Annotated in this window: 53 protein-coding genes, 1 tRNA gene and 1 riboswitch (2 of these 55 running past the window's edge); of the genes, 41 read left to right on the top strand and 13 right to left on the bottom strand. The window is 70.0% G+C overall.

Annotated elements, in window-relative coordinates:
• Both INT51_RS07510 and glnA read right to left on the bottom strand, forming a co-directional pair.
• On the bottom strand, positions 1–453 hold the 5' portion of the coding sequence (locus INT51_RS07510) for an aminoglycoside phosphotransferase family protein (protein ID WP_193104601.1). It extends 450 nt beyond the left edge of the window; the window shows 453 of its 903 coding nt (coding positions 1–453); its start codon is at positions 451–453; its stop codon lies beyond the left edge, outside the window.
• 157 nt (positions 454–610) lie between these two features.
• Positions 611–2041, bottom strand: coding sequence for a type I glutamate--ammonia ligase (glnA, locus tag INT51_RS07505; protein WP_193104599.1), 1431 nt, complete (start codon positions 2039–2041; stop codon positions 611–613).
• A 181-nt stretch (positions 2042–2222) separates the two neighbouring features.
• Here glnA and INT51_RS07500 point away from each other — a divergent pair, with 181 nt between their 5' ends.
• A complete protein-coding gene (locus INT51_RS07500) occupies positions 2223–2657 on the top strand; it encodes an RDD family protein (protein WP_193104597.1) in 435 nt (144 codons plus the stop codon).
• A gap of 251 nt (positions 2658–2908) precedes the next feature.
• Here INT51_RS07500 and INT51_RS07495 read toward each other — a convergent pair whose 3' ends face one another.
• The 3 genes from INT51_RS07495 to lipB form a co-directional block, all read right to left on the bottom strand.
• On the bottom strand, positions 2909–3649 hold the full coding sequence (locus INT51_RS07495; RefSeq protein WP_193104595.1) for a DUF4191 domain-containing protein: 741 nt from the start codon (positions 3647–3649) through the stop codon (positions 2909–2911).
• 32 nt (positions 3650–3681) lie between these two features.
• The gene (gene lipA / locus INT51_RS07490) at positions 3682–4704 is read right to left on the bottom strand and encodes a lipoyl synthase (protein WP_193104593.1); all 1023 of its coding nucleotides are present in this window, start codon (positions 4702–4704) and stop codon (positions 3682–3684) included.
• A gap of 62 nt (positions 4705–4766) precedes the next feature.
• On the bottom strand, positions 4767–5465 hold the full coding sequence (gene lipB, locus INT51_RS07485) for a lipoyl(octanoyl) transferase LipB (protein WP_193104591.1): 699 nt from the start codon (positions 5463–5465) through the stop codon (positions 4767–4769).
• Between the two features lie 81 nt (positions 5466–5546).
• On the opposite strand from lipB, the gene INT51_RS07480 reads away from it, so the two are divergent.
• On the top strand, positions 5547–7037 hold the full coding sequence (locus INT51_RS07480) for a hypothetical protein (protein WP_193104576.1): 1491 nt from the start codon (positions 5547–5549) through the stop codon (positions 7035–7037).
• 109 nt (positions 7038–7146) lie between these two features.
• Here the strand turns inward: INT51_RS07480 and sucB are convergent, their stop codons facing one another.
• From sucB to INT51_RS07465, 3 genes are all read right to left on the bottom strand, one after another.
• Positions 7147–8976 carry a 2-oxoglutarate dehydrogenase, E2 component, dihydrolipoamide succinyltransferase gene (sucB, locus tag INT51_RS07475; RefSeq protein ID WP_193104575.1) on the bottom strand — a complete coding sequence of 610 codons (1830 nt, stop codon included), beginning with the start codon at positions 8974–8976 and terminating at the stop codon, positions 7147–7149.
• A gap of 23 nt (positions 8977–8999) precedes the next feature.
• A complete protein-coding gene (gene lpdA, locus INT51_RS07470) occupies positions 9000–10403 on the bottom strand; it encodes a dihydrolipoyl dehydrogenase (RefSeq protein ID WP_193104574.1) in 1404 nt (467 codons plus the stop codon).
• Positions 10404–10549: 146 nt separating this feature from the next.
• Positions 10550–12022 (bottom strand): leucyl aminopeptidase, encoded by a 1473-nt coding sequence (locus tag INT51_RS07465; RefSeq protein WP_193104573.1) that lies wholly within the window; start codon positions 12020–12022, stop codon positions 10550–10552.
• A 108-nt stretch (positions 12023–12130) separates the two neighbouring features.
• Between INT51_RS07465 and INT51_RS07460 the strand changes: the two genes are divergently transcribed.
• The 13 genes from INT51_RS07460 to INT51_RS07400 all read left to right on the top strand — a co-directional run bounded on the left by INT51_RS07460 (position 12131) and on the right by INT51_RS07400 (position 23986).
• Positions 12131–12493, top strand: a complete 363-nt coding sequence (locus INT51_RS07460) for a hypothetical protein (RefSeq protein WP_193104572.1) — start codon at positions 12131–12133, stop codon at positions 12491–12493.
• Positions 12490–12933 (top strand): hypothetical protein, encoded by a 444-nt coding sequence (locus INT51_RS07455; protein WP_193104571.1) that lies wholly within the window; start codon positions 12490–12492, stop codon positions 12931–12933. Before INT51_RS07460 ends, INT51_RS07455 begins: the two co-directional genes overlap by 4 nt.
• 17 nt (positions 12934–12950) lie before the next feature.
• On the top strand, positions 12951–14057 hold the full coding sequence (locus INT51_RS07450; RefSeq protein WP_193104570.1) for a quinone-dependent dihydroorotate dehydrogenase: 1107 nt from the start codon (positions 12951–12953) through the stop codon (positions 14055–14057).
• A gap of 44 nt (positions 14058–14101) precedes the next feature.
• A complete protein-coding gene (locus INT51_RS07445; RefSeq protein ID WP_193104569.1) occupies positions 14102–15475 on the top strand; it encodes a replication-associated recombination protein A in 1374 nt (457 codons plus the stop codon).
• 156 nt (positions 15476–15631) lie between these two features.
• Positions 15632–16258 carry a 30S ribosomal protein S4 gene (gene rpsD, locus INT51_RS07440; protein ID WP_193104568.1) on the top strand — a complete coding sequence of 209 codons (627 nt, stop codon included), beginning with the start codon at positions 15632–15634 and terminating at the stop codon, positions 16256–16258.
• Between the two features lie 133 nt (positions 16259–16391).
• Positions 16392–19100, top strand: a complete 2709-nt coding sequence (gene alaS / locus INT51_RS07435) for an alanine--tRNA ligase (RefSeq protein WP_193104567.1) — start codon at positions 16392–16394, stop codon at positions 19098–19100.
• Positions 19097–19645: a Holliday junction resolvase RuvX gene (gene ruvX, locus INT51_RS07430; protein ID WP_193104566.1), complete on the top strand. Its 549-nt coding sequence runs from the start codon at positions 19097–19099 to the stop codon at positions 19643–19645. Before alaS ends, ruvX begins: the two co-directional genes overlap by 4 nt.
• Positions 19642–20808, top strand: coding sequence for an endolytic transglycosylase MltG (gene mltG, locus INT51_RS07425; RefSeq protein WP_193104565.1), 1167 nt, complete (start codon positions 19642–19644; stop codon positions 20806–20808). The genes ruvX and mltG overlap by 4 nt, the downstream gene beginning before the upstream one ends.
• A 49-nt stretch (positions 20809–20857) precedes the next feature.
• The gene (locus INT51_RS07420) at positions 20858–21751 is read left to right on the top strand and encodes a shikimate dehydrogenase (protein WP_193104564.1); all 894 of its coding nucleotides are present in this window, start codon (positions 20858–20860) and stop codon (positions 21749–21751) included.
• A gap of 127 nt (positions 21752–21878) precedes the next feature.
• On the top strand, positions 21879–22325 hold the full coding sequence (locus INT51_RS07415) for a hypothetical protein (protein WP_193104563.1): 447 nt from the start codon (positions 21879–21881) through the stop codon (positions 22323–22325).
• A 92-nt stretch (positions 22326–22417) separates the two neighbouring features.
• Positions 22418–22503: transfer RNA gene (locus tag INT51_RS07410), tRNA-Leu, on the top strand.
• A gap of 164 nt (positions 22504–22667) precedes the next feature.
• Complete coding sequence (locus tag INT51_RS07405) at positions 22668–23135, top strand: tRNA (cytidine(34)-2'-O)-methyltransferase (protein WP_193104562.1); 468 nt, start codon at positions 22668–22670, stop codon at positions 23133–23135.
• Positions 23132–23986 carry a TrmH family RNA methyltransferase gene (locus INT51_RS07400; protein ID WP_193104561.1) on the top strand — a complete coding sequence of 285 codons (855 nt, stop codon included), beginning with the start codon at positions 23132–23134 and terminating at the stop codon, positions 23984–23986. Before INT51_RS07405 ends, INT51_RS07400 begins: the two co-directional genes overlap by 4 nt.
• Positions 23987–23998: 12 nt before the next feature.
• Here the strand turns inward: INT51_RS07400 and INT51_RS07395 are convergent, their stop codons facing one another.
• Together INT51_RS07395 and INT51_RS07390 are read right to left on the bottom strand one after the other, a co-directional pair.
• Positions 23999–24511 (bottom strand): hypothetical protein, encoded by a 513-nt coding sequence (locus INT51_RS07395; RefSeq protein WP_304502108.1) that lies wholly within the window; start codon positions 24509–24511, stop codon positions 23999–24001.
• Positions 24512–24589: 78 nt separating this feature from the next.
• The gene (locus tag INT51_RS07390) at positions 24590–24886 is read right to left on the bottom strand and encodes a DUF5703 family protein (protein WP_193104560.1); all 297 of its coding nucleotides are present in this window, start codon (positions 24884–24886) and stop codon (positions 24590–24592) included.
• A gap of 131 nt (positions 24887–25017) precedes the next feature.
• On the opposite strand from INT51_RS07390, the gene INT51_RS07385 reads away from it, so the two are divergent.
• The 3 genes from INT51_RS07385 to mshC all read left to right on the top strand — a co-directional run bounded on the left by INT51_RS07385 (position 25018) and on the right by mshC (position 27702).
• Positions 25018–25347 (top strand): DNA primase, encoded by a 330-nt coding sequence (locus INT51_RS07385; protein ID WP_193104559.1) that lies wholly within the window; start codon positions 25018–25020, stop codon positions 25345–25347.
• A gap of 140 nt (positions 25348–25487) precedes the next feature.
• Positions 25488–26360 carry an undecaprenyl-diphosphate phosphatase gene (locus INT51_RS07380; protein WP_193104558.1) on the top strand — a complete coding sequence of 291 codons (873 nt, stop codon included), beginning with the start codon at positions 25488–25490 and terminating at the stop codon, positions 26358–26360.
• A gap of 52 nt (positions 26361–26412) precedes the next feature.
• Entirely contained in the window at positions 26413–27702 is a 1290-nt protein-coding gene (gene mshC / locus INT51_RS07375) for a cysteine--1-D-myo-inosityl 2-amino-2-deoxy-alpha-D-glucopyranoside ligase (RefSeq protein WP_193104557.1), read from the top strand.
• A gap of 35 nt (positions 27703–27737) precedes the next feature.
• On the opposite strand, the gene INT51_RS07370 is transcribed toward mshC, so the two are convergent.
• Complete coding sequence (locus INT51_RS07370; protein ID WP_193104556.1) at positions 27738–28547, bottom strand: PAC2 family protein; 810 nt, start codon at positions 28545–28547, stop codon at positions 27738–27740.
• Between the two features lie 106 nt (positions 28548–28653).
• Here INT51_RS07370 and INT51_RS07365 point away from each other — a divergent pair, with 106 nt between their 5' ends.
• From INT51_RS07365 to INT51_RS07320, 10 genes are all read left to right on the top strand, one after another.
• A complete protein-coding gene (locus INT51_RS07365) occupies positions 28654–29772 on the top strand; it encodes a site-2 protease family protein (RefSeq protein WP_193104555.1) in 1119 nt (372 codons plus the stop codon).
• Positions 29773–29825: 53 nt separating this feature from the next.
• Positions 29826–30896 (top strand): tRNA (adenine-N1)-methyltransferase, encoded by a 1071-nt coding sequence (locus INT51_RS07360; protein WP_193104554.1) that lies wholly within the window; start codon positions 29826–29828, stop codon positions 30894–30896.
• Positions 30897–30933: 37 nt separating this feature from the next.
• On the top strand, positions 30934–32505 hold the full coding sequence (gene arc, locus INT51_RS07355) for a proteasome ATPase (protein WP_193104749.1): 1572 nt from the start codon (positions 30934–30936) through the stop codon (positions 32503–32505).
• Complete coding sequence (gene dop, locus INT51_RS07350; protein ID WP_193104553.1) at positions 32502–34202, top strand: depupylase/deamidase Dop; 1701 nt, start codon at positions 32502–32504, stop codon at positions 34200–34202. Before arc ends, dop begins: the two co-directional genes overlap by 4 nt.
• 9 nt (positions 34203–34211) lie before the next feature.
• Positions 34212–34403, top strand: a complete 192-nt coding sequence (locus INT51_RS07345; RefSeq protein WP_193104552.1) for a ubiquitin-like protein Pup — start codon at positions 34212–34214, stop codon at positions 34401–34403.
• Between the two features lie 4 nt (positions 34404–34407).
• Positions 34408–35796 carry a Pup--protein ligase gene (pafA, locus tag INT51_RS07340; RefSeq protein ID WP_193104551.1) on the top strand — a complete coding sequence of 463 codons (1389 nt, stop codon included), beginning with the start codon at positions 34408–34410 and terminating at the stop codon, positions 35794–35796.
• A gap of 96 nt (positions 35797–35892) precedes the next feature.
• Positions 35893–36855, top strand: a complete 963-nt coding sequence (locus tag INT51_RS07335) for an FKBP-type peptidyl-prolyl cis-trans isomerase (RefSeq protein WP_193104550.1) — start codon at positions 35893–35895, stop codon at positions 36853–36855.
• Between the two features lie 39 nt (positions 36856–36894).
• Positions 36895–37275, top strand: coding sequence for an FKBP-type peptidyl-prolyl cis-trans isomerase (locus tag INT51_RS07330; protein ID WP_193104549.1), 381 nt, complete (start codon positions 36895–36897; stop codon positions 37273–37275).
• The gene (locus INT51_RS07325) at positions 37245–39428 is read left to right on the top strand and encodes a primosomal protein N' (RefSeq protein WP_304502107.1); all 2184 of its coding nucleotides are present in this window, start codon (positions 37245–37247) and stop codon (positions 39426–39428) included. The genes INT51_RS07330 and INT51_RS07325 overlap by 31 nt, the downstream gene beginning before the upstream one ends.
• An 87-nt stretch (positions 39429–39515) precedes the next feature.
• Positions 39516–41132: a DASS family sodium-coupled anion symporter gene (locus INT51_RS07320; protein WP_193104548.1), complete on the top strand. Its 1617-nt coding sequence runs from the start codon at positions 39516–39518 to the stop codon at positions 41130–41132.
• Here INT51_RS07320 and INT51_RS07315 read toward each other — a convergent pair.
• Positions 41126–42349: an MFS transporter gene (locus INT51_RS07315; protein WP_193104547.1), complete on the bottom strand. Its 1224-nt coding sequence runs from the start codon at positions 42347–42349 to the stop codon at positions 41126–41128. The two genes, INT51_RS07320 and INT51_RS07315, sit on opposite strands and share 7 nt — an antisense overlap.
• A gap of 70 nt (positions 42350–42419) precedes the next feature.
• Here INT51_RS07315 and fmt point away from each other — a divergent pair, with 70 nt between their 5' ends.
• The 7 genes from fmt (at position 42420) to INT51_RS07280 (ending at position 48388) form a co-directional block, all read left to right on the top strand.
• Positions 42420–43391 carry a methionyl-tRNA formyltransferase gene (gene fmt, locus INT51_RS07310; protein ID WP_193104546.1) on the top strand — a complete coding sequence of 324 codons (972 nt, stop codon included), beginning with the start codon at positions 42420–42422 and terminating at the stop codon, positions 43389–43391.
• Positions 43388–44941, top strand: coding sequence for an RsmB/NOP family class I SAM-dependent RNA methyltransferase (locus tag INT51_RS07305; RefSeq protein ID WP_193104545.1), 1554 nt, complete (start codon positions 43388–43390; stop codon positions 44939–44941). Before fmt ends, INT51_RS07305 begins: the two co-directional genes overlap by 4 nt.
• Positions 44941–45627, top strand: a complete 687-nt coding sequence (gene rpe, locus INT51_RS07300; protein ID WP_193104544.1) for a ribulose-phosphate 3-epimerase — start codon at positions 44941–44943, stop codon at positions 45625–45627. Before INT51_RS07305 ends, rpe begins: the two co-directional genes overlap by 1 nt.
• A 103-nt stretch (positions 45628–45730) precedes the next feature.
• A riboswitch (FMN riboswitch) is annotated at positions 45731–45848 on the top strand.
• A gap of 93 nt (positions 45849–45941) precedes the next feature.
• Positions 45942–46646, top strand: a complete 705-nt coding sequence (gene pnuC / locus INT51_RS07295) for a nicotinamide riboside transporter PnuC (protein ID WP_193104543.1) — start codon at positions 45942–45944, stop codon at positions 46644–46646.
• A gap of 61 nt (positions 46647–46707) precedes the next feature.
• On the top strand, positions 46708–46971 hold the full coding sequence (locus INT51_RS07290; RefSeq protein WP_193104542.1) for a phosphoribosyl-ATP diphosphatase: 264 nt from the start codon (positions 46708–46710) through the stop codon (positions 46969–46971).
• Between the two features lie 71 nt (positions 46972–47042).
• Complete coding sequence (gene hisG / locus INT51_RS07285) at positions 47043–47900, top strand: ATP phosphoribosyltransferase (RefSeq protein ID WP_193104541.1); 858 nt, start codon at positions 47043–47045, stop codon at positions 47898–47900.
• An 8-nt stretch (positions 47901–47908) separates the two neighbouring features.
• Positions 47909–48388, top strand: a complete 480-nt coding sequence (locus INT51_RS07280; RefSeq protein WP_193104540.1) for a PH domain-containing protein — start codon at positions 47909–47911, stop codon at positions 48386–48388.
• A gap of 8 nt (positions 48389–48396) precedes the next feature.
• Here INT51_RS07280 and INT51_RS07275 read toward each other — a convergent pair whose 3' ends face one another.
• Positions 48397–49512 (bottom strand): DUF3866 family protein, encoded by a 1116-nt coding sequence (locus INT51_RS07275; protein ID WP_193104539.1) that lies wholly within the window; start codon positions 49510–49512, stop codon positions 48397–48399.
• Positions 49513–49560: 48 nt separating this feature from the next.
• On the opposite strand from INT51_RS07275, the gene INT51_RS07270 reads away from it, so the two are divergent.
• The 6 genes from INT51_RS07270 to INT51_RS07245 all read left to right on the top strand — a co-directional run.
• Positions 49561–51555 (top strand): WYL domain-containing protein, encoded by a 1995-nt coding sequence (locus INT51_RS07270; RefSeq protein WP_304502106.1) that lies wholly within the window; start codon positions 49561–49563, stop codon positions 51553–51555.
• A 129-nt stretch (positions 51556–51684) separates the two neighbouring features.
• A complete protein-coding gene (gene tatA, locus INT51_RS07265; protein WP_193104538.1) occupies positions 51685–52023 on the top strand; it encodes a Sec-independent protein translocase subunit TatA in 339 nt (112 codons plus the stop codon).
• 78 nt (positions 52024–52101) lie between these two features.
• A complete protein-coding gene (gene tatC, locus INT51_RS07260; protein ID WP_304502105.1) occupies positions 52102–52995 on the top strand; it encodes a twin-arginine translocase subunit TatC in 894 nt (297 codons plus the stop codon).
• On the top strand, positions 52992–53963 hold the full coding sequence (locus INT51_RS07255) for a diacylglycerol kinase family protein (RefSeq protein ID WP_193104537.1): 972 nt from the start codon (positions 52992–52994) through the stop codon (positions 53961–53963). The genes tatC and INT51_RS07255 overlap by 4 nt, the downstream gene beginning before the upstream one ends.
• A complete protein-coding gene (locus INT51_RS07250; RefSeq protein ID WP_193104536.1) occupies positions 53960–56887 on the top strand; it encodes an RNA helicase in 2928 nt (975 codons plus the stop codon). The genes INT51_RS07255 and INT51_RS07250 overlap by 4 nt, the downstream gene beginning before the upstream one ends.
• Positions 56884–57671, top strand: the 5' portion of a protein-coding gene (locus INT51_RS07245) for a hypothetical protein (protein WP_226832069.1). Its footprint extends 25 nt past the window's final position; 788 of the gene's 813 nt are visible here — the first part of the coding sequence; it begins with the start codon at positions 56884–56886; its stop codon lies beyond the right edge, outside the window. The genes INT51_RS07250 and INT51_RS07245 overlap by 4 nt, the downstream gene beginning before the upstream one ends.

The following is a 57671-nucleotide window of genomic DNA, read 5'->3' as shown; positions in this document are numbered from 1 at the left end:
AGCGGTGTGCACGACTTCAGCCGACGAGATATCGTCCCCGCCCACAAGGCGGCCGATCACGGACGGAACGGGGTCGCCCGGGCGATGGAGCATCGCCAGCGTCGTGGCGAGATCGACCCATCGCGAGGAGCCCCAATCCTCGACCGGCGGGAGCGGGGCCAGGGCCTCCAGGACGATCGCGACCCAGGTCGGTTCGACCCGGTGGGCCAGCAGCCGCGGAGCGGGGAGCGCCAGTCGCGACGCCAGGTCGACGTAGACGGTCAGCTCGCGCAACGCCTGCTCGCCCAGGTGGGCAGGTTGCCGACTCGTGAGCTTCAGGACGACTTCCTGGCCGTCCGTGGTCGCACAGGGGATCACGTCGGCCCCGGACCGCCCGATCGCTCTATCTCCAAGGGTGCTTCGTGCGATCAGACCGAAGGAGCCCAGCACGTCCGCGAGGGGTGGCGTCTCCATACCGCTGAGGCTACGCGCCGGGTACGACACCGCGAACGGCCGGCCCGGACTCGCCTCGAGAGGCGAGAACCGGGCCGGCCGTCGTCGAACTCAGCTCGACTCTGGTGGCTCTGTCATCTCATCTGCCATCTCAGATGACTCAGATGACTCAGATGGCTCAGATGTCGTAGTAGAGCTCGAACTCGTGCGGGTGCGGGCGGTAGCGGAACGGATCGATCTCCGTGGTGCGCTTGAGCTCGATCCAGGTCGAGATGAGGTCTTCGGGGAACACGTCACCCTCGGTGAGGAAGTCGTGATCGGCCTCGAGGGCGTCCAGCGCCGCGCCGAGGGACTCCGGCAGCTGCTTGATCTGCTTGTGCTCCTCCGGGGGGAGCTCGTAGAGGTCCTTGTCGATCGGTTCCGGCGGCTCGATGCGGTTGCGGACGCCATCGATGCCGGCCATCAGCTGCGCGGCGAATGCGAGGTACGGGTTCGCCGAGGGATCGGGGGCACGGAATTCGACGCGCTTCGCCTTCGCCGAGGCGCCCGTGACCGGGATACGGATCGCGGCTGAGCGGTTGCGGGCCGAGTAGACCATGTTGACCGGGGCCTCGAAGCCGGGCACGAGACGCTTGAACGAGTTCACGGTGGGGTTGGTGAAGGCCGTCAGCGAGGGGGAGTGCTCGATGATGCCACCGATGTACCAGCGCGCGATGTCCGAGAGCCCGCCGTAGCCGCGCTCGTCGAAGAACAGCGGCTGGCCGTCCTTCCACAGCGACTGGTGGGTGTGCATGCCGGAGCCGTTGTCACCGAACAAGGGCTTGGGCATGAAGGTCGCGGTCTTGCCGGCGTCCCATACGGTGCTCTTGACGACGTACTTGAACTTCATGACATCGTCCGCCGCCTGCAGCAGCGTGTTGAAGCGGTAGTTGATCTCCTGCTGCCCGGCGGTGCCGACCTCGTGATGGGCGCGTTCGACCTGCAGGCCCGTCTCTTCGAGGACGGCGCAGATCTCGTCACGGAGATCGGCCATCTGATCGTTCGGCGGGACCGGGAAGTAACCGCCCTTGAGGCGGGTCTTGTAGCCCTTGTTGCCGCCGTACTCGGACTCGTCGCGGTCGGTGTTCCACACCGCCTCGTCGGAATCGATGCTGTAGAACCCGGAGTTCACCGTGGTCTTGAAGCGCACGTCATCGAAGATGTAGAACTCGGCCTCGGCGGCGAACAGGGCGGTGTCGGCGATGCCGGTCGACTTCAGGTACTCCTCCGCCTTGGAGGCGACGGTGCGCGGGTCCCGGGAGTACGGCTCATCCGTGAACGGGTCCACGATCGAGAAGTTGATGATGAGGGTCTTGCGCTCACGGAACGGGTCCAGATACGCAGTCTCCAGATCCGGCACGAGCTTCATGTCGGACTCGTGGATCGCCTGGAAACCGCGGATGGAGGAGCCGTCGAACAGCTGCCCGGTCGCGATCGCTTCCTCATCGAACGTGCTCGCCGGCACGTTGAAGTGCTGCATGATGCCGGGAAGATCGCAGAAGCGGATGTCGATGAACTCGACACCTTCCTCTTCGATGTACTTCACGACCTCGCTGGGATTGTTGAACACATCTCCTCCATCCACACCCTGAGGTGCGTGTTGTGCTGACTGACCCCGTGGGGCGATCACCGTCTCGGGCACCGGTGAACGTGCTCAGGCCCGGACTCGGGTGAGGTCAAGCTTATGCGCTCTCCCACGCGGCACCCGATGAGCGACCCGGCTCCCAGATGCACGCATTAAGGTCGGGGACGTGATCGAACGCAAGGATCTGGGCTCGTGGATGGAAGGCGTCCCGAGCGAACCGGACTACGTCAAGGGCTCGTCCCTCGGCCTGCCTGCCGCGGGCCCCGGCTCCGTCGCGCCGTTCTGGCGCCGACCCGTCACCTTGGTCCTGGACTGGGGACTGTGCATGCTCGTCTCCGCCCTGGCGTTCCACTCCGATCCGCTGGCGAACCTGCTCCTCTTCGTGCTGGTGAACGTGCTGTTCCTGAGCTTCTTCGGGGCCACTCCCGGCCAGTTCCTCCTGCGGGTGCGGGTGCTTCCCGTCAGGGGCCGTACCCCGATGGTGCTGCGTGCTCTGGTGCGCACCGGGGCGATGCTCCTGCTGCTGCCGGCATGCGTCTGGACCAAGGACAGGCAGCCCTTGCACGACACGGCCGCCGGCACTGCCGTGGTCACCATCTGAGCACTCCTCACGCGCCTCGGCCCCTGTGCACGACGACGTGACGAGCCTGCGCGTTCTCCATCGAGCCTTCCCAGCATCTTGCTCTGACCTGCGACGACGACTTATGTCACGATAAGGTCACGCAGGACACAGGAAGGTCACGGCCGCATCTCGAGCGGGCGGGGCAGACTGCGGGCATCTCCCCACAGCACGAAGCCCCTGCCGGTCCGTATGGCCGAGCAGGGGCTGCGTATGCGGGTGTGAGCGGCGGGTCAGCGGCCGCGCATCGCCTTGCGGTTGGGGCGGGCGCGCGAGGGGTCGACACCCTTGGGCACGGACTGCCGGATCGAACGATGCAGCGCCGCCAGGCGCTTGCTCACCTGAGCGGATTCGTCCTTGGTCAGAGTCTTCTTCATGCGGGTCATATGGCTGGGGAGCTTGTGCAGCGGCACCTCGCCCTCCCCGTCCCCGACGACGATCTGGTGGATCGGCACATTCTCGTGCTGGAGGACACGGCGAATGTTGCGCCGCTCCTTCTCGAGCAGCTTCATGGAGATCGAGGAGGAGTCCTCGGCGACGACTGCGATGCCGGCGCGGCCGGAGGCGCGGAAGAGCATCTTCTGGCTGCGGGGATCGACCTGGACGGGCTCGTCGCTCACGTTCCAGCCACGACGGATCGACTGCATCGCCGCCAAGGGGGCCCCGGACTGGCCCTTGATCCGACCGAACGCGGCCCGCTCGGCCTTGCGGGCGAGGATCAGCATCGCGAGCAGCACGCCCACGGCGAGGCCCAGGAAGATGCCGTACCAGGGGCTGTTGACCACAAGCCAGCTCACGAGCACGCCGGCGACGATCGCGGCGAGCAGCGCACCGATCATCCAGGGCAGCGTGGTGCGGTCGACCTCCTGGGTGTACTTGAACACCTCGATCATCTGCTTGAAGCGCCCCGGCTTCTTGCTGCCGTCGGCGTTCTTCTTGCCCTTGGCGGGCTTGGTCTCGCTCTTGCGGGCCATGTGTGGTGGGTCCTCTCGGGGGCGCGCGGGCGTCAGCTCGCGGCGGCCTGATTGCTGCGGGCGACGACGCTCGCAGCTTCCTGTCGGGCGGGCTGGTTCTGATCCAGGTGGCGGAGATTCTCGGGGATCTCACGGCCGAGCTTCTTCATCGCCTGCGCCCAGAGCTTTCCGGCGCGGTACGAGGAGCGGACCATCGGTCCGGCCATCACGGCGAGGAAGCCCATCTCGTAGGCGGCCTCGGAGAGCTCGACGAACTCCTCGGGCTTGACCCAGCGATCGATCGGGTGATGCAGCTTCGAGGGGCGCAGGTACTGCGTGATCGTGATGATGTCGCAGCCGGCGTCGCGCAGGCGCTGCAGGGACTCGAGGATCTCCTGCGTGGTCTCGCCCATGCCCAGGATCAGATTGGACTTGGTGATCATGCCGTTGTCCTTGGCCAGGGTGATCACGTCGAGGGAACGCTCGTAGCGGAAGGCGGGGCGGATCTGCTTGAAGATCCGCGGGACGGTCTCCAGGTTGTGGCCGAACACCTGGGGCCCGGCCTCGAAGACCTGGTGGAGTGCGTCGCCGTTTCCCTTGATGTCGTCGATCAGCAGCTCGACCCCGGTTCCGGGGCTCGTGGCGTGGATCTGGCGGCAGGTCTGCGCGAACAGTCCGGCGGCTCCGTCGGGGAGGTCGTCGCGCGCCACACCGGTGATGGTGGAGTAGCGCAGCCCCATCTCCTTGACGGACTGGGCGACCTTGAAGGGTTCCATCGGGTCCACGGCCATCGGCTTGCCGGTGGCGATGTCGCAGAAGTCGCACCGACGGGTGCAGGTGTCGCCACCGATGAGGAAGGTGGCCTCACGGTCCTCCCAGCACTCGAAGATGTTCGGGCAACCGGCTTCCTCGCACACGGTGTGGAGGCCCTGCCCGTGCACGCGCTTCTTCATCGCGCTGTACTCGGGACCCATCACGGCGCGGGTCTTGATCCATTCGGGCTTGCGTTCGATGGGCACTTCGGCGTTGCGTGCTTCGATGCGCAGCATGCGCCGGCCTTCGGGAGCTGTCGTCACCCTCATGCCTCCTACATTCGACGTTTGGGGAAGTCTATCGAGCGGTCAGGGTGCGGGGCGCCTCATCCCATGCGGGCGGAGGTGCGGTGCGCCACGAGTGCGGTCATCGAGTCCGCGACGACATCGATCACGTCGGCCACCGCGATGCGGCGTCCGGCTTCTTCACTGAGGCTCGTCACGCCCGCATCGTCGAGGCCGCAGGGGATCACGTTCTTCGCCCAGGAGAGGTCGTTCGCGCAGTTCAGAGCGAAGCCGTGCATTGTGGCCCGTTTCGACACCCGCAGACCGATCGCGCACACCTTGCGCGCTTCGGTGCCCTGCGGGTCGACCCACACGCCGCTGCGCCCCTCGATGGGGACGGTGTGCACACCCAGCTGCGCACAGGCGTCGATGAGCGTGCGCTCGAGCTCCCGCACGAACCCGACGACGTCGATCGGGATCGGGAGCTTCACGATCGGGTAGCCGACGAGCTGCTGGGGCCCGTGCCAGGTGATCTTCCCGCCGCGGTCGATGTCGACGACCTCGGCGCCGTCGCGCGGACGCTCATGATCGGCGGTGAGTTTGCCGGCGGTGTACACCGCCTGGTGCTCGAGCAGCAGCAGCGTGTCGGGCCGGGTCCCGGCCACGACCTCGGCATGGATCTCCCGCTGCAGGGCCCACGCCGCGCGGTACTGAATCGGTCCCGGGGGCAGGCCGAACTCCTCATGGCGGTCCCCGCCGGGGAGGGGTTCACTGAAACCGAGTCGGATCACGTCGAGCACCACCCCAGGTTACTCCCGCTTTGACCTGTGCGTTGTGGATGACCGACGGAGTGCGTGCGCACGATGAGGTTCACTCGCCTTATGGACGACTACGACGACGCGCGCTACATCCAAGGGCCCGGGCCCTTGGGCGAAGAGCCTTCGCGTCACTCGCGGCCCGGCCCCGGCCCGCGGCGTGCCGCGGGCACTCACCGGATGGTCCTGCGTCAGGGAGTGGACTGCCGCGAGGAGCTGCTCGAGCAGCAGGGTCGCGACGGGACCATCCGGGTTCACGCGCTCACGCCGGCCGGTCATGACGCCGTGCGGGCGGAGATGCACCTGCTGGCCAGCCTCGAGGTGGCCGGGGTCACGGCCGCGCCCTGCGTCCTCACGATCGAGGAGAGGGGGTACGTGCGCGAAGGCGCGCCACCCCTGGACCGCCGGAGCGGGCGCCGGGCGGCCGAGTCGGGCTCCCCGGCGACTGCGGAGCGGGTGGCGCTCGGACGCGCTCGCGATCACCTCGACGCCCTGGTCGATGCGCTCCACGAGCGGGGCTGGCTGCTCGGGGCGACGCCGGGCGAGGGCATCGGGCGGCGTTCCGACGGCAGCGTCGTGCTGCTGGACCTCAGTGGCCTGCGCCCCGGGGAGGAGCTGACGGTCCGGCAGGCGGATCGCCGCTGGGTGGATTCTGTGCTGCAGGACCAGGAGCGCACGCTGCGCCGCCGCCTCCACCACCCCCATGGGCCTGCTCCGAGCGACGGTTCCGGGAGTGCTCTGCCTGCGACGCCCGAGCGGTCCGACGTCCGGGCCGACTTCTCCGGCATCGGCACGATGGCGACCACGGACCCGGACGGCCAGGGGATCCAGCTCGCGGACGAGGAGGATCACGACGTCACCCACGTGGCGGTCGCCGCGCCACCGGTGCCGCCGCCGTCGATATTCCGTCTTCGGCGTGCTCGGAGCGCTCGGGCCGGCGAACTCGTCCCGCACAGCGGTGCCGTTCCCGCCGCTCCTCTCGACGTGATCCGCGAGGTGCTGTCCTCGCCGGGCAACCGCCGGACGGCGATCATGACAGCGGGGACCGTGCTGCTGGTCGGGGCGGTGATCGGCGCCGGTGCCTGGCTGGTCACGCCCTCGTCACCACCGCAGGAGCCAGGAGCAACGGCAGCGGCCACGTCACCTGCCTCTGATGCTCCTGCGCCGACGATCACCGACCCCTGGGCACTGGCCGCCGAGCTCGCCGGATCCCGGCACGCGTACGTCACAGGGCTCTCCACGCAGCCGGTCGCAGCGCCCGGCAGCCCTGCTTTCGCGGCGGACGAGGTGGTGCGCGCCGCATATACGGATCTCACCATCGAGGGCGGAGGGCCGGTGATCCACGAGGCGAGCGTGGTCGAGGGCTCGAGCTCGGACGGCACGGCGCTGCTGCAGGTGACCACCTCCACCGAAAGCTACGAGGTGTTCGAGGCCGACGGGGCCACCCGCGTCGTCCACGCCACGGAGCCGACGGTCGTCGAGCTGGCACTGGCCTGGGACGGCGATCACTGGCTCGTGCAGACCACCCGCACCATGACCGACGCCTCGGCGAGCTGAGGTCGGCCCGCAGAACCGGAAGGGCCCGGTACCGAGAAGATCGGTACCGGGCCCTTCACGAGAACCGGCCTCGCCGACTGACGAAGAGGCGTGTCAGGGCGTCAGGGCCTCACAGCCCGAGTTCCGCCTCGAACGCGCCCTCCTCGAGCCGCTTCTTCATGAAGGTGAGGAAGCGGGCGGCGTCGCCGCCGTCGACCAGGCGGTGGTCGTACGACAGGAACAGGTACATCATCGAGCGGATGGCGATGGAATCGTCACCCTCGGCGTTCGGCACGACCGCCGGACGCTTGGTGATGGTGCCGGTGCCGAGGATGGCGACCTGCGGGCTCGGCACGATCGGGGTGTCCCAGAGGGCGCCCCCCGAGCCGGTGTTGGTCAGCGTGAAGGTCGCCCCGGAGAGATCATCCGGGCCGAGCTTGTTGCCCTTGGCCCGCGCGCCCAGGTCACCGATCTGACGGGCGAACCCGGCCAGGTTCAGGTCGCCGGCGTTCTTGATGACCGGGACCACCAGACCGCGCTCGGTATCCGCCGCCATGCCGATGTTCTCGGCGGCGCCGTACTTGATGACCTCGCCGTCGATGGTGGCGTTGAGCTTCGGGTAGGTCTTCAGACCCTCGACCGCTGCCATCATGAGGAACGGCAGGAAGGTGAGCTTGGCCCCTTCGCGCTGGCCGAAGGCGTCCTTGGCACGGGCGCGCAGCTTGGCCACCCGGGTCATGTCGACCTCGACCGCAGTGGTGAGCTGAGCCTGCTCGTGCAGGGACTCGACCATCCGCTTCGCCGTGATCTTGCGGATCCGGGACATCTTCTCCTCGGTCCCGCGCAGCGGGGAGACCTCTACCGTGGGAGCCGCGGTCGGAGCCGCGGCAGCCGGCGCGGCGGCAGGAGCCGCAGCAGCGGCCTTCTGCGCGTCGATCGCCTGCTGGACGTCCTGCTTGCGGATACGACCGCCCAGGCCGGTGCCCGAGACGCTCGAGAGGTCGACTCCGGCATCGGCGGCCATCTTCCGCACCAGCGGAGTCACGTAACCGGATGATTCGGCGCCGGTGACGGAGTCTGCGGCCTTCGGGGCAGGTGCAGCGGCGGGTGCGGAAGGCTCCTGGGACTTCTGCTCCTGGGACTTCTGCTCCGGGGCCTTCGGGGCCTCAGCCTTCGGCGCCTCGGCCTTCGGCTGCTCGGCGGGCTTCTCCGGGGCGGGAGCCTCCTTCGCCGCGGGCGCCGGGGCAGCGGGCTCCTCGGCCGGGGCGGAGGCGCCGGAGGAATCCCCGACGATGGCCAGCACGGAGCCGACCTCGGCGTCCTCGTCCTCCTGGACGCGGACCTCGAGGAGGGTGCCGGCGACGGGCGAGGGGATCTCGGTGTCGACCTTGTCGGTCGAGACCTCGAGCAGCGGCTCGTCGACCTCGACGCTCTCACCGACGGCCTTGAGCCAACGGGTCACAGTGCCCTCGGTGACGGACTCGCCCAGGGCGGGCATGGTGACCTCCTGGCCGGAGGCTGCTCCGCCGCTGGCACCGGAATCGGCGTCGTCGGCGGCATCGCCCGGCTTCTCGGCCTCGCCGGCGGGTGCTTCCTCCTCGGTGGAGGGGGCGGTGGTCTCGTCGGAGGCGAGATCCTCACCCTGGTCAGCAGGTTCCTCGGCGGCGGATTCCTCGGGAGCCGAGGCACCCGAATCGTCCGCATCGGACGCGGACGAGCCGGATCCATCGCCGATGAGGACGAGATCGGCGCCGACCTCGGCGTCCTCGTCCTCCTCGACCAGGATCTTCTCGATCGTGCCCGCGACGGGGGAGGGGATCTCGGTGTCGACCTTGTCGGTCGAGACCTCGAGCAGCGGCTCGTCGACCTCGACGCTCTCACCGACGGCCTTGAGCCAACGGGTCACGGTGCCTTCGGTGACGGACTCACCGAGAGCCGGCATCTTCACGGTTTCAGACATGGGGGTTTCTCCTCCTGGTGGGCTCAGGCGTGGGCGTGCAGCGGCTTGCCGGCGAGGGCGAGTGCCGCCTCGCCCAGGGCCTCGTGCTGCGACGGGTGGCCGTGGATGAGGGAGGCGACATCCTCGGGGTGGGCCTCCCAGTTGACGATGAGCTGCGCTTCGCCCATGAGTTCGGACATGCGCGAGCCGATCATGTGGACGCCGACGATCGCGCCGCCCTTCTCGCGGACCAGCTTGATGAAGCCGGTGGTGCCGAGGATCTGGGACTTACCGTTGCCACCGAGGTTGTACTCGTAGGACTCGACCGCGTCCTCGCCCAGCTGCTCCTTGGCCTGCTTCTCGGACAGGCCGACGGAGCCGACCTGCGGCTCGCAGTAGGTGATGCGCGGGATCCCGGACTCGATGATCGGTGCGGGGTTCTGACCGGCGATGCGTTCGGCCACGAAGATGCCCTGCTGGAAGCCGCGGTGGGCCAGCTGCAGGCCGGGGACGATGTCGCCGACGGCATGGATGCCGGGGACGTTGGTCTCCAGGGTCTCCTTGTTCGCGAGCACGAAACCGCGATCCATCTCGATGCCCTGCTCCTCGTATCCGAGATCGGCGGTGACCGGGCCGCGACCGACCGCGACCAGCAGGTAGTCCCCCTCGAAGACGGTGCCGTCGGTGAGGGTGACCTTCACGCCGGTCTCGGTCTGCTCGGCCTTCTCGGTGAAGATGCCCAGGGAGAACGTGATCCCGCGCTTCTTGTAGGCCCGCTCGAGCGCCTTGGACAGCGACTCGTCCTCGTTGGCGACCAGGTGGGGGAGGCCCTCGACGATCGTGACCGATTCGGCGCCCAGCGACTTCCACACCGAGGCGAACTCGACGCCGATGACGCCGCCGCCCAGGATGATCGGATTCTTCGGCACCTCGGACAGCTGGAGGGCGGCCTCGGAGTCCAGGAAGCGGCCCCCGAGCTCGATCCCCGGCAGGGTCTTGGAGAACGAACCGGTGGCCAGGATGATGTTCTTGGCGGTCAGTTCGCGGGTCCCGGAGTCGGTCTCCACGCTGACGCTCTGGCGGCCGGTGAGACGGCCGAAGCCCTCGACGTACTCGATCTTGAGCGACTTCACCAGGCCCTGGACGCCCTTCTGGAGGCGCGCGACCATCTTGTCCTTGTAGTCGCGGACCTTGGCGCCGTCGACGGCGTTGAGCGTGATGTCCAGGCCGAGTGCGGACCCTTCGGACGGGGCGTCGGCAACCTCGCCGACGTGCAGCATCGCCTTCGTCGGGACGCAGCCGCGATGCAGACAGGTGCCGCCGAGCTTGTCCTTCTCCACGAGGGCGATCTTCTGGCCGAGCTGGGCTCCGCGCAGCGCGGCCGCATAGCCGCCGCTGCCACCGCCCAGGATCACGACGTCGAACTGGTCAGTGGATGTGTCAGCCACCTGTGTGCTCCTCGGTGTGTACGTTTCTCCGCGGCACGCGCTGACCCGAATGGCCGACGGCGCCGCCTGCGTGTCCCATGTTAGGGCACCAGGCGGCGCCGTCAGGCCCGCTCTACGGGATGTTCAGCGCCGAGTCGCGGCGTGGATCACTTCCCGGCGTCCGCCGCACGCTCCTCGAGGACCTGCAGCACGGTGCGCACGCTCATGCCGGTGGCACCCTTGCCCATGTAGCCCAGCGGCGCCGAGGCGAAGCCGGGCCCTGCGATGTCCAGGTGCGCCCACTGGGTCGTCCCCACGAACTCGGCCAGGAAGATGCCCGCGGAGAGGGCGCCGCCCGGCCGGTCGCCGATGTTGCGCAGATCGGCCACGCGACCGGTCAGATCGGCGCGCAGCTCGGAGGGGAAGGGCAGCGGCCAGAACGGTTCGCCGGAGAGCTTCGAGGCCTCCATGACGAGGTCGCGGGCGGACTCGGTACCCATCACAGCGGCCGTGCGCTTGCCGAGCGCGACCACGGCGGCGCCGGTCAGGGTCGCCACGTCCATCACCAGATCGGGCTCGTCGGCCACAGCGTCGACCAGGGCGTCGGCCATGACCATCCGGCCCTCGGCGTCGGTGTTGAGCACCTCGACCGTCTTCCCGTTGCGCATGGTGACGACGTCCCCGGGACGCTGCGCACCGGCTCCGGGCATGTTCTCGGCCAGGGCGAGGAACGTGGTGACCTTCACGTCGAGGCCGAGCTTGGCGGCGCCGACGGTCGCTGCCAGCACGGTGGCCGCGCCGGTCATGTCGGAGGTCATGTCGTCCATCCCGGCGGCGGGCTTCAGCGAGATGCCTCCGGTGTCGAAGGTGATGCCCTTGCCCACGAGGGCCACGGAGCTGCGGGCGCCGCTGGGGGCGTACTCCACACGCACCAGGCGCGGCTGGCGGGTCGAGCCCTGCCCGACGCCGACGATGCCGCCGTAGCCGCCCTCGGCCAGCTGGGTCTCATCGAGCACGGTGACGGTCAGTGGGAGATCGGCGACGAGTTCCTCGGCTCGGCGGGCGAACTCGGCGGGGTACAGGAGGTTCGGCGGGGTGTTGACCAGGTCCCGCGTGATGTCGACGATCTCCGAGAGCACGGCGGCGCGCTCGGCGGCGGCCGTCGCCGAGCCGTCCCGACTGAGGAGGGTCACGGCGCCGAGCGCGTTCTTGGGGGCGGACGCGCCGGTCCCGGTCTTGTGCGCGGCGAAGGCGTATGCCCCGAGCGCAGCGCCCTCGAGGGCCGCGGCCTGCTGCTCGGCAGTTCCTCCGGGCAGAGCGATTGCCGCCGAGGCGACTCCGCTCAGGGCGCGGGTCGCGGCGCCGAACGCGAGACGGAGATCCTCGGTGCCGGCTGCGGAGAGATCCTCCTCACCGAGCCCGACCAGCAGCAGCGAGCTCGCCGCCGCGAGTCCGTAGGAGGGTATCCGGTGGACGTCGCCGCGAGCGGCGGAGGCGTCGAGACCGGCGATGGCCTCGGAGATCTCGGGGGAGTCGGGCACGGTGGACGGTGCGCCGTCGGCACCGGGCAGCAGCGGCAGGACGAGGACGTCGGCAGCGACGTCGCGCAGGGATGCGTCAGAAACTGAAATGGAGGGCATGGTTCTATCGTAGAGGCGGTTCGGACCCGATGTCCGCGCTCCACCGGCGCTCCCGCGCACGACGGATCCAGGGGCCGGTCCCCTCGCACGAGCAGAACAGGCAGGTCGATGCTGGCGTTGAGCATCCTGGTAGCGGTGGTGTGTCTGGCGACGACGCTGCTGGGCGTCTACTACGCGGTGCGGGATCTGAACGCGGATCTCGTACTGCTCGGGGCCTGCGCCCTGGTCGCCGTGGTGTGGACAACCCTGGGAATCGCGCTCGGGATCCGGGACCTCGGCGGCGGGCACCCCGGCGATCGCATCACCCTGTACGGCTACCTCCTGACCGGATTGGCCATGACGGTCGGCGGCGGATGGGTCGGACTGTGGGAGCGCAGCCGCTGGGGCAGCCTGGTGATCGCCGTGGTCGCCCTGGTCGCCGTGGTGCTGCTGATGAGACTTCACCAGATCTGGCCGGGAGGCTTCGCATGACCGATCCCCGTTCTCCGTCCGGGCCACGTTCCCGCGGGTTCGAAGCCGTGCTGATCATCGTCTATGCGCTGTTCGCGCTCTCGGCCACGGCCCGCAGCCTGGTGCAGATGGGGCGCGACTTCTCGTTCGCGCCGGTCGCCTATGTGCTCTCCCTGCTCGCCGCACTCACCTATATCGCTGTCGCCGTGGCCCTGGTGCGCCGTGGTCGCCGCTCTCCGCTCGCCGTGGTCCTGTGCCTGATCGAGCTGGTCGGTGTCCTGGCGGTGGGGACCCTCAGCGTGCTGGAGCCCGCGCTGCTGGCCGATGACACCGTGTGGTCGGGGTACGGGCAGGGGTACGGATACGTGCCGCTGCTGCTCCCAATCGTGGCGCTGGTCTACATCGTGCTGGGCCGCCGGGCGCGACGTGCCGAGCCGGCCGAGCCGGCCGCGGCCCGCTGACCGCGTACGGTGTTCTCGTGACCACCCACGACACCTCTCGACGCGGGCCCTACGCGGCACTGTTCGGACACGTCCTCAGCCGCCTCGATGCGGAGCAGGCTCATCGGCTGACCGTGCGCAGCCTGCACCTCGTGCACTCGCTGCCCGGCGGCCCTCGCCTGCTGCGCGCCGGTTTCGGGACGCCCGACCCGATGCGCGATCCCCGGCCCGCACGGTCGGTGCTCGGCGCGGAGCACCACAGTCCACTGGGGCTTGCGGCCGGTTTCGACAAGGACGGCGAGATCCCGCTGGCCCTGCTCGACATGGGCTTCGGTCATGTCGAGGTCGGCACCGTGACGGCCAAGGCCCAGCCCGGGAATCCTCGGCCGCGCTCGTTCCGGCTGATCCCGGACCGCTCCCTGATCAACCGCATGGGCTTCAACAACCACGGCGCCCAGGCTCTCGCGAAGAGCCTGGCCGTGGCACGACGGACCGAGCGCGGTCAGCGGGCCGTGATCGGCGTGAACATCGGCAAGTCGAAGGTCACGGCGCTCGAGGACGCCGCGGAGGACTACCGCTTCTCGGCGCGTCTCCTCGCCCCGTATGCCAGCTACCTCGCGATCAACGTCTCCAGCCCCAACACCCCGGGGCTGCGCGACCTGCAGACCGTCGACATGCTGCGGCCGATCCTCGAAGCCGTCCTGGACGAGGCCCAGCAGGCGCAGCGTCGTCTGCGTCGAACCCTTCCGGTGCTGGTCAAGATCGCACCCGACCTGCACGACGACGATGTCCTGGCCGTCGCCCGCCTGGTGAGCGATGTGGGACTGGCCGGCGTGATCGCGACCAACACCACCATCGCCCGTCCCGAGTCCCTGCGCACCGATCGCTCCCGCATCGAGACCATCGGCGCCGGAGGGCTCTCGGGTCCGGTGCTCGCCCAGCGCTCGGAGCAGGTGCTCCATCTGCTGAGATCAGAGCTCCCCGCCGACGCCGTGGTGATCAGCTGCGGGGGAGTGACCACTGCTGCGGATGTCCGTGCCCGGCTCGATGCCGGGGCCGATCTGGTCCAGGGCTACACGGCGATGATCTTCGAGGGGCCGTCCTGGCCGGGGCGGGTGGCACGTGAGCTCGAACCCCTCCGCTGAGGCCCTGACTGCGCCACGTCCCCGCACCGGCCTAGGCTGAGGGCATGGAGGAGGATCTGTTCTCGCTGGCCGGTGACGCACCGGCCCCGCGCACGCTGTCCGATCGCAACGTCGATCATCGTGCGCCGCTGGCCGTCCGGATGCGCCCGCGCAGCCTGGAGGAGATCGTCGGTCAGGAGGCTGCGCTCGAATCCGGCAGTCCGCTGCGCCGACTGGTCGCCGCCGACGACTCCCGGACCGCACCCAGCTCCGTGATCCTGTGGGGCCCGCCCGGTACCGGTAAGACCACCCTCGCCTACGTCGTCGCGCAGTCCGGGGACCGGGAGTTCGTCGAGGTCTCCGCCGTGCTCGCCGGGGTCAAGGACATCCGCGAGGTGGTCGACCAGGCGCGTTCCCGACTGCGCACCGTCGGTCGGGAGACCGTCCTGTTCATCGACGAGGTGCATCGCTTCTCGAAGTCCCAACAGGACGCCCTGCTGCCGAGCGTCGAGAACCGGTGGGTCACCCTGATCGCCGCCACCACCGAGAACCCGTACTTCTCGGTGATCTCCCCGCTGCTGTCCCGCTCGATCGTGCTCACCCTGGAATCCCTCGAGCGCTCCGATCTCGACACCGTGGTGGACCGGGCGCTGATGGATGAGCGCGGGCTGGACGGCGCCGTCACCCTCACCGACGACGCCCGCGAGGCGCTGCTGCGGTTGGGCGGAGGGGACGCTCGCAAGATCCTCACTTCGCTCGAAGCAGCGGCTGCCGCCGCCCTGATGAAGGAGTCCCGCGAGATCGACGCGGCGACCCTCGCCCAGGCGGTCAATCGCGCCGCTCTGCGCTACGACCGCGCCGGCGATCAGCATTACGACGTCACCAGTGCCTTCATCAAGTCGATGCGCGGCAGCGACGTCGACGCCTCCCTGCACTACCTCGCGCAGATGATCGAGTCGGGGGAGGACCCCCGGTTCATCTGCCGGCGCGTCATGATCGCCGCCAGCGAGGAGGTCGGCATGGCCGATCCCACGGCGCTGCAGGTCGCCGTGGCGGCGATGCAGGCGGTGCAGATGCTCGGGATGCCGGAAGGACGCATCCCGCTGGCGCAGGCCGTCGTCCACATCGCCACCGCCCCGAAGTCCAATGCGTCCTACCAGGCGCTGGACGCCGCGATCGCGGATGTCCGCGCCGGCAAGGGCAGCGGGGTCCCCGCGCACCTGCGCGACTCCCACTACTCGGGGGCGAAGAAGCTCGGGCACGGCGTCGAATACCGCTATGCGCACGACGCTCCGCACGGCGTGGTGGGCCAGCAGTACGCCCCGGACGATCTCGTGGGCGTGGACTACTACCATCCCAAGGCCCACGGCAACGAGGCCCAGACCGGGCGCCGGGTCGAGGCGCTGCGACGGATCCTGCGCTCCGAGGACGGCTCCTGAGCCCGCGCCCAGGCGTGGTTGTGTGCGACTCCACAGGAACTGACGCACCACCGGGGGCGATGGCCGTTGAGCGGACGGCATACCTGCGGTAATCTTGGTCGTTGAATCCGCGGCTGCACGACTGGATTCACACCACGCGAACAAGAGGTATACCTCGTGACCAACGTCACCCGTGCGCGCCGTCAGGCGCGCCTGTCCCGAGCCCTTGGGCTCCCGCTCACCCCGAAGTCCGTCAAGTACTTCGAGAAGCGCCCCTACCCCCCGGGCGAGCACGGCCGCGCCCGCCGTCGGACCGAGTCCGACTACGCGGTGCGCCTGAAGGAGAAGCAGCGCCTGCGCGCCCAGTACGGGATCCGCGAGAAGCAGATGCACCGTGCCTACCTGGACGCCAAGAAGGAGCCCGGTCTGACCGGTGAGAGCATGGTCGAGCTGCTCGAGATGCGTCTCGATGCCCTCGTGCTGCGCTCCGGCTTCGCCCGCACGACCCTGCAGGCCCGTCAGTCCGTCGTGCACCGCCACGTCCTGGTCGACGGCAAGCTGGTGGACCGTCCCTCCTTCCGCGTGAAGCCGGGTCAGACCATCCAGATCAAGCCCAAGTCGCAGGCCATGGACACGTTCCAGATCGCCGCCGAAGGTGGCAACTCGGACGTCCTGGCCACGACCCCCTCGTACCTCTCGGTCGAACTCGCCGAGCTGAAGGCCCAGCTCGTGGCGCGCCCGAAGCGCGCCGAGGTTCCCGTGACCTGTGAGGTCCAGATGGTCGTCGAGTACTACGCGCGCTGACCTCTTCTGACCGCGGCGCGAAGGCCCCGGCGGGTGTACTCCGGTACCCTGACCGGGGCCTTCGTGTCCGTACTGTTCGTCCGGCGCCCCCATCCGCCGGCCCCCGGTGTCCCAGGAAGGACCATTCCAGACCATGCGCACATCCGAGATCCATCGTCGCTGGCTCGATTTCTTCGCCACGAAGCAGCATGAGGTCGTCCCCAGCTCCTCGCTGGTCTCCGCCGATCCCTCGATCCTGTTCACGATCGCCGGCATGGTCCCGTTCATCCCGTACATCGTGGGCACGCAGAAGGCTCCCTACGCACGCGCCGTGAGCGTGCAGAAGTGCATCCGCACCAATGACATCGAGAACGTCGGTCGCACCACGCGCCACGGCACGTTCTTCCAGATGGCCGGGAACTTCTCCTTCGGTGACTACTTCAAGAAGGGGGCCATCGACTTCTCCTGGGAGCTGCTGACCACGTCGCAGGACGACGGTGGCTTCGGCTTCGACCCCGAGAGTCTGTGGTTCACGCTGTGGGAGCAGGACGAGGAGTCCTACCAGCACGTCACCGAGGTCATCGGTCTGGACCCCTCCCGGGTCGTGCAGCTGCCGTGGGAGGAGAGCTGCTGGGACACCGGTCAGCCGGGCCCGGCGGGCTCGACCGGGGAATGGCATGTCGACCGCGGTCCCGAGTACGGACCCGACGCCCCGAGCGGCCGCGTGCCCGAGTGGCCCGGCAGCCCGAAGGCCGAGGACCGCTACATCGAGATCTGGAACCTGGTGTTCGACCAGTTCCTGCGCGGAGAGGGCGCCGGGAAGGACTACCCGCTGCTGGGAGAGCTCGACCAGAAGTCGATCGATACCGGTCTCGGCGTCGAGCGCGTCGCCTACCTTCTGCAGGGCAAGGCGAACATGTACGAGATCGATCAGATCTTCCCGGTGATCGAGAAGGCCCAGGAGCTCTCCGGGCGGGTCTACGGCACGGATGCGGAGGACGACGTCCGTCTCCGCATCGTCGGCGACCACGTGCGCAGTGCGCTGATGCTGGTGAGCGATGGGGTGCGACCCGGCAACGAGGGTCGGGGCTACGTGCTGCGCCGCCTGATCCGTCGCGCGGTGCGCTCCATGCGTCTGCTCGGCTATGCGGATCCCTCCATGCCGGCGCTGCTGCCGGTCTCGAAGGACACGATGTCCGAGTCCTACCCCGAGCTGGCCGCGGACTTCCCGCGCATCAGCGACATCGTCCACGCCGAGGAGGAGGCCTTCCGTCGCACCCTCGTCACCGGCACCGCGATGTTCGACCAGCTCGTCGGCGAGGTGAAGGAGGACGGGGGTCGCGCCGTCTCCGGGGACGCCGCCTTCCGCCTCCACGACACCTACGGCTTCCCGATCGACCTGACCGTCGAGATGGCGGGCGAGGCCGGTCTCGCGGTCGACGAGGAGGCCTTCCGCAGCGCGATGCAGGAGCAGCGTGAACGCGCCCGCGCCGATGCCGCCGCGAAGAAGACCGGCCACACGGACACCGCCATCTACAACCGACTGCTGGGCCAGCGCGGCGAGGACGTGCCGTTCCTCGGCTACACCGAGTCCACCGTCGCCACCACCGTGGAATCGGTGCTGGTGGACGGATCGCTCGTGAACTCCGTCGACGCCCCGGCCGATGTCGAGGTGGTGCTCGCCGCGACCCCCTTCTACGCCGAATCCGGAGGTCAGCTCGCCGACCAGGGACGTATCGCAGTCGCCGGCGGTGCCCTCGTCGAGGTCGATGACGTGCAGCGACCGGTGCGCGGCCTGATCGTGCACCGCGGCCGCCTGGTCGAGGGTTCGCTCGCCCAGGGCACCGAGGCGGTCGCGACGATCGATGCCGCACGCCGGGGCGCGATCGCCCGCGCGCACACCGCGACCCACATGGTCCACCAGTCCCTGCGGGAGGAGCTCGGCGACGGGGCCACGCAGGCCGGTTCCGAGAACTCCCCGGGTCGCATGCGCTTCGACTTCCGCTATGGCCAGGGAGTCCCGCACGGCGCGCTCGAACAGATCGAGGGTCGCGTGAACACCCTGCTCCAGGACGAGCTCGCGGTCACCGACCAGCAGATGCCGATCGACGAGGCCCGGGCCCTCGGCGCCCAGGCCCTGTTCGGCGAGAAGTACGGCGATATCGTGCGCGTGGTCTCCATCGGCGGTGACTGGTCCCGTGAGCTGTGCGGCGGCACGCACGTCTCCAGCACCGGTGCCATCGGCACCGTCCAGCTGATGGGGGAGTCCTCCATCGGCAGCGGTGTGCGCCGCGTCGATGCGCTGGTCGGGCTGTCGGCTTACCGCTACCAGGCCAAGGAGCATGCGTTGGTCTCGCAGCTCTCGGAGATCCTCAAGGTCGGCTCCAGCGACGATCTCCCCGAGCGGGTGCGCGCGCTGACCCAGCGCATGAAGGACATGGAGAAGCAGCTGAGCGCCCTGCGCGGGCAGCAGCTGCAGGCCGAGGCCGGCAAACTCGCCGACATGGCGATCGAGGTCGCCGGCGTGCGCCTGCTCGCCCATGACGCGGGCGAAGGGATCGCCGCGGGGGACCTGCGCACCCTCGCGCTCGACGTGCGCGCGCGCCTGGGCGAGGACTCCCCGGTCGTGGTCGCGGTCGCGGGCCACGAGGATGGCCGCGCCGCTCTCGTCATCGCCACCAGTGCCGGCGCCCGTGACCAGGGCCTCGCGGCCGGATCTCTGCTGCGTACCGCCGCGGAGACGATGGGCGGACGCGGCGGAGGCAAGCCCGATATGGCCCAGGGCGGCGGTGGCGAGCCCGCACGCATCCCCGACGCCCTCACCGCGGTGCGCAGCTCCCTCGAGGCGGCCGTCACCGCATGAGCACGGCCGACGCCCAGGACGATTCGGAGGCCCTGCCTCGCGGCGTCCGACTCGGAGTCGATGTCGGCGACGTCCGCGTGGGTCTCGCGCGCAGCGACCTCGACGGCATGATCGCGACTCCGGTCGAGACCATCGAGCGACAGGTCGCGACGCGCCGGGTCGCCGATGAGGCGCTCGAGGCCGAGGCACGTGTGATCATGGTGGGGCTTCCGCGATCCCTGAACGGAACCGAAGGGCCAGCGGCCGCCAAGGCACGCGAGTTCACCAGTGACCTCGCCGCCATGCTGTCCCAGGAGGAGCAGGACGTCGAGATCCGGCTGCTCGACGAGCGGCTGACGACCGTGACGGCGCACCAGGCGCTGCACACGTCCGGTCGCAAGGGGCGCAAACACCGGCAGGTCGTCGACCAGGTCGCCGCCGTGATGATCCTGCAGCAGGCGCTGGACATCGAGCGGTCGACCAGAGCTCGTGCCGGCGAGCTGGTCGACCCCTCGCAGCCCGCGGCACGGGTCACCGACGGAACCGAACAGGAGGACGGCGGATGAGTGAGGACGATGACCTGTCCTTCGACGAGCTCGCGCAGAACCAGACCTCCGAGACGGCGAACCGCAAAGGGCGCCGACGGGCGGGGAGGAAGCGGGGAGGCTTCTTCCTTTCGCTCCTGCCCGTGCTGCTCGTGATCGCCGTCGTGGCCGGCCTCGGCTACGGCGGGTTCCAGGGATATCGCTGGCTCACCTCCAACGTCAGCGTCGAGCAGGAGGCCGCGGACTACCCGGGCCCCGGCAGCGGCGAGGTCGTGGTGGAGGTCGCGGAGGGCGACACCGGTGCGGACATCGCGGCCACCCTGGTCGAGGAGGGTGTCATCAAGACGACGGGGCCCTTCGTGGGCGCCTTCTCCACGTCCCCGGATGCCGCGGGCATCGAGCCCGGTGTCTACCGGCTGAAGCAGGAGATGACGTCGATCGACGCGCTCAACGCGCTCCTGGACCCCGCGAACCTCGCCGGGCACCGGGTGATCGTCCCGGAGGGCCTGCGCATGACTCAGATCTGGCCGCTGCTGGCGGACGCCTCCGGGATCCCCGTCGAGGATTTCGAGGAGGCTGCGGAGGACTACACCGCCTTCGGCATCCCCGAGAATTCCGCTGGCACGCTGGAGGGCTACCTGTGGCCGGGCCGCTACGACATCCCCGAGGAAGCCACCGCCGAGGAGGTCATCGCGATGATGTGGGGCCGCATGGAGGAGGAGCTCACCGCGCGGGAGATCCCGCCCGAACAGTGGCACGAGACTCTGACCATCGCCTCCCTCGCAGAGCTGGAAGTGCGCAACGCCGAGGACTACGGCAAGGTGGTGCGCACGATCCGCAACCGCCTCGAGGGCACCGGGGAGGCGGACGGAACCCCGATGCCGCTGCAGTTCGACTCGACGGTCCACTACGTCACCGGGAAATCGGCGAGCGTGGGAACGACCGACGCCGAACGACAGACGAAGGACCCGTACAACACGTACGTCAACACCGGTCTCCCGCCAGGTCCTATCGCTGCTCCCGGCGGCGCGACCCTCGACGCCGTGATTGCTCCGCCGGAAGGGGACTGGCTCTACTTCGTCTCCGTCAACACCGACACCGGTGAGACGAAGTTCGCCGCTACCTGGGCGGAGCACGAGGCGAACGTCAAGGAATGGCAGGACTGGGCGGCGGCGAAGGGCTGACGATGAGCGAGATCGACCAGAATGCCGCACCATCCCTGAGGTTCCGCAGGTGAGCCCGGGAGCCGCGCGCAGCCGTTCCGGCCTCCCGCGCTTTGCGGTGGTCGGGTCCCCGGTCGACCATTCTCTCTCGCCTGTGCTGCACCGCACCGCGTATCGGGTGCTCGGCATCGAGGGTGGGTCCTACCAGCGGTACGACGTCGCCGCCGGCGCTCTCGCAGAGTTCCTGGCTCACGGAGCGGGACACGAACTCGGCGGTCTGAGCGTGACGATGCCGGGCAAACCGGAGGCCTTTGCCCTCGCTGCGGAGGCCGACGAGACCTCACGCATGCTCGGGATCTCCAACACGCTCATCCGTCGCGCCGACGGCAGGTGGCGGGCCGAGAACCACGATGTGTACGGGATCGTCGCCGCCCTGCAGGACCACGGCACGGTGGCACCTGCCACCGGTGCGGTGCTCGGTTCCGGGGCCACCGCCGCCAGCGCCGTGGCGGCTCTGCTCGACGTCGGGGCCCAGGAGATCCTGCTCTCTGCCCGCAGTCCGCACAAGCTGGCGCCGCTGGAGTCTCTCGCGTCGCACGCCGGGGTGCGGGTGCGCGTCGTTCCCTGGACGCTGAACCACGAGCTGCTCACCACGGATGTGGTGATCAGCGCTCTGGCGGTGGACGGGGCACGAGCAGTCGCGCGTGCCTGGGAACAGCAGCCGGATCTCCCTGTCCCGGAGCAGTTCCTCGATGTGCTCTACGATCCGTGGCCGGCTCCCGTGGCTGCTGTCGTCTCCCGGCGCGGGGGGAGCGTGGTCGACGGCTTGGAGATGCTCGCCCACCAGGCCGACAAGCAGATCCGTTCGATGCTCGGGGTGCCGGCGGCCCCGGTGCCTCAGATGCTCTCGGCCGCACGTGCCGAGCTCTCCCGGCGTGCCGCCGCCGGTGAGGACGTCGACTGATCGACGCCGCGCTCCCGTACCCGACCGGACGGCGGGCCCCTTGTCCGGTTCGGTAAAGGGGTAGTAAAGTGCTCGGCGTCCGGCGAGTTCCGTCGGCATCGGGAGAACGAGCACGAGGAAGTGACTCATGGACCTGGATCGAGGACGCAGGGACGACGTCGGCGGCACATCTCCGCAGCGAGCGAGCGACTCCACGATCATGGCCCCGAGGATCGCACCGGACGGTGACCCCGTCGATCCCCCGCACGATGCGGTGATCGGCCCCGGCATCTCCACGCCGCTGCTGCGTCTGTGCACGGCACTTGCCACGCGGGCCCGCGTCGATCTCCTCACGGCGGGTCGGCACGCCGCCTCCGACGAGCTCGAACAGGTCCTGGGCACCCTCGGCTCCTGGGAGGGCGCGAGGGTGATCGATCCCGATCAGACGATGGTGGTCCTGGCTGCGGCTTCCCTGCAGGACCTCGCCGAACGGCTGCCCTCGTCCTCGCGCAGCACGCTCGGGGTCCAGGTCGAGTCGGCTCTTCGCCTGCTGCATACGCTGATGCAGCGCACGCGCATCGACGCGATGGCGTGATTGTCTTCACGTCCATGCTGGCAGCGGGCTTTTCGTCGCCGAGTCCGGTCCGCCTGCGTGCTATATTTCTGGAGTCGCTGCGGCGGCCACCTGTCCGGGTGGCGGAATTGGTAGACGCGCTAGCTTGAGGTGCTAGTGCCCGTATTAGGGCGTAGGGGTTCAAGTCCCCTCTCGGACACGAACGAACCCCTTCTGATCGGTGGACAACCGGCAGGAGGGGTTCTGCTTTTCTCGCGGTCCAGGCCTCCGCCCCCGAGCGCCCTGCTCCACGTGTGCAACTGTGTGTTTGTGCCGTCGCGACCACTTCCCGTCCACGAACTCCCGCGTGGAAGAATCAGCGCCATGGTCCACGTCTTCCTCCACGAGCCCGCGATCGCCGGCAACACCGGCAACGCGATCCGTCTCGCGGCCGTCACCGGCGCCCGCCTCCATCTGATCGAGCCCCTCGGTTTCGACCTGGAGGACGCGAAGCTGCGGCGCGCCGGGCTCGATTACCACGACCTCGCCGACGTGAGCATCCATCCCGATCTCGAGCACGGACTGGCCGCTGTTCCCGCGGCCCGGGTGTTCGCCTTCACCGCACGCAGCGACGTGACCTTCGAGCAGATCCAGTACACCCGCCAGGACGTGCTGCTGTTCGGCACCGAGCCCACCGGGCTCCCCGAGGAGGTCATGGATCATGCGCGCGTCACCTCCCGGGTGCGGATCCCGATGCTCCCCGCCCGCCGCTCGCTGAACCTGGCCAATTCGGTCTCGATCGCGGTGTACGAGGCCTGGCGGCAGCTGGACTATGACGAGGTGGGCGCATGAGTCGCGGCGACGCGGCGACCCGCTCGGCATTTCCCGCGCGCCTGGAGCGCCGCAACGCCCTGTTCCAGCAATGGCAAGCACTGCTGACTAACCGGACCAAACGCACCCGCAGCGGCGAGATGATCATCCAGGGCGTGCGCCCGATCACCCAGGCCATCGCGCACGGGGTCGAGATCCGGGCGCTGCTGTCCGATGGGCGCGAAACCCCGTCCCGATGGGCACGGGAGCTGCTCGACGATCCGCCGGGACCGGTCGTCGTGCTCGCCCCCGAGCTGATGGCCGACCTGGGGGAGCGGGAGAACGGCTCCCCGGAGCTGCTGGCTCTGGCCACCCTGCCGGGTGACTCTCTGACCCGTCTGGCCCCATCGCCCACCGGGATGCTGGTCGTCTTCGATCGTCCGACAGGGCCGGGGAACATCGGTTCCCTGGCCCGCACCATCGATGCGCTCGGGGGCGAAGGACTGGTGATCACCGGACACAGCGCGGATCCCTGGGACCCCGCGGCGATCCGCGCGAGCACCGGGTCGATCTTCGCCGTGCCCGTGGTGCGCCAGCCCTCGCACCGTGAGGTGCTCAGCTGGGTTCAGGAGCAACGGGCGCAGGGACAGCCGTGGACCGTGCTCGGACTCGACGAGGCCGGCGGATTCGAGCTGGCTGATGCAGACCTCACCGGACCGACATTGCTCGTCGTCGGCAACGAGACGATCGGAATGAGTGCGATGTGGCGCGAGGCCTGCGACCTGGTCGCCGAGATCCCCATGGGAGGAAGCGCCTCCTCCCTGAACGCCTCCGTCGCCGGCTCGATCGCCCTCTATGAGGCGCGCCGACAGCGTGGCCGGTCGGGCGGCTGAGAAGTCGCCGGCTCAGCCGGTGCCGAGCGCGCCGCGTACCAGCGGCGCCCCGAGCAACCCCAGGAACGGACCTGCCAACAGGATCGGCCCGACGGCGAAGCGCACCCCGGTCCGACGGGTCACAGCCATGACCGCCGCCCCGGCGGCCCCGCTGACCACGGCGACAGCCAGACCAGCGGCGATCAGCACGTCGCCACCGAGGGCGGCGCTCATGCCCACCACCACCGGGAGCGTCTTCGCATCCCCCATGCCCAGCAGCGGGGGAGCGATCAGCGCGAGCAGGATCGCGCCGGCTCCCAGAGCCAGGGCGAGGACGAGCGCGGTGGTCAGACCGTCGCGGAGCTCGGGCCTCATCATGGCCACGAGCAGAAGGGCGGATCCGACCCCGACGCTCAGGCCACCCACCCAGCGGTTGGGCAGACGGTGCTCCCTGCCATCGACCCAGGCGAGCACCAGCGCGGGCGGCAGATACACGAGCACAAGCACCGCAAGGATGATCAAGGGCGTCTCAGGGGCAGGGTCCACCCCGCCATTGGACCAGAGATCACCGGGCCGGCACGAGGCCGGGCCATGAAGTGTGGACGAGCGTGCCCGGCGGCGGTCTCAGAGCGTGGGCGGCTGTCCCAGCGTGGACTCGACGCGAATGATCCGGCGGCGCAGCCAGACCTTCTTGCCGCCATCCATGTACAGACGAGTGCGGGCGTGCTCCCAGCGACCGTACTCGGCCTGTTCGGTCAGGGCGGCACGCACTTGCGCCACCGAGCTGTTGCGCGGCACCGTGATGATCTGGAACTCGTAGTCCTCTGCACGCCGCCCGCGCTCGAGCGGAAGATCCTGGAGCCCTCTCGGATGCCGGACGTGCACGACCCGAGCGGCCAGGGGCTGGGTAGTTCTGAACAACGACATCCTCCTGTGATCGATGACCTGCCAGGACGGGCCGCGGAGTCTGCGGACGTCGCGCCGCCGATTCGTGACCTCGCCCGTGACGATGTCACTGTCCATTCTGCCCGCCGACGGGGTACCGTCCACTCATGAACACGGATCCTCGCTCCGCTCTTGCTGCGCTGATCGCTGCCCTTGAACGTCACTACGAGGCGGCAGCCGCCTCCCGCGATGATGACGATCCAGCCCTGGACGCCGCCACCGAGCAGCTCACCACGGCCTTCGACACCTACGACGACGCGCTCTTCGACGAGTACGAGATCGCCACTCCGCTCATCGTCTTCGACACGGACGACGACGAAGACGACGATGATGACGACGACGACGACTTCGACGATCTCGATGAGTTCGACGCCGACGACGATGACGATGACGATGACGATGACTCGAACGATGAGGTGGCCGACGACCGGCGCTGAGGTCGTCCTCTGACACTGCACGTCATCTTCACCACTGGTCCCCACGCGGCGCCGGGCTCGATGCCCGGCGCCGCGTACTCTGTCCAGGGCCGAAGTTCCTGTCGGCCGTGTGATCCGATCGTCGTCCCCCAGGAGTGTCCATGTCTTTCATCGAGGCGATCATCCTGGGCATCGTCCAGGGAATGACCGAGTTCCTCCCGATCTCCTCGAGCGCTCACGTGCGCGTTGTCGGTGAGCTGATGGACCCCGGGCAGGATCCCGGAGCAGCCTTCACGGCGATCATCCAGCTCGGCACCGAGACTGCCGTGCTGATCTACTTCTGGAAAGACATCACCCGGATCATCGGCAAGTGGTTCAAGGCGCTGGCCGGCAAGGTTCCGCACTCGGACCCGGACGTGCGGATGGGCTGGCTCGTGATCCTGGGCTCGATCCCGATCGGGGTGCTCGGCCTGCTGTTCGAGGAGCAGATCGACTACGGTCTGCGCAACCTCTACATCACGGCCACGATGCTGATCCTCTTCGGCATCCTGCTCGGTGTCGCCGACCGCATCGCCCCGCAGCGCAAGGACCTCAAGCAGCTCACCGTGCGCGATGGCATCCTCTTCGGTCTTGCCCAGGCGCTCGCCCTGATCCCGGGCGTCTCCCGCTCCGGCGGCACCATCACCGCCGGCCTGCTGATGGGGTACACGCGGCAGTCTGCCGCGCGGTACGCCTTCCTGCTCGCGGTCCCTGCCGTGTTCGCCTCGGGCCTGTACAAGGCTGCGAAAGAGGTTCCCGTCCTGCTCACGGCCGATGGGCGCGCCGTTGCCGCGGCGGCTGGGGAGCCTTCGCTGCTCGCGCTCGTCATCGCGACCCTGGTGGCCTTCGGTGTGGGCTACGCGGTGATCGTCTGGTTCATGAAGATCATCGAGAACCGCTCGTACCTGATGTTCGTCGTGTATCGAGTGGTCGCGGGTCTCGTGCTGCTGGGCCTGCTCTGGTTCGGCGCGGTGGACCCCCTCGGCGGCGCCTGAGGGAGGACTCACAGCGGCGCCCGATCCTGGTCATGGCCCGTATGATCGAACGGTGCATTCCTGGAACTCCCCGTCGATCTCGCCCCTTCCCGCCTCCGGTGTGCCGCTGAGGCTGCACGACACCCGGACCGGACGCGTGGCGCCCGTGGTGCCGATCACGCCCGGCCGTGCTCGCCTGTACGTCTGCGGGATCACCCCGTACGACGCGACCCATCTGGGTCACGCGGCCACGTACCACGCCGCGGATCTGATGCGTCGCGCGCTGCTGGACACCGGTCTCGAGGTCGTCGTCGCGCAGAACGTCACCGATGTCGACGATCCCCTGCTCGAACGGGCCGACCGCGACGGGATCGGCTGGCGCGAGCTCGCCGCCTCCCAGGTCGCGCTGTTCGCCGAGGACATGGAAGCTCTGCGCATCATCGCCCCGGAGACCTATCGTTCGGTGAGCGAGTCGATGGACGACATCATCACCACCGTGCAGACACTCCACGCCCGCGGACGCGCCTATCAGGTGGAGGCACCGGATGCAGCGGGGCCGGACTGGTACCTCGACCTCGGCGTCGACGGTGCACTGGGTGACGTCTCGGGCTGGAGCGAGCAGCAGATGCTCACGGTGTTCGCCGAGCGTGGCGGGGACCCCGAGCGCGAGGGCAAGCGTGGTCGCTTCGATCCGCTGCTGTGGCGTGCCGAGCGCGCCGGGGAACCCGCCTGGGAAGCCGGCGTGCTGGGCCGCGGCCGCCCCGGGTGGCACGTGGAATGCGTCTGCATCGCCCAGGACGGATTGGGCCTTCCGTTCGATATCCAAGCCGGCGGCAGCGACCTGATCTTCCCCCATCACGATCTCAGCGCCGCACACGCCGTCGCGCTGGGACGAGGCTTCGCCGGCATGTACACCCACAGCGGAATGGTCGCCCATGAGGGCGAGAAGATGAGCAAGTCCCTGGGCAATCTGGTGTTCGTGCACCGCCTGGTGCGCGACGGTGTGGATCCAAGGGTGATCCGCCTGGTGCTCATGGCCCACCACTACCGCGCGGACTGGGCATGGTCCGAGGACGAGGTCGACCTCGCCGCTGCTCGTCTGGAGACTTACCGCACAGCGGCAGCGCTCCACGGGCAGCACCCGAGGACCGTCGCCGCCCTGCGCAGCGCTCTGCGCGACGATCTCGACACTCCCTCCGCACTGACCGCGCTGGATACCTGGGCCGCAGCGGCACGCGCCGATGCGGTCGACCAGGAGCCGGCAGGAACCGCTGAGCCCGCTGGGACGACGGATCCGGCCGATCGCCCCGGCGATGTCGCCGCCGCGACCGACGCCCTGTTCGGTCTCGACCTGCGCAGCTGAGAGCCGGGCGCCTCAGGGCGCCGAGGTCGGTGCCCTCACTCGGATTCGCGCCGCCTGCGCAGGAACTGCTCGAACTCCTTGGCGATCGCGTCGCCGCTGGCCTCCGGCAGATCCGCCGCGTCCTGAGCGCGCTCGAGACGCCGTACGTACTCGGCGACATCCTCGTCGGTGCGGGCCAGCTCGTCGACACCGCGCTCCCAGGCCTCCGCGTCCTCGACCAGTTCCGCGATGGGTATCGGGGCGCTCACGAGTCCTTGGACCTCTCGCAGCAGGCCCAGCACCGCCTTCGGGGAGGCATTCTGCGAGACGTAATGGGGGACCTGCACCCACGCACTGGTGGTGGGCAGTCCCGCGCTCGCGGTGCGGCGGGCCAGGATCGTCGGCACCCCGATCGGACCGGAGTACTGCTCGGAGTCGTCAATCCGGTCGGCGGCTCCCGGTTCGGGGGCGGAGGAGACCGGCAGCGGCCGCGTGTGCGGCGAATCTGCCAGCAATGCTCCCAGGGAGACGACCGAGCTCACGCCCAGGAGCTGCATCTGCTCGAGCACCTCGTCGCAGAATCGCTTCCAGTGCAGCGATGGCTCGGGCCCCATGACCGTCACGATCTCGGGGCCGCTGGGCGGTTCGACGATCCGCAGCTGCGTCTCGGGCCAGTCGATGACGCGCAGACCCTCTTCGGTAGTCCGGATCTCGGGCCGGTTGACCTGGAAGTCGATGAACTCCTCGGCGTCGACCGCTCCGGCAGGCCGTGACGGCCACACCTCGAGCAGATGCTCGATCACCCCGCTGGCGGCCTCTCCCGCGTCGTTCCATCCGCTGAAAGCCGTGATGGCGATTCGACTCATCACTCCATCATAGGCTCGAACGCCATCTCGGAGACGGGGTGCAGGAGCAGCGGATATCCTCGCCCTGCCTGGGGAGCCTCCGCCCCGGAGCCGGAGGAGACAGAACATGACGAGCCCCACGCTGCGCCTGGGCCCGCTGCCCGCGATCCGTGTCAGTCCCGGCACTCTGGTCACCGTGCTGGTGCTCGCCCTGATCCTGTATCCCTCCTTCGCGGGCGACGGCGGATCGGTCTCCTCGACCGGGGTGCTGCTGGCACTCGGGATCGCCGTGTTCATGATCGTGTCGGTGCTCATCCACGAGGCGGCGCACGCTCTGAGCGCCCACGGGTTCGGCGCGACGGTCGACCACATCGCCCTGACCCTGTGGGGCGGACACACCCAGTACCGCAGCGAGTCGATGTCGGCGCCCGCCTCGGTCGTCATCTCGTTGTCGGGGCCGATCGCCAACCTGCTCCTGGCAGCGGGGACCTCCGCGATCGCCTCCCTCGCCGAGCCCGGGTCGGCCGGCGCCGTGTTCTGGTACTTCTGCTCCCGCCTCAACGTCGCGCTGGCGATCTTCAACCTGCTTCCGGGACTGCCGATGGACGGCGGCCGGGCGTTGGAGGCCCTGCTCGGGGGCGTGCTGCGCAGGCCCCTGCTCGGGACCCGCGTGACCGCATGGTTCGGCCGCGGCATCGCGGTGGTCGTGGTGCTGGTCCCGCTGTGGTGGATCATGCGCAACCAGGGCGCCGACACCTTCCTGCTGCTGACCATCCTGTGGGCCCTGCTGATCGCCGGCATGCTCTGGCAGGGCGCGACCCGGGCGCTGGAGGCCGCGAAGCTGCAGCACCGCATCGGAACCCTCGACGCGGCGACCCTCGCGCGGCCGATGCACATCGTCCCCGCGCACCAGAGTCTCGCGGATCTCGGCAGCGACGCCGATCTCGACGCCGTGCTCGTCCTCGAACGCACCGCGCCGCGCCCCGGAGTCCTCGGCCGCGCGTATCGGATCCAGCCCGCCGCAGCACAGGCCGTCCCGGTCCAGCAGCGTGCCGCCACCCCCGTCAGCGCGGTCGCCGGTTCCGTCGGGGAGATCGGCGTGCTCGAGGCCTCCCTGCACGGTGAGGCACTGATCTCGGCCATGCTCGCGAAGCCGACGCCCCTCTACCTGGTGCTCGAGCAGGGCGGGGCGCCACGGGGCGTGATCATGAGCGCGGATGTCAATGCCCTCCTGCGCGGTCGGTGAACATCACTACTCTGGGGCGCTGACGTCTCACCGTGCGTCATATGCTGGGACGCATGACTGATCAGCCGCAGCAGCCCGCCGCCCACGACGGGGCGTCGGCTCCCGCGCCCCGAGCGCCCCGTCGCGGCCTGGACCGCACCGGGCCCTTCGATCTCGGCGACAAGGTCCAGCTCGCCGATTCCAAGAACCGCCTGCACACGATCACCCTGAAGCCCGGCGGAGAGTTCCATACCCACCGCGGCGTGCTCCGCCATGACCAGATGATCGGCGCCGAGGACGGCGTCGTCGTCGAGGACAACCGCGGCACGCGCTATCAGGCCCTGCGCCCGCTGTACGCCGACTACATGCTGTCGATGCCCCGCGGCGCCGCCATCATCTACCCCAAGGACTCCGCGCAGATCCTCATGTGGGGCGATATCTTCCCCGGCGCCCGCGTGCTGGAGGCCGGGGTCGGCTCCGGCGGGCTGACCACCGCGCTGCTGCGCGCCGTCGGCCCCGAGGGCTCCGTGCACTCCATCGAGCGCCGTGAGGACTTCGCCGAGGTGGCCCGGGAGAACGTCGAGACGTTCTTCGGCGGCCCCAACCCGTCCTGGGACCTCTCGGTCGGGGACTTCCAGGACATCGCCCCGACGCTCTCGCCCGGGCAGCCCGCCGTGGACCGCGTGGTGCTCGACATGCTCGCCCCGTGGGAATGCGTGGACGCCGCCGCCGACGTGCTGGTCTCCGGCGGCGTGTACCTGGCCTACGTCGCGACCGTCACCCAGCTCTCCCGCACCGCAGAGGCGCTGCGCGATCACGGCGAGTTCACCGAGCCCTACGCCTGGGAGTCCTTCGTGCGCCCCTGGCACCTCGAGGGCCTTGCGGTGCGCCCGGAGCACCGCATGAACGCCCACACCGGATTCCTGCTGACCGCTCGGCGCTCGGCGCATGGCACCCGCGCGCTGACCCGCGTGACCCGACCCGCCCCCGGCTCCCGGATCGAGGACGAGGTGAATCACCCCGACAACGACGGGTTCGGTGGATCGGACTCCGAGTGGGGTCCCAGCGACGTCGGGGAGCGGGGAGTCGCCCCGCGCAAGCTCAAGCGCGCACTGCGCGATATCCGGCAGGGCCGGGACCGCTGAGACGGCCCGGCAGGGATCGGAAGGAGATGCCGTGACGATGAAGACCTACGCGGAGATGACCGCGGAGCTGGATCAGCTCGCCGCCCACAACGAGCGGCTCACGAACGGTCTGCGCGCCGCCCGCGCCCAGATCGTCGACCTCAAGAGCGACCTGGAGCGGGTGGGTGATCCGCCCAACTCCTACGCGACCTTCCTGCGCCGTGCCGAGGGCACCACCTTGGACGTGCTCCACAACGGTCGTCGGCTGCGGGTCGCGACCGCCGCGAGCCTCGACCTGGACGCTCTGGAACCTGGCACGGAGCTGCGCCTGAACGAGGCCCTCGCCGCTGTCGAGGCCGTGCCGGCCGGGGATGCCGGCAACGTCGTCCCGGTCGTCGAGTCCCTCGCGGACTCGCGCATCCTGGTGGCCGTGGCCCCCGACGACACCCGCGTGCTGCGCCCAGCCGGCACCCTGACGCAGGAGACGCTGCATCCCGGGGACCATGTCCTGGTGGATCTCAAGGCCCAACTGGTCATGGAGCGCATCGACCGCGCCGAGATCACCGACCTGGTGCTCGAGCAGGTCCCTGACGTCTCCTTCGACCAGATCGGAGGGCTCGGCGGGCAGATCGAGGCTATCCGCGACGCCGTCGAGCTGCCGTTCCTCCAGCAGGACCTCTACCGCACCTACGGTCTGCGCCCGCCGCAGGGCGTGCTGCTGTACGGCCCGCCCGGCTGCGGCAAGACGATGATCGCGAAAGCTGTCGCGCACGAACTCGTGCTGCGCAGCGCCGAGGTGCGCGGGGTCAGCGTCGCCGAGGCGCTGGAGAACTCGGCATTCCTCAACGTCAAGGGCCCGGAGCTGCTGAACAAGTACGTCGGCGAGACCGAGCGCTCGATCCGTCTGGTGTTCGAGCGGGCTCGGGAGAAGGCCGCCGCCGACCATCCCGTGGTGATCTTCTTCGACGAGATGGAAGCCCTGTTCCGCACCCGCGGGACCGGCCTGTCCAGCGACGTCGAGACCACGATCGTGCCCCAGCTGCTCGCCGAGATCGACGGCGTCGAGGGCCTGGACAACGTGATCGTCATCGGCGCCTCCAACCGCGAGGACATGATCGACCCCGCGATCCTGCGCCCCGGCCGCCTGGACGTGAAGATCCGGGTTCGCCGCCCCAACGCGCGGGCCGGCCGCGAGATCCTCGGGCTCTACCTCGACGAGAGCGTCCCGTTCCGCGAGGACCGCGGCACCCTGCTCGACCTCGCCGTGCGCGAGATCTACTCCGATGGCCCGGACTCGGCCTTCGTGCGCCTGGAGTACTCCGACGGCACCGAGGGGACCCTGCACTTCCGGGACTTCGTCTCCGGGGCGACTCTGCGCAACATCACCGACCGCGCGAAGAAGCACGCGGTCAAGGACCAGCTCGCCACCGGCGACGTGGGCCTGACCACGCAGCACCTGCGGGACGCGATCACCGCCGAGTTCGTGGAGAACGAGGACATGCCCTCGGCCGCGCACCCCGAGGACTGGGCGCGCATCTCCGGGACCGGACGACGGGTCGATGCGGTGGTCCCGCTGCAGGGACGCTCCCGCGCCGTCTCGGGCCCGGACCTCGAGGAGTCGACCCCATGACTATCCAGCCGATCGAGCCGGCGAGGCCGGATGCTGCAGCCGCGCTGACCACCGAGCGGGTCATGGGCATCGAGACGGAGTTCGGCGTGCTGCACGCCGATCTCGAGGCCCGCACCCGCGCCGGGGCCGGCAGCTCGATCCTGCTGTCCCACCTGGTCGTGGGCGCCTACGCGCTGCTGGACCCGCACGAGGGGGAACGCGGTCGTCGGGTGCGGTGGGACTACGGTGACGAGACTCCGCTGCGCGACGCCCGCGGCTTCGAGCTGCAGCGTGCGGCAGCACACCCCACCCAGCTGACCGACGAGGTCCGCGACGCCCACGTGCCCAGCGTCGAGCTGGATGCGCCGCTGACCGGCTCCGAGATCGCCCCCGACGGGGACGACGCCGAGGTGCTCACCTGGGCCGCCCAGCGCTCCCTCGGCAACGCCGTGCTCACCAACGGTGCCCGCTGGTACGTCGACCACGCCCATCCCGAGTACTCGGCTCCCGAAGTGATGCGCGCCCGCGAGGCCGTGGTCCTGGACCGCGCCGGCGAGGAGATCGCGCGCCGCGCCATGGGCATCATCGAGGCCGCCGACGGCATCCCGGACGTCGCCCTGTACAAGAACAACACCGACGGCAAGGGCGCCTCCTACGGCACCCACGAGAACTACCTCGTGGACCGGGCCGTGCCCTTCGAGCGGGTCGCCGCCGCGATGCTGCCGTTCCTGTCCACCCGCCAGGTGCTGGTGGGTGCCGGTCGCGTGGGCCTCGGGACCCGCGGAGAGCGCCCCGGGTTCCAGCTCTCCTCCCGCGCCGACTTCATGGAGGCCGAGGTGGGCCTGGAGACCACCTTGAACCGGCCGATCGTGAACACCCGCGATGAACCGCACTCGGATCCCTCCCGCTTCCGCCGCCTGCACGTGATCATCGGTGACGCGAACCTGCTGGAGGAGTCCACCTTCCTCAAGCTCGGCACCGCCTCCCTGGTGCTCGCCGCGCTGGAGGCGGAGCATCGCACCGGGCAGGCGATCCTGCCGGACCTGCGCCTCGCCGATCCGGTCGACGCGGTCCGCACCATCAGTCACGACCCCACGCTCCGGGCCACGGTGCCCCTGGCCGACGGCCGAGAGCTCACCGCGGTGCAGATCCAACGGGCCCACCTCGAGGCGATCGCCGCGGTGGCGGACACCAGTGACGAGGAGACGGCCCTCGTGCTGGCCTCCTGGGGCGAGCTGCTCGACCTCCTCGAGCAGGACCCGGCCGCCGCCGCGGACCGCGTCGAATGGGTCGCGAAGCTCCAGCTGCTGAACCGCTACCGGGATCGGCACGGACTCGAGTGGGGCGACCCCCGCCTGTTCATGATCGATCTGCAGTACTCCGATCTGCGCCCGGGACGGGGCTTGTTCGACAAGCTCCGGGCCGCCGGCGCCGTGCGCACCCTCGTCGGCCAGGACGAGGTCGACGCGGCCGTCACCACCGCGCCCACCTCGACCCGCGCTCATCTCCGAGGCGGTCTGATCGCCGCTCATCGCGCGCACGTCCCGTCGGCCGGGTGGGATGCGATCACCCTCGCCGGCCCGGACAGCGGGCATCGACTGCGCCTGGCCGACCCGCGGCTGGGCTCCGCCGCCTGGTGCGAACTGCACGGCATCGACCTGACCACCGATCCCGAGACGATCCTCGACGCCCTGCGCCGCGCCGTCTCCCAGTCCTGAGGAGGACCCATGTCCCAGCAGTCCCTGAACGCCCCCGGCGGCGGCCCCGACGAGGGCGCCGAGGAGTCCGCAGCCACCACCGGCGGGCAGACCTTCGCCTCGGCCCAGGGTGCGGACGATCTGCTCGACGAGATCGACGCCGTCCTGGAATCCAATGCGGAGACCTTCGTGCGGTCCTTCGTGCAGAAGGGCGGTCAGTGACCTCATGAAGCGTCGTGTGGGAGGGCTGGAGACGGAGTTCGGCCTGGTGTGCGTGCGGGCGGACGGCACCCGTGCGATGGAGCCCGAGGCCGCCGCCCGCGAGCTGTTCCGGCCGGTGGTCGCCATGGGGCGCTCCTCGAACGTGTTCCTGCGCAACGCCGCGCGGCTCTACCTCGACGTGGGATCCCACCCCGAATACGCGACCGCCGAGTGCGACGACTGGTGGGACCTGGTCGCCCAGGACCGCGCCGGCGAGCGCATCTTCGCGGATCTCACCGCGCAGGCCAACCAGCGCCTCGCGGCCGACGGGCAGGACGCCCGCATCCACCTGCTCAAGAACAACGTGGACTCCCAGGGCAACGCCTTCGGCTCCCACGAGAACTACCTGGTCGATCGCCGCGGCGAATTCACCCGCCTCCCGCGCTACCTCCTGCCCTTCCTGGTCACCCGCCAGATCATCACCGGCGCCGGGGGAGTGGTCCGCTCTGACGACAGCGCCCAGTTCGTGTTCTCGCGGCGCAGCGATCACATGTGGGAGGCGGTCTCCTCGGCCACCACCCGGACCCGACCTATCATCAACACCCGCGATGAGCCCCACGGGGACCCCACCCGCTTCCGGCGCCTGCACGTCATCGTCGGCGACTCGACCATGAGCGAGGTCTCGACCTACCTCCGCTTCGCGACCACCGATCTGGTGCTGCGCGCGATCGAGTCCGGTCGCGCGCTGCCCGAGCTCACCCTCCACGACGACATCGCCGCGATCCGGTCGGTCTCCCGCGACCTCACCGGGCGGGCCCCGATCCCCACCGCCGGCGGCGCCACCACCACCGCTGTCGAGGTGCAGCAGCGCTGGCTCGATCTCGCCGCGGGCACAGCCGACGAGACGGAACAGGGAGTGCTGGAGACCTGGCAGCGGGCCATCGATGCGGTGCGCACCGGAGACCGCTCCTGGGCCGCCACGCATCTGGACTGGGCGATCAAGGAGCGACTGTTCACCCAGGTCACCGAGCGCCGGGGCGTGGATCTCTCCGATCCGGCGATCGAACGCCTCGATCTCGCGTATCACGACATCGATCCCGGTCAGAGCATCTTTCGAAACCTCCAGCGTCGCGATCTCGCCCCGTCGACAGTGGCCGAGGAGCGCATCGAGGCCGCCCGGGAGACCGCCCCGACCACCACGCGCGCGCACCTGCGCGGACAGGTCGTCACCGCCGCTCAGCAGCACGGGGTCGACCATGTCGTGGACTGGACCACCCTGCGCCTGACCCGTCCCGGTGCCATGCCGGTGCAGGTGCTGGACCCCTTCGCGACCTCCCTGCCGGCGGTGGACGCCCTGCTGGAGGAGATCCGCAGTCTCGGCGAGTCCTCCCCGCCCCCGGTGCCGCCCGCCTGAACCCGAGGGCATGCACAGCCTGAGAATCCGCGCTCCCGCGCCCCGTACCCTGGTGCCCGTGCCCCGCTCGGGGGCTCCTGATCTGAAAGGTCCTCTGTGATCCGCCGTCGTACCCTGCTGACCACTGCTCTCGCCGCGACCGCCGCCATCGGCCTGGCCGCCTGCTCCGATGACGGCGAGGGGACCGGCGGAGCGTCCGACGGCGGAGGCTCCTCCGACGGCGGCGGTGGCGGCTCCGCGCTGTCCGCCGTCACCGTCAGCGAGGATCTCGGCGCGGAACCCACCGTCGAATTCACCGCGCCGCTCGAGATCGCCGAGGCCGATGCGACCGTGGTCGTGCCCGGGGACGGCGCTGCCGTCGCCGAGGGCGACACCATGATCTGGCGCCACCTCTACGTCGATGCGAGCACGGGGGAGACCCTGCAGTCCTGGTGGCAGGGTGCCCCGGCCGGCGGCGTGCAGGTCACCGTCGAGACGGTCGGCCAGGCAGCCTTCGACGTGTTCACGACCATGACCATCGGCTCCCGCTTCGTGATGGCCGGTTGGCAGCAGGACCAGTCCGGGCAGGCGCGCTCCCTGATCCAGGTGGCCGACGTGGACCGCATCGTCTCCCCGCTGCGCGCTGAGGGGGAGCCCGGGTCCCCGTCCGGCACCTTCCCCGCTGTGAGCCTCGGCGATAACGGTGCACCTGCCCTGGACGGCGCGCCCGAGGGTGAGGCGCCCACGGCGACGACCCGCGAGGAGCTCATCGTCGGCGCCGGCGACGCCACCCGCGAGGGTGACTACCTGACGATGCACTACACCGGGTGGAAGTGGTCCGACGGCTCGCAGTTCGACTCCTCGTGGGATCGCAGCGCGCCGTTCTCTTTCGCCCAGGGCGCCGGCGCGGTGATCCCCGGCTGGGACGAGAACCTGCTGGAGCTTCCCGTCGGCAGCCAGGTCATGCTGGTGGTCCCACCGGCGGAGGCCTACGGCGAGGACCCCGAGGCGCACGAGCTCGGCGGCGAGACCCTGATCTTCGTCGTGGACATCCTCGACGCCGCGCACTTGGCAGACTGACCCCTGTACCCGCCAGATTCATCCACCTCAGGAGGACCCATGGACCGCAGCAAGCCCGAGATCGAGCACCCTGAAGCGCCTGCCCCCACCGAGCTCGTCAGCAACGACGAGATCGTCGGTGAGGGCGACGAGGCCGGGCGCGGGGACGTCGTCGACGTGCACTACGTCGGCGTCTCCCACTCCACCGGGGAGCAGTTCGACGCCTCCTGGGACCGCGGCGAACCGCTGCGCTTCCAGCTCGGCGTCGGCCAGGTCATCTCCGGCTGGGACCAGGGCGTGCAGGGCATGAAGGTGGGCGGCCGCCGTCGCCTCGACATCCCCGCCTCGCTCGCCTACGGCGACATGGGCGCCCCGCCGGTCATCGCCCCGGGCGAGTCGCTCGTGTTCGTGTGCGACCTGGTGGCGGTGCACAAGCGCTGAGCACATCCGCCATCGGTGCGGCGGGGGAGCAGGGAGAGGGCCAGGAGAGCCTCTTCGAGGCCCCCGCCGTTCCTGTTCCCGACCCCGCACCGACGGACCCGGGCCGCGAACCGGCGGCCCGGGTCCGGGGGCTGCGCACCACCGCCGGCTTCGAGGTGGTCGATGAGCTCCCCGTGGCGAGCGTGCGCCTGGTCGGTGTGCTCCCGCACCTGGACCGGCCCTTCGAGTACGCCGTCACCCCGGCCACCTCCGCTGCCGGGCCCGGCATGCGCGTACGGGTGCGGTTCTCGGGCCGTGACACCGAAGGCATCGTCCTGGAGCGCCATGAGGCGCCCACCACCGACCGCGCCCTGGCCCCTCTGCATCGCCTCGTCTCCGAGGACGTGGTCGTCCCACCCGCCATGATGCGCGTGTGCGACGACGTCGCCGAGCGCTGCGCCGGCACCGTGGGGGATGTGCTGCGCCTCGCTCTCCCTCCGCGACACGCCCGCGCCGAGAAAGCGGACCGCGCCGCCGCGCAGAAGACAGAGACGACGATGGAGACGGAGCCCGAGGGATCCGACGCCCCCGAAGACCCCGGCGAGCTCCGGGCCGTTCCCCGACCCGGGGACCGTTATCCAGGGCTGGCAGCGCTGCTCTCCCGTGCCGGCAGCCCCACCGGGCCCGTCCCCCGCGCCGCCCTCACCCTCGACGCCGTCGACCCCTGGACGGCAGTCGTGGCCGACGCGATCGCCGATCTCGACGACGAGCAGGGCGCGCTGGTCATCGCCCCCGATCAGCGCGACGTCGCCCGCCTCAGCCAGGTCCTGACGCAGCAGGGCATCGACCACGAGATCCTTGCCGGCACCGAAGGCCCCGAGAAGCGCTACCGCACCTTCCGGCGCATCCTGCGCGGCGCCACCCGGGTCGTCCTGGGCAATCGCTCCGCTGCGTTCGCCCCGGTGCAGGACCTGGCGCTCGTGATCTGCTGGGACGAGGCCGACGATCTCCTCGGAGAGCCCCGCGCGCCGTACCCGCACGTGCGCACGGTGCTCCAATGCCGGTCCCGCGAGGAGCGCTGCGCACTGCTGTTCCTGTCCGCCAGCGAGTCCGTCCCCCTGCGGGCACTCGCCGACGCCGGTTACCTCGCCCGCCTGGAGCCGAGCCCCACCCCCGTGACGGCGGCACGACCGCGCATCGTCGCCATGGACCAGTACCTCCGCGATCGTGAGGGGCCCTCCGGCCGATCCCGACTCCCGCAGGAGGCCATGCGGGTGATCCGTCGCGGCCTCGAGCGAGGCCCCGTGCTGGTGCAGGTGCCGCGCTCCGGTTATGTGCCCGCGATCTCCTGCACCTTCTGCGGGACCCGCGCCCACTGCCCGCACTGCGCGGCTCCCCTGTCGATCACCGGCCGCAGCGGTCATCTGCACTGCCGGGTCTGCGGTCGACGTGAGGACGGCTACCGCTGCCCGGAGTGCGACCGCACCCAGGTGCGCGCCGTGGTCATCGGATCCACCCGCACGGCCGAGGAGCTCCACCGAGCCTTCCCCGGCAGTCCGTTGCGGGTCGCCGGGGGAGCGCACGGCGTCCTGGAGGACGGCGACGTCCCGGCCGATGCGATCGTCGTCGCCACACCCGGGGCCGAGCCCTGGCCCCCGGACCGCTTCGCAGCCGGCCTGCTGCTGGACGCCGATGCGATGCTCGGCCGCGCCGCCTTCGACGCCGATGTGGAGGCCATCCGTCGCTGGCGCAACGCCATCGCCCTGGTGCGCACCGCCGACGACGGCGGGGAGGTGCTCGTGGTCGGCACCGCGACCCTGCCCGCCATCCGCGATCTGGTCGCCCACCGCTCGCACGCCTTCCTCGACCGTGTCCTGGCGGACCGCCGCGAGCTGGATCTGCCTCCCTTCAGTCGGGTCGCGGAGATCGTGGGGGACAAGGAGGCCTGCGCGGCCTTCCTGGAGAGCACCGACCTGCCCGTCGGCACCGACGTGTTCGGACCCGTCGACCTCGAGGGCCCCGAGGCGGGCGGCCGTGCCCGGGCGGTGGTCCGTCTCGATCCGCGCCGCTCCCGGGAGCTGGCCGACGCGCTCCGCGCCGGCGTCGCCACCCGCTCGGCCCGCAAAGCTCGCGGGTCGCTGCGGGTGCGCCTGGATCCGCCCGACGTGTTCTGAGGATCGGACGGTCCGCGGAACCCGGCCCATCCCGTAGTGTGATCGCGCACACGACCACCACCGCGATGATGCGATGAAGGGGACGAGATGACACCCGACGCCTCGACGACGTCGAGCACTCCGACCGAGGAACGCCAGGATCTCTCCGACGGGGAACGGGCGCCCGCCGAGACCGGCAGGACGCTGCTCGTGCGCCGCCTGGGCCTGGCCCTCGGGCTCGTGGCGGCCCTGGTGGTCTACGCGATCATGCCCGGCGATGTCCCCCACGCGGCGAAGCTGACCGCCGCCACCGCAGTGCTCATGGCCGTGTGGTGGATGACCGAGGCGCTGCCCATCCCGGCGACAGCCCTGGTGCCCGTGATCGTGTTCCCGGTGCTGGGCACCGATGTGGGTTTCGACGACGTCGGCGGTTCCTACGGCAACAACATCGTCTTCCTGTTCATGGGCGGGTTCATGCTGGCCCTGGCGATGCAGCGATGGAACCTGCACAAGCGCATCGCCCTGGCCATCGTCGGGGCGATCGGCACCAGCCCGTCGATGCTCATCCTCGGCTTCATGATCGCCACGGGCTTCGTCTCGATGTGGGTCTCCAACACCGCGACAGCCGTGATGATGCTCCCCATCGGCGTGTCCGTGCTCCTGCTGGTCAACAAGCTGCGCCTCGAGGACGCCGCCGCGAAGGGGGAGGAGCCCGGCACAGGCGTCGACCCGGACCCGACCTCCGGCTCCGCCGTCTCCAAGGCCGTGCGGTCCAACTTCGGCATCGCCCTGATGCTCGGCATCGCCTACTCAGCCTCGATCGGCTCGCTCGCCACCATCATCGGCACCCCGCCCAACGCGCTGCTGGCCGCGCACATGAGCCAGGACTTCGGAATCACCATCGGGTTCGGGCGCTGGATGATCGTCGGTGCTCCGCTCGCGATCGTCTTCATGCTCATCGCGTGGCTGCTGCTGACCAAGGTGTGCTTCAAGCCCGAGATCACGGAGATCCCCGGCGGCGCCGAACTGATCCGCTCCGAGCGCAGGGCCCTGGGCAGGATCTCCTCCGGAGAGGTCCGGGTGCTCACGATCTTCGTCCTCGCCGCGCTCAGTTGGGTGTTCGTCCCGCTGGTGTGGGACCTGGTGCTCGGGGAGGAACCCCCGATCAGCGACGCCGGCATCGCGATGGTCATCGCGCTGCTGCTGTTCCTGCTGCCGGCCGGCGCCGCCCGCGGCGTGCGGCTGCTGGACTGGGACGCCGCGGTCAAGCTCCCGTGGGGCGTGCTGCTGCTGTTCGGGGGCGGCCTCGCCCTGAGCGCCCAGTTCAGCTCCTCGGGGCTGACTGAGTGGATCGGGCAGGTCACCGAGCAGGTCGGCGGTCTGCCCGTCGTTCTGATCGTGCTGATCACCGCGGCTGGTGTCCTCTTCCTCACCGAGCTCACCTCGAACACCGCGACCGCGGCGACATTCCTCCCGGTCGCGACTGCGGTCGCGACCGGGATCGGGATCGCGCCCATGCTGTTGGCCGTCCCCGTCGCCATCGCCGCGACCTGTGCCTTCATGCTTCCCGTGGCAACCCCGCCGAACGCGATCGCCTACGGCTCCGGGTACGTGCAGATCCCGCAGATGGCGAAGGCGGGGGTGTGGCTGAACCTCATCGGGATCGTGCTGATCACCGTGACCACCATGACACTCGCGGTGTGGGTCTTCGACCTCGTCTACTGACCGGCGCGGTCGTCCTGGCGCCCTCGCAGCACGCTGAGGCACAGCAGCGCCGCAAGCACGACACCGGCCCCGACGACGGCGACCGTCGCGGGCCATCCGCGGGCCTCGTAGACATGACCCGTCGCCCATCCCAGCGCGCTCGAGCCCGCGTAGTACGCGAAGTTGTACAGCCCGGTCGCCTGCGAGCGGGCGCCGTCGGCCCGGGCTCCTGCCCAGCCGCTCGCGATCGAGTGCGCACCGAAGAAGCCTGCCGTCATCACCAGCAGGCCCAGCAGCACCAGCGCGAGCGGCCCGGCGAGGGTGAGGAGCAGCCCCAGCAGCATCACCCCCATCGAGGTGAGCAGGACGGGCAGCCGACCGTGCCGCGCGGCGAAGCGACCGGCGAGCGGGGAGGAGACAGTGCCGCCGAGGTAGGCGAGGAACACCAGTCCGATCAGACCGGCGGGGAGCAGGTACGGCATCGTGCTGAGGTGGAACGAGAGGTAGTTGTAGATGGCGACGAATCCACCCATGAGCAGGAAGGCGCAGGCGAACAGCACCAGTTGGCCCGGATCCCTCAGGGTCACCAGCAGTCGTGCGGTGCGGGTGCCGTGTCCGCCGCCGCGCAGGTCCGGGAGGACGAACCGTCGCTCCGGGGGCGCCAGCAGCACGAAGGCGACGGCGGCTATCGCTGAGAGGATCGTCACCGCGGTCATCCCCACCCGCCAGGAGAGAACGTCCGCGATCGGGGTGGCGACGAGACGACCAAGCAGCCCACCCACCGTGGTGCCGGCCACGAACCAGCCGGCCGCGATCGCCCGGGCCTGCTCGTGGACCTCCTCGGACAGATAGGCCATCGCCAGTGCGGGGATGCCGCCGAGGGCCGCTCCCTCGAGGAAGCGCAGGCCCAGCATGAGCTCGAATGTCGGCGCCCAGGCGGCCACCAGGGCCAGCGCAGTCGCGGCGGCCACCGCGATGACCATGGCCCGCAGCCGGCCGATGCGGTCACCGACGAAGGACCAGGGGACCACGGCGAGCGCGAGACCGGCCGTGGCGGCAGAGACGGCCAGCGCGGCCTGTTCCGCGCCGATCCGGAGATCCGCGGCGATCAGTTGCAGCATCCCCTGCGGCGAGTACAGCTGGGCGAAGGTCGCCACGCCCGCGCACACCAGTGCGGCCAGCATCCGTCGATACGCCGGGCTCCCGGTCACATGGCCGGGAGACTGCTCGCCCGCCATCAGGCGGCAGGGTGGGACGACGGCATGGGTCCACTGTAGGCAACCTGGTCACCCCGTAGACTCGGGCATCATGCGTCTGCTCTTCGCCGGTACCCCCGAGGCCGCCCTCCCGTCCCTGCGCACCCTGCTCGACTCGCGTCACGAGGTCGTCGGGGTGCTGACTCGGGCCGATGCGCCCTCCGGTCGCGGCCGCAAGCTCCGCCCCAGCCCGGTCAAGGCCCTCGCCCTCGAGGCCGGGGTGCCGGTGCTGACTCCTGCGACCCTGCGTGACGCCGCCGTCCAGCAGCAGATCCGGGAGCTCGCGCCCGACGCCGCCCCCGTCGTCGCTTACGGCAACCTGGTTCCGCAGGCGGCGTTGGACATCCCCACCCATGGCTGGGTGAACCTGCACTTCTCGCTGCTGCCTGCCTGGCGCGGTGCGGCCCCGGCCCAGCGTGCCGTGCTCGCCGGGCAGCGTGAGACCGGCATGAGCGTGTTCCGCCTCGAGAAGGGCCTGGATACCGGCGACGTCATCACCACGGCCCGGACCACGATCGGTGAGCTGGAGACCTCCGGCGAGCTCCTGGACCGGATGGCCGTCAGCGGCGCGTCGGTGCTCCTGCAGGCGCTGGACGCCCTCGAGGACGGAACAGCGACCCTCACCCCGCAGGACGGCTCCCTCGCCACCCATGCCGCCAAGCTCAGCACCGCCGAGGCCCGCATCGAGTGGACTCTTCCCGCCGAGGAGGTCAGTGCCCATATCCGCGGCATGAGCCCGCAGCCGGGCGCGTGGACGTTCTTCGACGGTGCCCGCGCCAAGATCCTCGGTCTCGACGAGGCGCCCGAGCACCCACGGCTGCCGCCCGGGCGGATCGAGGCCACCAAGCGTCAGGTGCTCGTGGGCACCGGCACCGACGTCATAGCCCTGTCGACCCTCGCCCCGGCCGGGAAGCGGCCGATGCGGGCGGCGGACTGGGCCCGCGGTGCGGCCCTGGCCGCCGACGCCGCCTTCACGCAGGACGATCAGGATCAGATGAACGAGAAGGACGGAGTGCGGGCATGACCGAGAACCGACGCGGCAGCAGTGCAGGGCGCGATGCCAAGGGTCGCGAGCGCTCCGGCGCCCGCGGCGAGGGCGGCCCCCGCCGCGGCTATTCCTCCTCGCGCCCGTCCGAGCGCGGTCGCAGCTCCACCCCGTCCCGTCAGGTGGCCTACGAGGGTCTGCGCCTGGTGCGGGAGGATGATTCCTACGCGAACCTGGTGCTGCCGCGGCTGCTGCGTTCGTACCGGGTCTCCGGTCGGGACGCCGCCTTCACCACCGAGCTGTTCTACGGCTCGCTGCGTGCTCTGGGCCGTCTGGACGCGATCCTCGCCGCGTGCGTGGACCGACCGCTCGAGGAGGTCGACCCCGCCCTCGTGGACGTGCTGCGCCTGGGCGCCTATCAGCTGCTGGACATGACCGTCGCCCCGCACGCCGCGACCTCCGAGACCGTGGCCCTGGCCCGCTCCGAGGTGGGCGCGGGCGCCGCGAGCTTCGCCAACGCCGTCCTGCGACGGGTCGGTGGCAAGCCTCTGGACGAATGGATCGCCGAGGTCGCTCCCGACCGCGAGAAGGACTTCACCGGGCACCTCGCCGTCGTGCATTCGCACCCGCGGTGGGTGGTGCGCGCCCTGATCGACGCCCTCGGTGGCCACGGCCGCGACCGCGAGGAGATCGAGGAGCTGCTGGCCGCCCAGAATGCCGCCCCGGCGGTCTCGCTGGTCATGCGGCCCGGCCTCACCGATCTCGACGAGCTCATCGATCACGGGGCGAGCGAGGGGCACCTCAGCATGTTCGCCGCCTCCTGGCCCTCCGGCGATCCCGGCGCCATGGACCCCGTCAAGGAGGGACGCGTCGCGGTGCAGGACGAAGGCAGCCAGCTCGCGGCCCTCGCCCTCGCCCTCGGTGCCGACGACCTGGTCCGGGGCGAGGACGCGCACTGGCTCGATCTGTGCGCCGGCCCCGGTGGCAAGACCGCCCTGCTGGGCGGCCTGAGCGTCGGCCACGACGCGGATCTGCTCGCCATCGAGCTGCAGCCCCACCGCACCGAGCTGGTCGAACGCGCGATCGCCACCCTGCTGGACGCCGGCTGCGAGATCACCACCCGCACCGCCGACGGCACCGCGATCGGTGACGAGCTGCCCGGTCGGTTCTCCCGCGTCCTGGCCGATGTGCCCTGCTCGGGCCTGGGCGCTCTGCGCCGCCGGCCCGAGGCCCGCTGGCGCCGCACCCCCGGCGACATCGGTCAGCTCTCCAGCCTGCAGCGGGATCTGCTGCGCTCGGCGCTGGACGCCGCCGCGCCCGGGGGAGTGGTCGCCTACGTGACCTGCTCCCCGCACCTGGCCGAGACCCGCCTGGTCGTCGACGACGTACTCAGGCGCCGCGACGACATCGAGCAGCTCGATGCCCGCGATGCCGTGCGCGCCGGGATCCTGCCCGCGAAGCAGGCCGACGTCGAGCTCGGTGACGGACCCGCGGTGCAGCTGTGGCCGCACGTCCACGGCACCGATGCCATGTACATCTGCCTGCTGCGCAAGCAGGCGGCCCCCACCGTGGAAGGACCCCAGCACTGATGAACGCCGCGTACTCGACCGATGGCCAGTACATCCATCCCAGCATCCTCAACGCCGATTTCATGAGCATCGGCACGGAGCTCGACAAGATCTCCAGCGCGGACAGCGTCCACGTCGACGTCATGGACAACCACTTCGTGCCGAACCTGACCTTCGGCCCGGCCATGGTGGAGCAGATCGTCGAGCGCAGCACGATCCCGGTGGACGCGCATCTGATGATCGACGACGCCGATCGCCAGGCGCCGGTGTTCGCCGAGGCGGGCGCCTCCTCGGTGACCTTCCACCTCGAGGCCGCACGGGCTCCCATCAAGCTCGCGCGGGATCTGCGCCGCAAGAACACCGAGGTCGGCGTCGCACTGCGCCCCGCCACACCCGTCGAGCCGTTGCTCGATGTGATCGGCGAGTTCGACATGCTGCTGCTGATGACCGTCGAGCCGGGCTTCGGCGGGCAGAGCTTCCTGGACTCCATGCTCCCCAAGATCCGTCGCGCCCGCGCGGCGATCAGCGCATCGAACCTCGAGGTCTCGATCCAGGTCGACGGCGGGGTGAGCCGCGAGACGATCGAACGCTGCGCCGAGGCCGGTGCGAATGTATTCGTGGCGGGCTCCGCGATCTACCAGGCCCAGGACGCAGCACAGGAGATCTCTGCCCTGCGCGAACTGGCCCGCGCCCACAGCGCTCACTGACCAGCGCGCACGGCATGTTCCGACAGCCGCTGGGCGATCACAGGGCATCATGGAGTGCCAGGTCACAGCGGTTCGGGTCTACTCTTGACCTGTCACGACCAGTGACGTGCTCCGGGGTCGGTGAAAGTCCGAGCCGGCGGTGACAGTCCGCGACCCGCTACGGCGGTGGAGCCGGTGAAATTCCGGCACCGACAGTACAGCCTGGATGAGAGGCGCACGTCCTGCATGTCGTCAGGACGCCACCACGCGTCCCGACGTCCTGCCGGAACCCCTTTTCCCCCGGAGCCACTGCATCCGACGGAGAAAGGACCGACATGGACATCCTGCAGTGGCTCTTCGACGCGCGAATCACCTTCGCCGGCGGCCAGTTCCTCCTTCTGCGCGAGGTGCTGGGCAACGTCTTCGGACTGCTCAGCGCGCTGGGCGGCATGCGCCGCAAGATCTGGGCCTGGCCCATCGGCATCGTCGGCAACCTGCTGCTGCTGACGGTATTCCTGGGTTCGGTCTTCGGCAATCCCCAGGCCGTGGACCTCCTCGGCCAGGCCGGGCGTCAGATCATGTTCATCGCCACCAGCATCTACGGATGGGTGCGCTGGCGTCAGGCCCAGCACGAGGGCGGCACCGCTGTCGAACCCCGCTGGGCGTCCTGGGGCACACGCGCCCTGCTCGTCGTCCTCCTCGTGGGCGGCACCGCGGCGCTGACCCCGCTGTTCCGCGCCCTGGGCTCCTACGAGCCGGTCTGGGCCGACGCCTGGATCTTCGTCGGCAGCCTGCTGGCGACCTTCGGCATGGCCAAGGGCTGGGTCGAGTTCTGGCTGATCTGGGTGGCGGTCGACATCGTCGGCGTGCCGCTGCTGATCAGCGCCGGGTACTACGCCAGCGCCTTCATGTATGTGTTCTACGGCGCCTTCACCCTGATCGGGTTCTTCGTCTGGTGGCGGGTGCGCAGTCGGCACGATCACGACGAACGAGTCTCCGTGGAGACCGCGCACCTGGATCCGACAGTGCGCCGGGAGTGATCCGGCTCCCGGTGGGTGGTCCGGCGCGCGGACCGCTCACCGGGGCGCGTACCCTGGTGGCGTGAAGGATTTCGAAGCATTGTTCGTCGAGCTGACCGAGAAGGCCCGTACCCGTCCCGAGGGGTCGGGCACCGTCCGCGAACTCGATGCCGGCGTCCACCAGATCGGCAAGAAGATCGTGGAAGAGGCGGCGGAGGTGTGGATGGCCTGCGAGTACGAGTCGCAGGAGGACGCCGCCATGGAGATCAGCCAACTCCTCTATCACCTGCAGGTGATGATGGTCGCCAAGGGCATCAGCCTCGAGGACGTCTACCGGCAGCTCTGAGCCGCCGGCCCCTGCTTTCCCTGTTCATCGACTCCCGTGCCATGGGCCGCCGCGGCGGCCGAGGAGGAACCGTGCTGCGTATCGCAGTCCCCAACAAGGGCGCTCTGTCCGAGCCCGCCGCCGACCTGCTGCAGGAGGCCGGATATCGGCGCCGCGGCATGGCCAAGGAGCTCGTCGTGGTCGACGAGGAGAACGGTGTCGAGCTGTTCCACCTGCGCCCCCGGGACATCGCGGTGTACGTCGGCTCCGGCACGGTGGACGTCGGCATCACCGGTGAGGACATGCTGATCGATTCGCGCACCCCGGCGCAGGAGATCCTGCCTCTCGGCTTCGCACGATCGACCTTCCGCTTCGCCGCCCCGACCGGCAGCCACCAGGACGTGGCGAGCCTCGAGGGCACCCGCATCGCCACCAGCTACGAGAACCTGGTCGAGGACTACCTCTCCGAGCGCGGCGTGAGCGCCTCGGTGGTCCACCTCGATGGGGCGGTCGAGTCGTCGATCCGCCTGGGAGTGGCCGATGTGATCGCCGATGTCGTCGAGACCGGCACCACGCTGCGTCAGGCGGGCCTGGAGCCCTTCGGCGATCCGATCATGACCAGCCAGGCCGTCCTCTTCTCCCGCCCCGGCATGGTGCTCGACGACGCCGCGGCGCACATCCTCGAGGTTCTCGAGCGTCGTATCCGCGGCGTGCTCGTGGCCCGGGAGTACGTGATGCTCGACTACGACGTGCCCACCGCGCTGCTCGAGAAGGCCGTGGAGATCACGCCCGGTCTGCAGGCGCCGACGGTCTCGCCCCTGCATGGCCGGGAATGGTCCGCGGTCCGGGCCATGGTCGACCGACGCGCCGCCCACCGCATGATGGATGACCTGTACGACGCCGGCGCCCGGGCCATCCTGGTCACTGCCATCCAGGCCTGCCGCATCTGAGTGATCCCATGTCCTGGTCCGTGTCGGAGAAGCCAGCCGGGCAGGAGCGCCCCACGATCGTGCTGCGGCCGCGGATGGTGCGTGTCTTCGCGTACATCACCGGAGTGATCGTGCTCGGTGGGATGATCGGCGGCGCCCTCGTGATGCCGAGCTTCCAGCTCGGGGGCCGTCTCGGCCTGGTCGCGGTCGGAGTGCTGATCTTCCTCTTCTGCCACCTCGAGGCCTCCGTGCGCCTCGTCGCGCGCTCGCGGGTCCTCGAGGTGCGCAATGTGTTCCGTGCCCGCACCCTGGAGTGGGCGGAGATCGTGGACGTCAGCTTCCCGATGGGGGACCCCTGGGCCCATCTGGATCTGGCCGACGGTTCGACCCTCGCGGTCAATGCTCTCCAGCGCTACGACGGAAAGCGGGCCATCGCCGCCGCCCACCGGCTGCGAGCACTCGTGCAGGAACGCGGAGAGGCGCCGGGCACGGATCTCCCGGCGTTCTGACCTCGCGATCAGCCCTTGGGGATCAGTTTCGCCGCGCAGCGACCGGCGAACGCCGCGTACTGGAAGGCTTCCGGATCCTCCGCCAGGCTGCGCCCCATGGTCGAGAGTCGGACCGGCACATCCTCCAGCGCATCTCGCAGTCCCTTCCCATCGATCTCTGTCAGGACGTGCTCCGTGCCACGCGCCCGACCCGGTGCGATGATCGTGGATTCCACCTGTTCTCGCACCAACGCATGTAAAGAGTTGTAACGGCGGTCGGCGCGCGCGAGGACCGGCAGGTGCACAGGCGTCAGTGTCGCCTGGCCGTAGGTCGTCGACGAGTGATGGGACAGTCCTCGATGGCGGGTCCGCGGATCCGCGCTCGAGACGCGCAGGGTCGCCACGGGAGCCCCGCCGAGCACCGCCGCCGCATGCAGGGATTCGGCGGCCTGGAGGCCGGAGAAGCCCCAGCCGGTGCCGGTGCCGAGATTCCCCGGCCCCTGGATGACGATCGCGACATCGGCGCGGACGACGTGCTTCGCACCCAGCAGGGCCGAATGCACCGTCACCGCCTCGAGGTCACCGCCGAACGACTGCCCGGCGCTGATCACCGCGGCCAGCAGGCCCGCCTCTCGCAGGCGAGCAACGCTGCGGGAGTACGCGGCGGGAAGAGCGGCGCCATCGGTGTGCACATAGGCGATCCGTGCGCCGTGGCGCTGGGCACGGATGCCCGCGATGAGCGCCGGCAGGGAGGAGTGGAGATCCGCGACCACGACAGGCATTCCGGCCACGTCGCGCGCGTCACGGATCGTGTCGTAGTGCTCACCGTCGGGATCATCGATCGCATCGACCATGGTCTGCATCGGGGTGTAGCGGGCCTTGACCATGTGGCCGGTGACTTTCTGGGCCGCCGGCAGCTCGTCGAGGCGAGCGACCACCAGGCCATCGCCACCGGTGCCCAGCTCGCGGCGCAGGGCGTTGGTGTTCAGCAGTACCCGCTCTCCGCGCGATGGAGTCCCCGTGAGCTCGGGATACGCGATCGCCGTGATCGTCTCGGAGGTGTCGTCCAGCTCGACCAGAAGCCGTTCCACGCCCCGCCAGGACGACTTCTCCCCGGTGACAGTTCCCCGTTCCCATTGCAGCATGGGTCCAGCCTAGGGCTGCGGAGTCGATGAGGCGGCTACCCTGGCCAGGTGGCAACCAAGAGTGTGGAAAGAATGCTCAACGTCATCATGACGATCGGATCGCGCCGTCGCATAGACCGCGCGAAGCTCTTCGCCGTGATCCCCGACTACGCGCACGCGACCTCCGAGCAGGCCGCCGAGCGCATGTTCGAGCGCGACAAGGCCGCGATCCTCGAGCTCGGACTGCCGTTGGTCACCGATCGCGACGTGCTGGACGAGAACACCGTCTATTACCGGATCGATGCTGCGGAGGCCGGTGCCGTCCTCGACCTCACCACGGCGGAGTACACGGTGCTGCTGGCCGCGAGCCGCGCCTGGGACGATGCCGCGGCCGGGGGAGCGGCCCGTCGGGTGCGCTCCAAGCTGCTCAGCCTCGGCCATGACGCGGATCCGGACCTGCTGCGGCGCACCCCGCGCGGCGCCGTCGAGTCCCTGCCCGTGCTGTCCCCACTGCTCGAGGCTGTCACCTCGGCGCGATCGGTGCGCTTCACCTACCGGGGCACCCACGGCGCCGCTGCAGAGCGCTTCGTGGAGCCCTGGGTGGTGGGCGTCCACGACGGTCACTGGTACGTGCACGGCTGGGACCGCGACCGCGCAGCCCCGCGGCTCTTCCGCGCCTCCCGGATCGAGTCGTTCCCCACGGAGGGTCCGCCCGCGACGGCGTCCCGCCCCGAGCAGACCGACCTCGCGACCGTGCTCGCGGCCATGCACGACAGTGATGACCGCGACCGGGCCGTCGTCCGGGCCGCACCGTTCAAGGCCCTGGCTCTGCGCGACCGCTCCGGGGCGGCCATGGACGCGGAGCGCTTCACCCTGCCGGTGCTGCCGCGCCCCGCCGCACGCCGCCTGGCCCTTGCGAACATCCGCTGGCTCGAGCTGCTCGAGCCCTCCCCGTGGCGCACCGAACTCGCCGAGGTCCTCACCGCCATCGCCGCAGCACACAGCGGCGCCGCCGACACCGGCGCCGTGGCGGCCGCGACCGTGCGGCCGGAGCCGCGGATCCGCACCACGCCCACCGGCAACGACACACTCTCCCGGCTGATCTCCGAGGCGTCCTACGTGATGAGTCGCGGCGAGGTCGATCTCGCCGAGCTGTCCGCTGCACTCGGGGTCTCGGAGAAGCAGCTCATCACCGACCTGCAGGTGCTGTTCGTCTGCGGCGACATGGGGACCGGCTGGGAGGACCTGATCGAGGCGGAATGGGAACACGGCACCGTGCGCGTGCGCAACGCGGAGCCCCTGCGTCGAGCCCTGCGTCTGAGCGCCGTGGAGATCACCGCCCTGCTGGCCGGTCTCGCAGCACTCGAGCCCTCCGCGGGGGAGGCGGAGTCCATCGTCGCGAGCGCCCGGAGGAAGCTCTTGGCCGGCGCGACGAGCACCGATGCCTCCGCCGCGCAGCCGCCCACCCGCACCGAGCTCGCCGAGGCTGCCGCCGTGGACGAGATGGCCTCCCGCACCGCCGACCGCGCCGAGACCGTGCTCTCCGCGGTCCACCGCGCCCTGCAGACCGAGGCCGACGACGAGAACGCTCACCTGACGATCCGCTACTCCTCCACAGACCGTGCGGGCACGAGCGTGCGTCGGATCCGCCCGGTGCGGATCGAGACCGACGGGGCACGGTCCTACCTGCTCGCGCACTGCGAGCTCGCAGAGGCAGAACGGCGTTTCCGACTGGATCGGATCGTGGAACTGCTGCCGACCGGGACCGAGCAGGAGCGTGCGGAGGCCGGCGACGGCCCCCGCCTCGAGGGCCGCGAGGCCGGCGACGTCTGGCTGCGCCTGGACCCGCCGGGCCGCTGGGTCGCCGAATCCTTCGCCGCCGCAGAACTGCGCGATGGCCAGGACGGCGTGACCTTCGCACGCCTGGACCGCCCGGTCCGCGCCGCCCTCGTGGACGCCGTGCTGGAATCTTCCGGAGCGGTCGAGGTGGTCTCCCCGCGTGAGCTGAGAGACACGATCGTGACCGTGGCACAGGTCGCAGGCGTACGTCACACTCAGGCGTAGCCGGTATTCTTGATCTGCCCGCCGCACGGTGGGTCCAGCCGCTTGCCGAGCGGTCCGTCAAGCGCCCCGTCCGTTGTGGGATGATGTGCGCGCCCGTGCAAGATCGCGGCGCTGTTGAAAGGGTCTTCCATGAATCTGTTCCGCAACCCCTGGGCGATCGTCATCGTCGTGCTGATCGTCGTGCTGCTGTTCGGCGCGAACAAGCTCCCCGGTCTCGCTCGCAACATGGGGAAGTCCATGCGCATCTTCAAGTCCGAGGTCGAGGAGATGCGCGGCGACGAGAAGAAGGATGAGGACGACGAGGTCGACGAGCCTCGTGCCCGGTCCTCCCGCGATGAACGCGGCGACGACAGCCGCGCCCGCGATGACCGTCCCGCCCGTGATGATCGCGAGTACGATCCCCGCGACGACGTCGATCGCGAGCCCGTCCGTCCGCGCGAGGACGGCGACTCCTACCGTCGCGACTGAGCATCTCGTCGCTGGATGACGTCGTGGAGTCCGGGCGAGAGATCGCCCGGACCCAGAACGCTGGGAGGAAGCTGACCCGTGGCGAGTGATACGCAGGGACGCGAGCAGGCCAAGAGGGGCCGCTCGTCCAAGGACCCCGAAGGTCGCATGGCCCTCGGGGCGCACCTCGTCGAGCTGCGCAATCGTCTGATCATCAGCGCTGTCGCGGTGTTGCTCCTCTCGATCGTCGGCTGGCTCGCCTACGAGCAGGTCTTCGAGGCGCTCAAGCGTCCGTTCACCCTCGCGGCAAACCAGGGCCTGCCTGCATCCCTCAACTTCCGGGGCGTGGGAACCGGACTCAACGTTCGGCTGCAGATGTCCGCGTACGTCGGGCTGATCCTGTCCTCGCCGGTGATCATGCTGCAGATCTGGCTGTTCGTCATGCCGGGCCTGCACAAGGGGGAGCGCAAGTACGCGATCGGCTTCTTCGGTGCCGCGATCCCGCTGTTCTTCATCGGCTGCGCTTCCGGCTACTGGGCCGTGAACCAGCTGGTCCCGGTGCTGCTGAGCTTCACGCCCCAGACCGACCAGGTCGATCAGCTGATCGGGTACGACGAGTACCTGAACCTCCTGGTCAAAACCATGCTCGCCTTCGGCATCGCCTTCGTGATCCCGGTCGTCATGGTGCTGCTGAACTTCCTCGGCCTCGTCCGCGGCAAGACGATGCTCAAGGGCTGGCGCTGGATCATCTTCATCAGCGTGCTCTTCACCGCGATCATGGTGCCGACCCCCGAGCCGATCACGCTGCTGGCCATGTCCGGCGCGATGGCGAGCCTCTTCTTCTCCGCCATCGTCGTCGCCCTCATCCACGATCGTCGCCTGGGCGTGGATGGTGAGGACGCCGATCTCGACGACGACGAGGCCAGCCGGATCGACGATGAGGTCGAGTCGGTCGATGGCCCCTCCAGCCTCGATGAGGACGACGGCAGGTGAGCAGGCTGCGGGTGGGGCTGCTCTCGAACCCGACAGCAGCCCTCGGCACCGCGCACCGGGTGGGACGGCAGGTCGGCCATCTCCTGCGTCTGGCCGGCATCTCCGTGGTCGACATCTCCGGCCCGTCGGCGCGAGTCGCGCGGGCCCGGGCCGAAGAGGTCCGCGACACCCTGACCGCGCTCGTCGTGGTCGGCGGGGACGGCACCGTCTCGCTCGGAGCGGAGATCGTGGCAGGTACCCCTGTGCGCCTGGGCATCGTGCCTGCCGGGAGCGGCAACGACTTCGCGCGGGCCCTCGGTCTGCCCCTGAACGATCCTGAGGAATCCACCCGAGCCCTGCTGCATGCCCTGTCCCGCCCGGTGGTCGCGATCGACGCGATCGAGATCACTGCCGCCGCCGGGGGGAACGCGCCGCCGCACCGCTCGATCGCGCTCGGCAATGTCAATCTCGGCTTCGACGCACTGGTCAACGCGCGGGCCAATACCTCCCGTCGCGGGCCCACCTTCCGGTACACCACCGCCGTGCTGCGAGAGCTGCCCGCCTTCCACCCGTTGCCGTACTGGATCGAGGTGGACGGCGGGCAGCGCCAGGACCTCGACGCGACCCTGGTGACGCTCAGCAACTCAGGATTCTTCGGCGGCGGGATGAATATCGCCCCCCAGGCCCGTCTGGACGACGGATCCCTCGAGCTGATCACGCTCGAGAAGGTCGGCCGGGCAGAGCTCTTGCGCTTCTTCCCGCGGGTCTTCCGCGGCACCCACACCACCGTGGACGGATTCACCATCCGGCCCGTCCGCGAGGTGACGGTCGGTCTGCGCCACGGGCGGGCCGTGCGTTCCTACGCCGACGGCGAGGCCCGTTCCCTGCTTCCCCTGACCGCCCGCATACTGCCCGGAGCAGTGCGATTGCTCGCCGACCTCTCCGCCCCGAGCGACGACGCCGACAGCGCGTCCGAAGGAGCCCCGTGAGCTCACCCGCCGAGAAGTACGCCAGCTGGGCGGCCGAGCAGCAGCTCGCCGGATCCGAGCTCAGCGTCTTCGCCACCCGCTACGACTTCGCCCTGGACCACTTCCAGCTCACCGGGTGTCGCGTGCTCGAGAGCGGCAGCTCCGTCCTGGTCGCCGCCCCGACCGGCGCGGGCAAGACCGTCGTCGGCGAGTTCGCCGTCCACCTGGCTCTCTCCCAGGGCCGCAAGGTCTTCTACACCGCACCCATCAAGGCGCTGTCGAACCAGAAGTACGGCGAGCTGGTGGACTGGCTCGGAGGCGATCGGGTGGGCCTGCTCACCGGGGACACCTCGATCCACCCCGACGCCGACGTCGTGGTGATGACCACCGAGGTCCTGCGCAACATGCTGTATGCAGATTCCTCCCGGCTCGACGGTCTGGGCTTCGTGGTCATGGACGAAGTGCACTACCTCGCCGATCGGCTGCGCGGCCCGGTCTGGGAGGAGGTCATCATCCACCTCCATGCCTCGGTGCAGCTGGTGGCCCTCTCCGCGACCGTCTCCAACGCCGAGGAGTTCGGGGCCTGGCTGCAGGAGGTGCGCGGCTCCACGGAGATCGTCGTCTCCGAGACCCGCCCGGTCCCGCTCTGGCAGCACGTGATCATCGGCGATGAGCTCATGGATCTCTTCGTCGACGCGGATGGCGAAGCCGTCGTCTCCCATGGCCCCGGCGTCCGGGGGGATCGTCAGGTCAACCCCGAGATCGAACGCGTCACCTCGTTCTCGCTCCCGGTGGACGAGCGCTCCGGAGGGGGCAGGGGCCGCACTCCCGGCGGCCGCAAGGGGAACAGCGGCCGGCACCGGCCTCGCGGTTCCGGCCAGCACAAGCCGCCCCACAAGCGCAAGGGCGGTGGCCGCGGCGCGTACTCGGGCAGCGGATACTCCGGCGGAGCGGACCGCAGCGGCGCCTCCCGCAGCAGCGCCGCCCCAGGCGGCGGTGCCCCGCGCCCGATGCGTCGACCCGAGGTCATCGGCCTGCTCGACGACGCCGCTCTGCTGCCGGCGATCATGTTCATCTTCTCCCGGGCAGGCTGCGAGGGCGCGGTGCAGCAGTGCGCCCGCGCCCGTCTGCGTCTGACCGACGAGGCCGAACGTCGCGAGATCCGGGCCGTGCTCGACGCACGGCTCGAAGGCATCGGCATCGAGGACGAGGAGGTGCTGGGGATCCCCGCCTTCCGCCGCGCCGTGATGAACGGCTACGGCGCCCACCACGCCGGGATCCTCCCGGTGCTCAAGACAGTGGTCGAGGAGCTCTTCGCCCGCGGGCTCCTCAAGGCTGTCTTCGCCACCGAGACCCTGGCGCTCGGCATCAACATGCCTGCCCGCTCCGTGGTCCTGGAGAAGCTGGTCAAGTTCAACGGGGTCGACCATGCCGATCTCACGCCCGGGGAATACACCCAGCTGACAGGGCGTGCGGGCCGTCGGGGGATCGACACCGAAGGCCATGCGGTCGTCCTCGCCGGCCCCCGATTCGACGCCCATGCCGTGGGCTCCCTGGCGTCCCGTCGCACCTACCCGCTGCGCTCCGCCTTCCGGCCCACCCCGAACATGGCCGTGAATCTGCTGGACCGCTTCGACCTCTCCCGGGCGCGCGAGACCCTCGAGACGAGCTTCGCCCAGTTCCAGACCGACCGCTCCGTGGTGGGCCTGGCCCGGCGCGCGCGGGAGCTCGAGGACACCGCGGACTCGTACCGCGAGGCCGTCACCTGCGACCGTGGCGACCTGCTGGAATACGCCGGCATCCAGGAACGGATCTCCGACCGCGAGAAGTCACTGTCCCGTGCCCGTGCGGACGCGGACCGCGATCGCACCCGCACCGTGCTCGGCTCCCTGCAGCGCGGAGAGGTGATCGCCCTGCCGGGCGGGAAGCGTCGCGGATACGCCGTCGTCCTGGACGTGGATCGCTCCGTGCTCGGGGGCCCGCAGGTGGACCTGCTGGACACCGAGGGCCGTCGCCGCAGCCTGCGCCCCGGGGACGTCCCGTCACCGCCAGCGGTCATCGACGCACTCCGCCTCCCGCCGCAGGACTCTCTCGGCAGCGGCAAAGTCCGCAAGGACACCGCCGGGGCCCTGAGGCGACGACTGGCCGGCCACGATGACGACGCGCGCCGAGAGGTCCGGGCACGCGCCGAGCGCTCCGCATCCACCGCCGCGACCGATGAGGCTCTGCTGGAACTGCGCGCCGCGCTGCAGGCGCATCCCTGCGCCGACTGCCCGGAGCTGTCCTCCCACCTGCGCTGGGTGGGTCGCTGGCGCAAGGCCCGCCTGGACCTGGACGGCGTCCAGCGCCGGATCCAGGGACGCACCAGCTCCCTCGCCCGGCAGTTCGATCGCCTCGCCGATCTGCTGGTGGAACTGGGATACCTCGAGCGGGCCGGTGAGGAGCTGCATCCCACCAGCAGCGGGTTGCGTCTGCGCCGTCTGTTCAGCGATCGCGACCTGCTGATCGCCCAGTGCATCGAGCACGGTGCCTGGCAGGGGCTCGATGCCGCTGGCCTGGCCGCGGTCGTCTCGGCCGCCGTCCATGAGGCACGACGCGACGACCGCGCCCCGGAGGTCATCCCGGATCCCGCGGTCGACGCCGCCCTGGCGACCTCGACCCGTATCGCCGTCGAGCTGCAGTCCGCGCAGACCCGCCACGGGCTCGACCCGACACCTCCGCCGGATCCGACGAACGCCGCGATCGTGCACCGCTGGGCGCGGGGAGCGCACTTCGCCGAGGCCCTCGATGGCAGCGATCTGCCTCCCGGAGATTTCGTGCGCCACTGCCGACAGATCATCGACCTGCTGGACCAGCTCACCGCTGATGAGGTTCTCGGCCCCGTCGCCCGCGCTGCCGTCCGCGCCGTGCGCCGCGGGATCGTGGCCCAGGAGATCGACCGATGAGCGTTCTCCCAGGCGGGCGCGAGACCCTGGGACGCGTGACCGAGAACGACCGCACCGCCCAGCAGCCGGCCCAGCCCACCTCGCCCGTGCTCTACACCGGCATCGTGCTCTACAGCAATCAGGACCCTGAGGCGTCCGCGATGCTGGTCGCGGACGGTCTGATCGCCTGGACCGGCCCCGAGGACACCGCTCGCATGATCCATGGGGATGCCGAGATCGTCGACGCCACCGGGTGCCTGATCACCCCTGGATTCGTGGATGCGGCCGCCACTGCCGACGGCGCCGCGGCCGACCCCGCGCAGGATGCGGCCGCTGCCGCTCGCGGCATCGTGCTGCGTCTGCCCGGGCCCACCGGGGAGCGAGAGGGAGTCCAGGTGCTCGCACCTGTCACCGAGGACGCCGATTACCTCGATCTGCTCGCCGCGGGCACGCCGCTGGCCTTCGGCTCGGGCGGTCAGGACCCCGGCGCTGATCCCTGGGACTGGGTGCGCGGGGCGACCCGCCGACCCGCAGCCGACCAGCGCATCAGTGATCGCGCCGCCTTCCTCGCCGCCACCCGCGGAGGCCAGCGCGTGGCCGGGAGGCGCCATCCGGGTTCCCTGCAGACCGGGATCGAGGCGACGTTCGTGGTGTGGGAGCCCTGGGACCTCACCGTCCAGTCCCGCGCAGAACGCGTCGACTCCTGGTCCACCGATCCGCGGGCCCGCACCCCGTTGCTGCCCGATCTCGACCAGGGCACTCCGCGCGCACTGCGCACCGTGGTCGACGGGACGCCCGTCCACGA

It is taken from the genome of Brachybacterium sp. FME24, from assembly GCF_014897705.1.
Lineage (GTDB): Bacteria > Actinomycetota > Actinomycetes > Actinomycetales > Dermabacteraceae > Brachybacterium.
The sequence above is the reverse complement of the archived record's forward strand: the minus strand, read 5'-3'. Positions and strand labels throughout refer to the sequence as shown.

Bases quoted from the DNA above. Each gene is read 5' to 3' on its own strand.
- INT51_RS07460 (WP_193104572.1), top strand. From the start codon at position 12,131: ATGCTGGCGTTGAGCATCCTGGTAGCGGTGGTGTGTCTGGCGACGACG.
- INT51_RS07415 (WP_193104563.1), top strand. From the start codon at position 21,879: ATGGACCTGGATCGAGGACGCAGGGACGACGTCGGCGGCACATCTCCG.
- INT51_RS07365 (WP_193104555.1), top strand. From the start codon at position 28,654: ATGACGAGCCCCACGCTGCGCCTGGGCCCGCTGCCCGCGATCCGTGTC.
- fmt (WP_193104546.1), top strand. From the start codon at position 42,420: ATGCGTCTGCTCTTCGCCGGTACCCCCGAGGCCGCCCTCCCGTCCCTG.
- INT51_RS07480 (WP_193104576.1), top strand. From the start codon at position 5,547: ATGGACGACTACGACGACGCGCGCTACATCCAAGGGCCCGGGCCCTTG.
- pnuC (WP_193104543.1), top strand. From the start codon at position 45,942: ATGGACATCCTGCAGTGGCTCTTCGACGCGCGAATCACCTTCGCCGGC.
- arc (WP_193104749.1), top strand. From the start codon at position 30,934: ATGAAGACCTACGCGGAGATGACCGCGGAGCTGGATCAGCTCGCCGCC.
- INT51_RS07345 (WP_193104552.1), top strand. From the start codon at position 34,212: ATGTCCCAGCAGTCCCTGAACGCCCCCGGCGGCGGCCCCGACGAGGGC.
- INT51_RS07465 (WP_193104573.1), bottom strand. From the start codon at position 12,022: ATGCCCTCCATTTCAGTTTCTGACGCATCCCTGCGCGACGTCGCTGCC.
- INT51_RS07380 (WP_193104558.1), top strand. From the start codon at position 25,488: ATGTCTTTCATCGAGGCGATCATCCTGGGCATCGTCCAGGGAATGACC.
- tatA (WP_193104538.1), top strand. From the start codon at position 51,685: ATGAATCTGTTCCGCAACCCCTGGGCGATCGTCATCGTCGTGCTGATC.
- INT51_RS07320 (WP_193104548.1), top strand. From the start codon at position 39,516: ATGACACCCGACGCCTCGACGACGTCGAGCACTCCGACCGAGGAACGC.
- alaS (WP_193104567.1), top strand. From the start codon at position 16,392: ATGCGCACATCCGAGATCCATCGTCGCTGGCTCGATTTCTTCGCCACG.
- INT51_RS07360 (WP_193104554.1), top strand. From the start codon at position 29,826: ATGACTGATCAGCCGCAGCAGCCCGCCGCCCACGACGGGGCGTCGGCT.
- INT51_RS07370 (WP_193104556.1), bottom strand. From the start codon at position 28,547: ATGAGTCGAATCGCCATCACGGCTTTCAGCGGATGGAACGACGCGGGA.
- INT51_RS07280 (WP_193104540.1), top strand. From the start codon at position 47,909: ATGTCCTGGTCCGTGTCGGAGAAGCCAGCCGGGCAGGAGCGCCCCACG.
- pafA (WP_193104551.1), top strand. From the start codon at position 34,408: ATGAAGCGTCGTGTGGGAGGGCTGGAGACGGAGTTCGGCCTGGTGTGC.
- sucB (WP_193104575.1), bottom strand. From the start codon at position 8,976: ATGTCTGAAACCGTGAAGATGCCGGCTCTCGGTGAGTCCGTCACCGAA.
- INT51_RS07305 (WP_193104545.1), top strand. From the start codon at position 43,388: ATGACCGAGAACCGACGCGGCAGCAGTGCAGGGCGCGATGCCAAGGGT.
- INT51_RS07275 (WP_193104539.1), bottom strand. From the start codon at position 49,512: ATGCTGCAATGGGAACGGGGAACTGTCACCGGGGAGAAGTCGTCCTGG.
- INT51_RS07330 (WP_193104549.1), top strand. From the start codon at position 36,895: ATGGACCGCAGCAAGCCCGAGATCGAGCACCCTGAAGCGCCTGCCCCC.
- INT51_RS07445 (WP_193104569.1), top strand. From the start codon at position 14,102: ATGGAGGAGGATCTGTTCTCGCTGGCCGGTGACGCACCGGCCCCGCGC.
- rpe (WP_193104544.1), top strand. From the start codon at position 44,941: ATGAACGCCGCGTACTCGACCGATGGCCAGTACATCCATCCCAGCATC.
- INT51_RS07385 (WP_193104559.1), top strand. From the start codon at position 25,018: ATGAACACGGATCCTCGCTCCGCTCTTGCTGCGCTGATCGCTGCCCTT.
- INT51_RS07315 (WP_193104547.1), bottom strand. From the start codon at position 42,349: ATGGCGGGCGAGCAGTCTCCCGGCCATGTGACCGGGAGCCCGGCGTAT.
- INT51_RS07400 (WP_193104561.1), top strand. From the start codon at position 23,132: ATGAGTCGCGGCGACGCGGCGACCCGCTCGGCATTTCCCGCGCGCCTG.
- dop (WP_193104553.1), top strand. From the start codon at position 32,502: ATGACTATCCAGCCGATCGAGCCGGCGAGGCCGGATGCTGCAGCCGCG.
- INT51_RS07455 (WP_193104571.1), top strand. From the start codon at position 12,490: ATGACCGATCCCCGTTCTCCGTCCGGGCCACGTTCCCGCGGGTTCGAA.
- INT51_RS07495 (WP_193104595.1), bottom strand. From the start codon at position 3,649: ATGGCCCGCAAGAGCGAGACCAAGCCCGCCAAGGGCAAGAAGAACGCC.
- INT51_RS07405 (WP_193104562.1), top strand. From the start codon at position 22,668: ATGGTCCACGTCTTCCTCCACGAGCCCGCGATCGCCGGCAACACCGGC.
- ruvX (WP_193104566.1), top strand. From the start codon at position 19,097: ATGAGCACGGCCGACGCCCAGGACGATTCGGAGGCCCTGCCTCGCGGC.
- mltG (WP_193104565.1), top strand. From the start codon at position 19,642: ATGAGTGAGGACGATGACCTGTCCTTCGACGAGCTCGCGCAGAACCAG.